Source organism: Microcoleus sp. Pol12B3, from assembly GCF_036701355.1.
Classification (GTDB): domain Bacteria; phylum Cyanobacteriota; class Cyanobacteriia; order Cyanobacteriales; family Microcoleaceae; genus Microcoleus.
Map to the genome: position 1 here is coordinate 1 of NZ_JAUBQS010000016.1, position 57,671 is coordinate 57,671.

Sequence of the window (57,671 nt, forward strand, 5' to 3'; positions counted from 1 at the left end):
GATGCTTGCTGAATTGGTTTGACAATCTTCAGCTTAACTGGCTTCTCCCTTTCCTGGCTTATCCCGAACTGACGTTATTTATCTATAGCAGTATTTAAAAAAATGGTATTATTGATTGGGTTCCACGATTTAATTGCTCCAATAAATCCATTCCAACCCTTTTATTTTTATGCTTGAGCAGCTTATTTCTTACTTCTTTAATTCGCAGACTGACAGAAGAGGGATATCAGGGTTTGGATCACGCGCGGACAGGTGCATTTTTTTGCGGAGTGGTATAACTACTCTGAACCCACAAATATGGCAATTCGTCAAGCGCTAGTGGGAGAGGGTAAATTAGTATTGGGTATAGAAAAATCTAGAGGAAGTATTGAAGTGCCTGTCCCATTCCCCTTGCCAGCAGGATCAGGCTGGTAAAGTTGGATACGAGCACGCCCAAGTCGTTTAGCTTGGTAAAGCGCTTGGTCGGCTGCGGCAATCAGAATTTCGGCTCCCGATTCAGATGCAGGAACAATACTCGCTACGCCCAGGCTGAGAGTGACGTACTGGCTCACCTGAGAACCAGCGTGAGGAAGCTGCAAAGCTGCGATTTTGAGTTCTATGTGTTCGGCTACCAGCACAGCGCCTTGAATCGCGGTATTTGGCAAAATAACGGCAAATTCTTCGCCTCCGTAGCGAGCTACTAAATCGGCGGGGCGATTGACGGCATTGCCGATCGCCGCGGCGACTTGCCGCAAACATTCGTCTCCCCCTGGATGCCCGTAGGTATCGTTGTAACTTTTAAAAGAATCAATATCGCAGAGAATCAGGGACAGAGGCGTTTGTTCCCGGACTTGTCTGCGCCACTCCATTTCTAAATACTGATCGAATCGGCGGCGGTTTGCTAGCTGTGTGAGTTCGTCTAAACTGGCCAAGCGCTCTAACTTGAGGTTGGCGGCTTGCAACTGCTGGTATAGTTCTGCTTGCTTGATGGCGATCGCCAACTGGGTGGCCAGAGAAGACAGCAACTCTACTTCCAACTGCATCCACTGCCGGGGACTGCACTGGTGGGCCATCAGCAGCCCCCACAAATCATCTCCTTGGACTAAAGGCACAACCAAATAAGCTCTCACGGCGAATTGTGCGAGCAAGTCAATTTGATATTGCGGCAACTCGGCGGCCAAAACATCCGCGATCGGTCGGATCGCTCGATGTTGGTACGCTTCGAGATAGAACTGGTCAAAACAGAAATTTTCCAGGGTTTCCCCCAACATCGGCGGGCAGTTGGGAGCTACAGATTCCACTGTCACCGCCCCCGTCGCCGGGCCGGCGCAGAGACTGCCGGTACAGGGGTTAAAGCGCACGATCATCACTCGATCGGCCTGAAGGAACTGACGTACTTCTGTCACTGTCGTGCTGAGCACTTCGCCCAAATCCAGAGACTGGCGGATGTGCTGAGTAATCGTCGCCATCAGCAGTTCTCGTTCGTTCTGCTGCCTTAGCGCCTCTTCTGCCCGCTTGTACTCGGTGATATCTTGAGCGGTGCCGAAAATTTGTTTGGGGCAGCCGTCGGCTGTACGGGCGAAAACTTGGTCGCGGCAGCGAAACCAGCGCCATTCGCCCGATCGATGTTTGAGGCGATATTCCAACTCCAAAATATGCGCGTCTTGGGTCGAGGGAAATTTTTCCTGGTGGGCTTTGAGCCTCGGCAAATCTTCTGGGTACACCAAACTGGAATACCAAGCAGTTTGCATCTGTAAAATTTCTTGGGGATTGTAGCCCAACAATTTAGAAGCTTGACCGTTGACGTAGACGTTTCGCTGTTCGGTCAAATCGTAGATATAGAGCAAATAAGGCGCCGCGTCAGCAATCTGCTGGATGAAATGCTGACTCGATCGCAATTCTTCCTCCACCCGCTGCCGCACTTGCACTTCTTCCAAAGCTTGATCCCGCATTGTGCGGTAAGCTTGGATGCGGTGGGTGAGGTCGGTCACGTCTTGAATCACCAGCAGCGCGTAGAACGATGGGGAATTCACCCCCGGCCATATTGATGACGAAACTGAGGGTGGAGATTCCCTAGACAAAAAAGCACTTCTTGGTGATCCGACTCCGACAGTACCATCTGGTTTTAACTCAAGAGTGTGGAGAACCCAGTCTCTAATCTCCTGTTCTTCTATGCCAGCCTCTAGGGCCGGCACAGCAGTCACTGTAGTTTGCTGAATTCGCTGCTGACCGTCTTGCCAAGTTGCCGGAATCAGGTGTTTGTGAATTTGAGAAGAAAAAATTGTTGGCGGGCCTCCTGCAAAGATTTGCTTGAAGCGAGTGGCGTACTTTAACTGACTCAAGTGAGGAAAATGGGTTGTGATCTTTGTCCCCAATATTTCGCTGCGTGGAATTTTAGTCCACTCTTCCAGACAAGTGTTCCAAAACAGCACCACAAAATCATCTTGGAGCAAGCAGGCGCCGACTGGTACGCTGTCGAGAACCCCAAACTTTTCCTTAATACTTTTGCTCTCCTCAATCATAGACCCCCGGCAAGTTGATTGATAGCAGTCAACAAGGTGTCAAAGGAATTAACATTGAAAATAAGAATGATATCTCCTTCAATGTGAAGCCTTTCAATCATGAAGCTGGTCTGGGCTAATAAAACAACTGTATCAGTAGCTAAACCGCCAGATATCAGCAAACTAGAAATCGTCCCTTCGCTATAAGTGGGAATTGAGTAATTCAGGCGCTGCTGAAGCACGTTGCTGATTGCACCCATAACCCCATTAATTACAATGTTTCCCACTTCACTCAGCGTACCAATTTTGACTGAATCGAGATCGTGAGTTCCTTCTTCCCCTGTAAGCATTGTCACCAGCAGGGCAGCGCTGTTGGTGGGAAAGACTAGCTGGGCAATGCCTCCAAAGGAGCCTGTGAATTTGAGCTGGACAGCGGCGATTTGCTCGCCGTTGAGGTGCTGCTCTAATTCTTCTTCCACGTCGATGGGAGTCAGAATTTGAAGGTAGGGGATTTGCAAGCGAATCGGGGAGTCGATCATATCGTTCAAAACCCCTGCGGCTTGACCGATCCCGATATTGACGAGTTCCTGCAAAGCATCAAGCTGTCGAGTGCTTAATTTCATTGGGTGCTCTCCTCGCTGACACTGAGAGCTTTTTTGATCCATCCGATCAGTTCGTCTGAGTTGGGCATTTTGTGAATGACTGCCATGGCTCCGAGTTCCATGCACTCGGAGCGGGTGCTTGCTTGGATGTCTGCGGTAATTACGATCACTGGAATTTTATATCCTCGATCGCGCATGGCTTGCAGGACTTCCCGACCTTCCATTTCTGGCATCAGCAGATCTAATAGCATACAGTTTGGGGTTTTAGTGCCGAGCTGTTCTAGAGCTTCGGGGCCGCTGGATGCTTCCCAAGTCTCGTATCCTTCTGCTCGGAGAATTTTGCAGATTACCCTGCGAGTCAACCACGAATCTTCGACAACCAGAATTGATGTCACTACGTTCTCCTCCTTCTATTGTTAGGACTGACCGGTATTGCAGGTACTGCTTTTATCTTGACATTAATTTAAAGTGCTGGGACGATGTGCGATCGAGCTTGACTCGGAATTCCTGTTCTTAAAAACTAACCCATTAATGTGTTGGATAGTTTAGTATCTGGGACTATGTGAAGAAAAAACCCGGTTTCTGAATGAAACCAGGTTTGGGGGATCTCTATTGCTCCTAACATGGGCGCTCAATTATAGATGACCAAACGCTTCCGGAGAGACTCTACTCGCTGTTTTGCCGTGGTATTGTCTGGATCGCAGGCGAGAGCTTGTTCGTACATTTCCAAAGCTTGAGCTGTTAATTTCTTTCGCTCGTAGGCATGACCCAGGTTATTGAGAGATGTAACGTATTCTGGTTGTAACTTCAGGGCTTCTTTGTAGTGGCGGATTGCGATGTCGTACTGTTCTTGGCCAAAGTGTGCAAAACCGAGGGCGTTGTAAATAACAGCTTGATTTTCTTCGCCTTCCAAGTCTTTGGCTTTCAGGGCTTTTTGAAACAGTACGATCGCTTGGGAGTAAAGCTTCTTATCTACATAGATACTTCCTAATTCGTAGTATTCCTGTGCTGTTCCTCTTTCTACTGTCAGCTTATTTTCTAAGCGTTCGAGAGACATTTCCAGCTTCCGAGTTTTAAGAATCTGGCGCACCACAAACCAGGAAGTGCTGCCGAGTATAGCGAGCAGAACTGTCAGGTAAACAATGAGCAAATTACTATCCATGTTTTTCTTAAAATTAGGTAGGTTTCTGGAAGGTCTTATTTATTTTAAGGCGTTAGCAATCTCTGACATTTGCCTCTGCAACTGTATAAAAAACACGGAAATAGCGATCGACAGGTCCGATCGCGATTTCTGAAAAAGCAAGAGCCCAGAAGTAAGAACAAAGAAGGAAATTTGGTCTCAACCTCCTAGATTTATCAGGAGTTTTCCTTCTCTGGCAGACTGTTAAATCTTTCTTACTTCTGCTTTCTGCATTCTGAAAATCAAGCGAACTTTCAGGCTCCGGCTCGATTAGCCATTTCCACGACTTTACCGAATGTGGCTGGGTCAATGATCGCCATTTGTGCCAACATTTTGCGGTTGATTTCGATGTTGGCTTTTTTCATATTGCCGATCAGTCTGCTGTAGCTCGTGCCGTGCTGGCGCGATGCGGCATTGATCCGAGCAATCCACAGGCGGCGGAAATCGCGTTTGCGTTTTTTGCGATCGCGATAACCGTTACGCAGGGCCTGCATCACCCGTTGGTTAGCTGTGCGGAACTGTTTGGACTGTGCGCCTCGGAAACCCTTGGCTAATTTGAGAATTTTTTTGCGGCGCGCTCTGGCGACATTACCGCGTTTTACCCGTGTCATCTTTAATTTCCGTTAAACTTTACAAGTATGGAAGCATTAACCGCACGTTAGCGTCGTTGGTCTCGTCGATGACGACCAGCTTAGAGAGACGGCTTTTGCGAGCTGAACTTTTGTGCTGTAGCAAGTGGCTTTTGTAAGCTTTGCGGCGCACGATCTTACCGCTGCCGGTCGCTCTAAAGCGCTTTGCGGCTGCTTTGCGAGTTTTGAGTTTTGGCATGAACTGGTGTTATTTGGACACAAGCTTATACCGTATCACGTTTGTGCTACTTTCTGCAAGGGAGATTTGTGGGTTAGCAGTGGCGCTGTACTTGGGGCAATATACAGGATGGGAGATCGGCTAATCTTGTGGTTGTTTGCTGCTATTAACACCTATTATAGAATGTTATACCGCAGTTGCGGTATAATTAACGGTTAGCGCCACAGCTAATATTTGAAAGCTGTTGGTGAGGCACGATAATTAAATTGAAGACGCAACATTAATTATTGATTCAGGCGCTTACAGAGTCCCTTGAAAAAAATTGCAAATATCCATTTGTCAGTAATGACAATTTTAATAGACATTTCTTTGCTATTTATGTCAGAAATCTAGTGACCAAATTAATAAGTGCTTCATTGGAATTACCCGAAAGCTCTAGCGTAAAAGCTTCAGCCGGGAATGGTTTTTGGGCTAAAGTTCCTGGGATAGCAATATTTAACAAACTTGTAACTGAGAGTGTCCAGTCGGGGTTTTACTGTGTTTCTTTCGCGCCGACTTCTGTGGCGTTTACGCTTCTATCAATCAAGGAATAGCAGATAAAAGAAATAAGTTAGGACTTGAGAAGTCGAGGGACATGGTAAGGGTTCAACCAAAATTATTTAAATATAAGCTTGGTTCTGACAAGCTCAGGGAATTTTCAGAATCGATCTTCAGCTTGATTATTATATTCCAAAGGCAACTACTTTTAGATGGTTCTGCAAGTTTTTGACCCATGGATGTCCATTGTTGAAAGGGTTATTCGAGCAACTGAATCCTACCAACATCGTGGAAACAGGCGTCTTTGATCTGGAACCAGTATCCCAATGGGGGGATAGAGAAAATCACGTTACTAGGAGATGCCACTCACCCAATGCGATCGTCCTTATGATTAGGACCTACTATGGTATTTGAGCAAGACTTAAGTGTCCAATAATTTGCTAAACTTATCCATAGTTATTCGCCGAGATAAAGTTCTATGTGGAAAGTGGCAGAATTCGCAAAATTAGTGGGAGTCTCAAGCTCTACGTTACGGCGCTGGGAAAGGGAAGGCAAGTTAATCCCTGAGAGAACACTGGGCAACCAGCGTGTTTATTCAGAAACTCACCTAAATATAGTCCGGAACCTAAAGACCGGTAAAACGCCACCCAATCGAGCGATCGTATATTGTCGCGTCTCGTCCCCCGGACAAAAACAAGACTTACTTCGTCAGACACAAGCTATGGAACAATTCTGCTTGGCGCAAGGAGTTGCTATCACAGACTCCATTCAGGAGATTGGGGGTGGACTCAATTTCAAACGTCCCAAATTCCTGCAAATCCTACAATGGGCGATACTAGGCGAAGTCAGGGTGCTTTACGTGGCTCATCAAGATAGGCTGTGCCGATTTGGTTTTGAACTGGTCGAGCAAATTCTACAGTGGAATGGCGGGACGATTATCGTCGCCAACGCCGAAAGCCTTTCACCGCATGAAGAATTGACTCAAGACTTGCTTTCAATAATCCACTGTTTTTCTTCCCGCCTCTACGCCCTGCGAAAATATAAAGCAAAAGTTAAAAATATTGTAGAGGGTGTAGACCCTTGTTCGGATTCCTCTATAGTTGATCAAGTAAAGACCTCCAAGTAAGTTTAACTATGTTTGGCGTCAAACGATCGCTAAAATTGAATAACAATGAAGCGACCTTGATGGCAAAACACGTAGGATTTCGGCGCGCAGTATTTAATTTTGGATTAAGCTTGCCAACCCCAATGCATAGCGAGGGGAAGCTTTAAGACTCAAAGGTACTCAACTAAGTCAAAAAAGTTCTCACCAACCACCTCAAGAAACAACCTAAATTCGTTTAGATAAACCAGTTGTCTAGTCGAGTTTATCAAAATTCTTTGATTGACTTGAAAGATGCGTTTAGTCGACATCGTTCCGGGAAAGCAGGTTATCCAAAATTTGTTAGTCGCCGGGATGGTCAGTCTTTTACGGTTGAACCATCTAGCGTCAAAGTTCTGCTAAGTCCTGGTAGCACAATTAAGATTCCCACCTTGGGAAAGTTTCGACTTTACGAGGCACTTAAATGTAGTTTTGTGTCTATAACTTTCACGATATCCAAAGAAGGAAGTCGCTGGGAAAGTATCCTTCTCTTTTGACGCGGAACGTTTACCTGTTAAGTAATCTGAAGCAGTTGTAGGAATCGACGTAGGTATTAAATATGCGACCACGCTGTCAAATCGGTAAGTTTTTGATGCAACAAAACCGTTAATAGCCAGTGTGCAAGCCAAGCTAGCTACTTTACAGCAAGCATCAAAACAGGTAAAAGATTCCCAAAACTAACGCAAAACTTACAATAAAATTAGCCAAATTTACGCACAAATAGCTGGTATTCCATTCTTTTATATTCAGAAATTAAAAACTTATTTGGCTAAAAATTTCAAGGTAATTAAGATTAAAAACTTAAACCCACATTCCGCACCCTCCACTGTCACAATCAGTTTTTGTGGAATTTTGTGAACCAAAATAGTCACTTTTTATACACGCAAGTGGGAAATTGGACTTGCGAGCGCCAGTTCAATTTCGCCAAACTCCGAAAATTCCTAGTGTGACAGTTCAGGGTGCCGAATGTGGGTTAAACGTCAAAGGCATGATGGCTCATCAGAAGCGGGCTGGGTCAATATCCGAACTATAGTTTTACATTACGAATTCAAGCGTTAACTTGACTATAAATGTAAAAGGTCTGGAGCAACTTTATTGCTAGTGGATAAATGGTTTCCTAGTTCTAAAACTTCCTCGAATTGGGACTATGAAAAACATATGTTACTAAGTATAATGATGAAGCCGTCGCCAATGAATCAAAATGAGTTTCAAGAATGGGTCTACGACTAAAAACCTCCGTAAATAGTTTAATTTCTGCGGATTAAAAATGCTGGCATCCTCCCCCTATAGGCACTCGAACATTACAAATAAAAGAGGTATTTAAGCTGGATTTAATATTAAACTCTCAATACAGGCCTTTCGGGATTTTCGGGATTGGGAATTAGACACTAATTTTTGCAATCTACTAGCAAATCTAAAGTTTCTAACACAGTTTGGCCGATTAGCACCATATCGCCTAAAACCATTCCCGCCTCAATCGTTTCGCGCCCTTCTATTTCAATAATAACAGGCCCAGTCAACCCTACAGTTTCTTGCCTGCCATCAGCATATTTTTCTATTTCGTGACTCCTAATTCTTAAACCCAAGTGTTCGCAGACTTCTACAGGAATAGCTGTGCGTACTGCACCAGTATATATGAGTGCTTCTGCTTCGTAGATGCGCAACAGATTTGGATTGAGCAATCCTCTCTTGACTAACTCTTCATTAATGGCATTCGTTAGCTTGACTTTGACTCGAACTGCACCCATATTTTTGCTGGCTTGAGTTAGATTGCGATCGAGATTTATCACATCGCCTCTCTTTTCGTCTAGAAAGTCTACCTTTGATTCTAGCTTGAATTTATAGTAAGGTGCGCACTGCGCACCCTACAAGTAGAGTCTGTGCGTAAGTCTTACAGCCTATCGCAGGTTTATGAAGTGCAGTAGGGACAAAAGCTTTCGCCGTGTCCCTACGGGGAGCTATCACTCTTGTGGGGTGGGCATCCTGCCCGCCCTAAACATACAAGTTAAATGCACAACTGCTTACTCATCTTCTGCATAGATAAACCGATACAATTCGCTAGGATCTGGCTCAGCGCTTTTCTCCGCAAAATCGACTGCATCATCAATTACTGCTTCAATTTTATTATCGATCTCTTTCAATTCTTCAGCAGTTGCCAAAGTTCGATCGATCAAATCAGCAGCCAACTTCTTAATCGGATCGCGAGGGAACCAATATTCCTTCTCTTCCTTAGAACGCAACTCATCAGGGTCGGCCAAAGAATGCCCGCGAAAGCGATAAGTCAAAGCCTCGATCAGAGTCGGCCCTTCGCCGGCGCGCGCCCGCGCTATAGCTTCCTTCGCCACTTCCCGCACCGCCAAAACATCCATCCCGTCAACCTCGACGCCAGCCATGCCAAAAGCATGAGCTTTCTTGTAAATCAGCGGGTCAGAAGTAGCTCGCTCGTGGGCCATCCCGATCGCCCATTTGTTGTTTTCCACAACATAAATAATCGGCAACTTCCACAAAGCCGCCATATTTAAACACTCAAAAAACTGACCGTTATTGGCAGCACCGTCGCCAAAAAAACAAGCAGTTACCCCATCGGAACTCTCATCCCCTAAAGCTTCGCGCCGGTACTTCGATTGAAAAGCAGCCCCCGTAGCTACAGGAATTCCCTCAGCCACAAAAGCATAACCGCCCAACAGTCGGTGTTCGGCCGAAAACATGTGCATCGAACCGCCGCGGCCCTTCGAGCAACCAGTTTCCTTCCCGAACAACTCCGCCATTACCTCCCGCGCCGGCACACCCGCGCTCAAAGCGTGAACGTGATCGCGGTAGGTACTACTGACATAATCGGTATCATCCCGGCGCATCGATCGAATCACGCCAGTAGAGACAGCTTCCTGACCGTTGTACAAGTGGACAAAACCAAACATTTTGCCCCGGTAGTACATCTCAGCACACTTGTCCTCAAAATAGCGCCCCAACACCATATCCTCGTAGAGCATCAAGCCCTCATCCCGAGAAAGGTTTACGCTTTGCGCGTCAAAAACTGGTAAAGTCCGTTCCTGAACCATAAATAATTAATACCCGACGATCGGCTTCCTAGACATCTAAATTTAAACCGAGATGGGACACAACCGCAGCAGAAAACGATCGTACCTTTTTTGTACAGCAGTTCACCAATTGTTAAAATGAGTTTGGCAGGCGGAGAGGCTTGCCGGGACTTGGAGAACCAACTCCCATCTAAAACCGATGCCAACAAATGATATAATTCCATTACTCTCAAACCCGAATAATGCTCTGCAAGTCAAACCACTCCTTTAGCTGACGGGTAGCTGACGGGCAGTGGGGCGTGGCATTTTCCTCACTGTAAAACGCTGTAGAGGGAAAAAAGTCAGAGTATCTCTACGGCAAGTCCAAGATACCGTGAATTGAGCGGTTGGAAGCCAACACCAGAATTTTTGATTGGGTTTGCGGGAGTATCTCACTTAAGATAGGCTAATTCAGTTGCTAGCGCTTTGGGGAAGTGGACAGTGTTAATTCCACTAGATTACTACCGGATTTTGGGTCTACCGATTCAAGCTACTGCCGAACAGTTGCAGCAGGCTCACCGCGATCGAACTTTACAGCTCCCGCGCAGGGAGTATTCTGAAGTTGCGATCGTCGCCCGCAAACAACTGCTCGATGAAGCCTGCGCCGTTCTGTCAGACTCAGAGGGGCGCAAAGCTTACGATGCCAGTTTTTTAGCCAAAACTTACGATCGAGAGTCGGAAGCCGCACTCGAAGCCAAGCACCAGAGGTCAAAAACCTCAGCAGGCACAGCCACCTTCCTGCAAGAGGCAGGAGAAACCGCTCCGCCAGAGTCCAAGACTTTAGATGCTGCTCCCGACCCCCACACTCCAAGTATTGAAATCGATGACAACCAATTCGTAGGAGCCCTGCTCGTACTGCAAGAACTGGGGGAATACGAACTCGTACAGAAGCTGGGTCGCCCGTATCTTAACAATGGCAGCATCGCGATCGCAGAAGGTCGTTTCGGCGACCCTCAGCTCGTGCGGCCAGATATAGTTTTAACTGTCAGCCTTGCCTGTCTAGAACTCGGCCGCGAACAGTGGCAGCAAGGTCAGTACGAAAATGCCGCAAAATCATTAGAAGCAGGTCAAGAATTGCTGCTGCGCGAAAGCCTATTTGCAAGCGTGAGGGGTGAAATGCAAGCCGACATCTACAAACTCCGTCCGTACAACATTTTAGAGCTACTATCCCTTCCCGAAGAAAAAGTCGCCGAGCGTCGTCGGGGACTGCAAATCCTGCGAGAAATGCTTCAAGAACGAGGCGGCATCGACGGATCGGGAGACGATCGATCGGGTTTAGGAATAGAAGACTTCCTCCGGTTCGTGCAGCAAATGCGTAAACACCTAACCAGCAGCGAGCAGCAGGCGCTATTTGAAGCCGAAGCCGGCCGCCCTTCCGCAGTCGCCACTTACCTCTCGGTCTACACCCTGTTAGCCCAAGGATTTGCAGCCAGACAGCCATCGATGATCCGTCGGGCCAAGCTGATGCTGATGCAGCTCGGTCGCCGCCAAGACGTTCACCTGGAAAAAGCTGTCTGTTCCCTGCTGCTGGGCCAGACAGAAGAAGCCAGCCGATCCCTCGAACTGAGTTCGGAAAAAGAGCCCCTGGCATTCATTCGCGAACATTCCCAAGATTCACCCGACTTGTTGCCCGGACTGTGCTTGTACGCCGAACATTGGCTACAAGAAGAAGTGTTTCCCCACTTCCGCGACTTGGCCAACGAGTCTGTGTCCTTGAAAGAATACTTTGCCGACCCGAAAGTACAAGCTTACCTAGAAGCTTTGCCACAGGACGCAGAAACCGCCAACGAATGGGTCGTCGTGCAGCCCCGCTCCGGCAAGCCCCCAGCGCGACTGCAACCCACAGCAGGCCGCTCGCCCGCTGCCATACCCGCACAGCCACCCACAGCCAAGCAGGGAGCCAGCACGGTCACCTTGACCCCTGTACCAGGCGAGGCTTCCACCGCAGGATCGGGCGCGAAATCCCAGGCAACGGTGGCTGCGCCCAGCGCTGTTGCCCCCGTCTCTATCCCGATAGCGACAGTCCCACACCCCGTAGACTCGACTTCCAAACAACGCAGACGCCAACATTCAGGGCGCAGCGGAGCAACCGGCAATGGGCTAAATGGGGATTTGGTCGATCGAGCGCGCACCAAGGCAGCAGAACTTACCGCCCAAGTCAAGTCCATGCCTCCAAACAGGCTGGCTTTGTTTCTAGTCGCAGGTGTCCTGAGCCTGTTACTCCTGTGGTTAATACTCAGTCTGTTGGCTAGCGCGATGCAAGCTTTATCGGGCCCATCCCTCCAAGGAGAGCAAGCCCTCGTCCGTCTAGAAGAACCGCCCCTAGAAATCCCTGCCTTGGCCGCGGTCCCAGAGCCGAGCGCCGCAGGCGCAGTGTCGGGAGAAATCACTGAGGAATCAGCCGAACAAATAGTTCAAAGCTGGCTGTCGGCGAAAGCAGCGGCTTTGGGCCCCAATCACGCTGTCGAAGAATTAAAGCAAGTTCTGACAGAACCGGCTTTGTCTCGCTGGCAATTGATGGCAGAAGCTCAACAGCGAAACAACGCGCACCAGCGTTATGTACACAAGCTGCAAGTTAATGGAGTTAAGACGAATCCGACTAATCCCGATCGCGCTCAAGTAGAAGCCCAAGTCGCGGAAAAAGCCGAAGTGTTCGATCGTTCTCAGCTCGTTTCTTCCCGCAACGAAAACCTGCGCGTGCGTTACGACTTGATCCGTCAAGAGGGACAGTGGCGGATTATGGATTGGCAAGTGATTAAGTAAGGAATTGGTAATTAGTAATTGGTAATGGGTAATTTCGGCTGGCTAATTACTAATTACCAATTTTTGATTATTAGGTTAATTTTTAATTCCAAAAGCGGGAGCTGTGAATTGCAGATTATTGTTGAAGGCTGGCGTTTTATTTATCATTCCTATTGTGTAGCCAATCAATTTCAACTGCTGGAAATGCTCGACCGCCCGCGAAGCCAAATTGAGCTTTTCCACCGGGATATGCCCTACATTGACGCAGCTTGGGAGACGAAAATTAGCTTGTTCGATAGCCCAAATGAAACCTTACTTCGCAGCATTAAGAGCCCTGCGGTAAATCAGTCAGCCGATGTTACGCTGCGAATGTACTGCCCGTGGGACTTCTCGGCATCCAGCAGCGCTCAAACTTGGATATTTGCAGCGACAGAATGGGGGATTGTTACCAGTACAGTATTACAGGCGATGGGTGTTAAGTCGATCGCCCAAACTGCGGTTAACTCAGAAACAAAAATTATTACACCTTCAGCTTGGTCAAAAGCTGGCTTAATTCGCAGCGGAGTTGAGGAAGATCGCATTGCCGTCGTACCTTTGGGAGTCGATCTTCAGATTTATTATCCTGCTGCGGGCGATCGGCGTCAATCACTGCGCCAAAGCTTCGGCTGGTCAAACTATTTTATATTTTTAAACATCGGAGGGCAAACGGATCGCAAAGGTATTCGCCCTTTATTAAAAGCCTTTGCTGCGGTAGTTGACAAATATCCAGATGCGAGATTAGTTTTAAAAGGTTCAGAAGTGCTTTATCCGTCCAGAGATGAGATTGCCGAAGCCTGCCGAGTTGTCCTCAACGATGCCGAAAGAGCGAGGGTTTTACCGAGATTAATTTATACTGGTAGCCAGCTATCTTTTGCTCAAATAGCAGAGTTTTACCAAGCTGCTGATGCTTATGTTTCTCCGTATTTGGCAGAAGGTTTTAATCTGCCGGTGTTGGAAGCTGCAGCTTGCGGTTTGCCTGTTATTTGCACTGCGGGGGGTCCTACGGATGATTTTACGGGCTCGAACTTTGCACAGCGGATTGAGAGTAAATTTACGGCTGTGGTGAGTGACGGGGAAACCTTATTTATCTTAGCTCCGGAGTGGGAACATTTGACTGATTTGATGCAAGGAGCGATCGAACAGCCTGGAATCGCTGCGAAAGCGAGGGTTGCGGGTCCGGCTTTTGTGGCTGAAAATTTTACTTGGAGGCGTGTAGTCGATCGATTGCTTGAGGTGATGGGAGGAGATAAAAAGAGAAAGGAGAAGTCTATTTTTGAGCCAATAATTTTGTAGTTTTAACGTTTCAACCCCCTAAGTATTTTCCGATCAGAAATAATTTTTTTTTGACAATTATGATACCAATTCACTATGAATCTGCACTTAATATCAATTCCGGTTGCACCCGAATGATATAGCTTTGGTTGTAGGCTACCAATGGCAACAAGTAATATCAATTCCGGTTGCACCCGAATGATATAGCTTTGGTTGTAAGCCACCAATGGAAACAAGTAATTCGTTTAATCAAAGAAGATTGTTTCAGCAGAACTTGGCAAAGTTGAAATAATACTTCTTCTAATTCATCAAGATTTTGAAATGACCGATTGACAATTGCTTCATTAACTAAAGGGTACAGACGTTCTGAGAAAGTTGTAACTCGGGAGAATGAGAGGGCATAAATTCTAAGTCTAGACCCTCTGGAACTATAACTTGTGGGCTAGTATGCCAACCAGCGTAGGTTTTTAGTTAAGATGATGTATTTATTTTGACCCACTCCCAATTCTCTAGCAAAATCTTCTAAAACTAAGTTGAAAAGCTGGATGTTAACTTTTGGCAGAATCCAAAAGTAGGTTTCTCCCGTTGACGGGTATACAAAACCATATAACCATAGCCATTGATAGCGCCAATTTACCTTGGCTATGGGCCGCTCCCCATACCCTACCCAGACTCGCCGAATTATTGGCTTTAATCCCAGACGATGCTCATCCATTCCCCACACTTTTACTGCTGCCAATGGATGCTAATGTTGAATTCGTTTAGCTTGCCCTCGCAGTTTTTTTTCCAAGCTTCTTGGACTTCAAGGTCAGCAAGGTCGTGTTTCGATCTGGGTATCCGTAAGCGAAACTCCAACGAACGTAGATAGTCCCAACCCCTTTGTACGCGCTCCTGGACGCTAAGCGTAAATTACTCATCCACTCAGCAACTTTATGACTGTTCCATAATCCTCCATCAGCAGTTGGAGTTCGTAAAGTTTGCAAAAGTTGTGCTTGTTCCACCACAGAAAGTAAAGGTTGAGTACCCGGATGTTGATGACGTTTGTCTTTCAACCCATTAGCACCTAATTGATTGTAGCGGCGAACGTTCGCGATATATAGAGTTACGGCAGTAACCCGCGACATCCGCGACATCTTCGGTAATCCGTCGAGTTGCTAAGAGCCAAATTATTTGGTAGCGTGTCCGTTCAATGGGGTCTGACGCTTGACGATAAAGTTTAGAAAACGGGCGAGGAGGTTTGATGAGGCTCTAACTTGAGGCGTTTAGGCCTGACTTGTCCTCGTAGCACTCTTGATGCTCTTTCAATATATCATTCCGGTGCAACCGGAATTGATATTAGAGAATATAGCACTCATGCAGGCTCTACTCGACAACTACTCACAGTGCTTCCTATCCTAAATACACTAGACCTGCTACCTGAATCACTAACAGAGGTTTGTGCTGGAGACAACACCCACAAGCTTGATTTGCCTTCTCCCCTAGCCTTCTCGCCAAGCTGACAAGAAGCCCATGATTCTCAAACGCAACATTTGTTCTTGAACACTTGGGTTTTAGCACCTGCTTGTACGTCCGGTGAGGCTGGCCACCACCGCCACTAACTCAGCAGCATCTACGGGTTTGGTTAAATGCATCTGAAAACCTGCTAATAGTGCCTGCTGACGATCGTCATTCCGGGCATAAGCCGTCAGCGCGATCGCGGGTAGCCTACCGCCCCGCTGCGCTTCAAGTTGACGCAACTTGCGGATCAGCGAGTAGCCATCCTCATCCGGCATCCCAATATCGCTCACTAAAACATCGGGCTTGCGATCGGTTGCGGTTTCGATAATGGTCAAGGCTTCCTTGACCGAAGCCACAGCCATGACCTCAGCACCATACTTTTCGAGAATCGTGCTCAGCAAGTCTAGCGCGTCAGCCTCGTCCTCTACCACTAAGATTTGTAAGCCTTCAAGGGTCGGCGAGGTCTGAAACCTCCCATTCGCCTCGACGAGCGAGTTCAATGGCTCTGGAGCGCTGGGTGGTAGATGGATAATCATCACGGGCAGTTTGACTGTAAAGGTCGTCCCCTGTCCTATCCCTGGACTTACTACCGTTACAGTCCCGCCGTGTAATTCAACTAATTGACGCACAATGGCTAACCCTAAACCCAAGCCCCCATAACTACGAGTTGTCGTGCTGTCGTGCTGGCTGAAGCGATCGAACACAAACGGTAGAAAGTCGGAGCTGATGCCTGCTCCAGTGTCGCTGACAGTAATTTCAACATGGGAATTAACCCGCTGCAAACGAATCTGGACTCGCCCGTCTTTAGGCGTAAATTTGAGGGCGTTAGAAAGTAGATTCCACACAACTTGCTGCAACCTATCGGCATCACCCAAGAGCGGGCCAGCTTCAGAATCGAGCACGCTTTGCAGGCGAATTGACTTTGCATCAGCCGCCAAGTGTACAGACTCAATCGCCGATTCAATCACCGGCACGAGGTTGACAGGACGGACTCGGAGGCGCAGTTTACCCGTGATGATGCGAGAGACATCGAGGATGTCTTCGATGAGCTGGGCTTGAGACTTCGCGTTTCGCTCGATCGTCTCCAAAGCCCGCGCCACCTTATCCTCACTCAGGTTTTTCTGCCTTAACATCGTTGACCACCCTAAGATCGCGTTGAGAGGAGTTCTGAGTTCATGAGAAAGAATCGAGAGAAACTCATCCTTGGCACGGTTGGCGGCCTCTGCGTCTGCCCGAATTATTTGTTCACGCATCAATAATTCGTCTTTGGTGCGATTAGAGGCTTCCAGTTGGGCAGTGCGTTCATGCACCCGTTGCTCTAGCTCGACATTAATCGCCTGGATACGGCGGCGACTCTCTTCTAGTTCCTGGTTTGTAAGGGCAAGTTGAGCTGGACTGGGCGTATCGAGTGCCACTGGAATTAAGGGAATAAGTAAAAAGGTGAACGTATAAAAAGACCAAACACCAGTGACAGCTTTGATAAGTCCTGCAACCCAATAAATGGGGTGCCAAAGTGTCACTATTTCCATCAGGTGCGTCGTGCCACATAAGGCAAATATAAAAAAGAAACCTACCAGCAGCATCACCGTGTGGGCAGGCAGATCCTTACGCTCATTTGTAAAGTAAACAATGGCAACCGCCACCGAGTAATAAGCGAGGGTAGTCAAGGCATCTGACGTTAAGTGCAGCCAGACTAACCCCGGTTTCCAGAGGTAACAATGCCCGTGAGGAATGAAATTATTAGAAAAGAAGGTGCTCAAGAAGTCAGGCATATTAGTTTACGGCACTGTCAAGTTAATTTAGGGGGTGTCATCAATTCAACCAGATGACCGCAGCAGCCAGAAGAATCGCACGCCGGAAAGTTCACCGCCCTAGGGTGATAGCGCGTCGCGATTGCCTGATACTGCTTGAGCTTGGGAAAAAAGTTCTCAATCAAATGACGGGCTTTGTACAATTGAGCATCGTAAGTTTCCAGGGTCTTGCAGTTGCGACGAGGTGAAATCACGGTGGTCTTCCCCTCGGCATTGAGGCGGTCAATCACACGCTGATCTGGATCATAGCCCTTGTTAGCCCGCAGTGTATCCACCACCAGTAACGGCTGCCGTTGGTCGCCTCCTGCTGGCGTCACCAGTTTGTCGGGGGGTGAGGTGAAACCCCAACGGATTGCCCAACGCATCCACGCGCTCGCATGAATCTTGTTACTCAATCGCCCTTTGCTGCCTCCAATTGCTTCATTCCTAGGCTCCTCAAAAAACTCAGCAGGAAGATGTTTCTTTCAAGTGGGAAAATGCCTGAATAAAAACTAAGTGTACCGCCGGGGAAATAGAGAGTAAATCTGTTTTAATATATGTCAAAATTCGCTCCTAAAAACGAAAATCAAAAATGTTAGAGTTCAATCGCCTGTTCCAAACAATCGAAGAATTAGTAATGCTGCACTCACCCAGCGGTGCGGAGTCGGAAATTAACCAGCGGTTGATGGAAAAATTCGCCGCCCTAGGAGTGAATGCTTGGATCGATCGCGCGGACAATGCGATCGCCCTAATTAAGGGTCGCAATCCCGAAAAGTCGATCGCCATTACCGCCCACAAAGACGAAATTGGCGCCCTAGTTAAAAAAATAGGCGAGAGTGGCCGCGTGGAAGTCCGCAGATTGGGCGGCGCATTTCCTTGGGTTTACGGCGAAGGCGTGGTGGATTTGCTCGGAGACAAGCAAACAATTAGCGGCATTCTCAGCTTCGGTTCCCGCCATGTTTCTCACGAATCTCCTCAGAAAGCTCAGCAGGAAGATGTTTCTTTAAAGTGGGAAAATGCCTGGATCGAGACTAAGTGTACCGCCGAGGAATTAGCCGAGGCCGGAATTCGACCCGGCACGCGGATGGTGGTGGGAAAGCACCGCAAGCGCCCGCTGCGGTTGAAGGACTGGATCGCCAGCTACACTCTGGACAACAAGGCTTCAGTGGCGATTTTGCTGGCTCTGGCGGAATGTTTGAAAGAGCCTGCGGTGAATGTTTATTTGGTAGCGTCGGCGAAGGAGGAGGTTGGGGCGCTCGGAGCTTTGTATTTCACGCAGCGCCAGCCGTTGGACGCGCTGATCGCTTTGGAAATTTGCCCTTTGGCGCCGGAATACCCGATTCGTGACAGCGAAAACCCGGTTTTGCTGGTTCAGGACGGCTACGGAGTCTACGATGAAGGATTAAACGCCCAATTGCGCGCAGCCGCCGCAGCATCTGATGTAGAGGTGCAGTTGGCGGTAATTAGCGGTTTTGGGAGCGATGCTTCGATCGCCATGAAGTTCGGCCACGTAGCCCGCGCCGCTTGTTTGGCTTTCCCCACCCAGAACACCCACGGCTTTGAAATTGCTCATCTCGGGGCGATCGGTAATTGCGCCGCCATCCTCAAAGCCTACTGTGACGAGCTTTGGGACGAGTAGAAAAAAAAGTTTCCCAAAGTAGTTGACAGATTGGGAAAGATTAGTTAAGGTAATAAAGGTGCGGAACACAAGCAAACGCAACGCGCCCCCATCGTCTAGAGGCCTAGGACACATCCCTTTCACGGATGCGACGGGGATTCGAATTCCCCTGGGGGTATTGAAAATTTAAGTCGGATATCCAAGTGATATCTAGTATGTGGGGTGGGCATATTGCCCGCCCTTATTGCTATTAGGACTTACGCACGGGTAGCCAGAAACCGGGTTTTTGCTCAGAAGAGGCGTGACAGCCCGCAGCCACGGCAAAAACCGGCTTTATTTAGTTTGGTTCCTGGTGCATCGTTGAGCGATTTACCCCGGATTATTGAGCGGATACATAGGCTCAATATAGTTGAACACTTAGACAGCTAATAGCAGCAAAGGGAGTGCGATGTACATACCTGTTACTTTCGACCACAGTGGCATCCAAAGGAACGAAGCAATAGAAATAAAAGTTAGAAACTTTAAAGAATTAAACTTACAGGAAAGACATATTGAAGAGTTCTTACGCAAAAACATCAATTTGCTCTTTGGGGATGACCAAACTCTTCTAGTTGTAGGTCAACAAGTTCGTAATGCGAGTAACGGGATTAGCGACCTGACTGCCATTGATGCAGATGGCAATATTGTTCTAATCGAGATTAAACGCGACGTACAAGACATCAAAGCCAGAAAAGAACCTTTTGAATTTCAAGCTATCAGGTATGCCGCGAGTTATGCCAAAATTTCGACACCTGAATCCCTGGTAGAGTTGGTCTATAGTTCGTATATCGAGATCCATAAAGATGAGTATGAATTAGGTGATTTGACCCCTAGTGAAAAAGCGAGACGAGAGTTGAATAAATTCTTGTCAAGCAATGACGCACTCAAAACCTTTAACAAAAAACAACGAATAATACTTATAGCCTCATCCTTTGATGAGCAAACCCTTTCTGCTGTTGCTTGGTTGATTGCAAATGGGGTAGACGCAATCTGTCTTAATATCACTCCTGTTTTTATAGGAGAGCAAGGTTTTTTGAGTATTGATAAAATTTTGCCTCCGGCACAACTGGATGATTTTTACGTGGGTTTAGCCGGAGAAGGTTCTACAATCAAGGAAGAAATTATATCCACTGATTCTGCCTTTAATAGAACTTGGCTACCTCGAATGGATCAGTTGTTTGAGTGGGAATTAATCAAAGCTGGGGATAGCATTGAAATTAAAGAGTTTGAAAGCTCTGAAGCTATAATAATTGATCCTAGATTTGTCAGATTTAATGGGGAAGAAATCTCCTATAATAGTTGGGGAAAGAAAGTTACTGGTTGGTCTTCTATAAATATTTATGAATGGGCAGTGCTTAGTTCGACTAATAGAACCTTACATGAACTAAGGAAGGAAAAAATGGCAGAGTTGGAAGCCAAAGGCCGTCCATGGGAAGAATGAGACCAGCGGTTGTAGAGCTATTTGCTTTCTTGAAGCAGCTCAAGGCTTTTTTCAGATATTGCTGTTGATCGACCGGACACGAGCTCAGACTATTAATTTGATTAACAGCTTAAGGTGCGCCGCAGCGCACCCTACAGAATTAGATCGCAGCTATCACTTCTGCAACTTCAGCAACGGTTCAATCTGCTGCCTTTGAAACTGCAATTCATCCGCCAAAGGTTGGTAAATTTCTCGATCGCCCGATTCATTGCAATAATCCCACAAACCATTGTAACAGTGCCTGTCGTCGTCCCAACCCGGATGGTTGACAATCGGATACAAGCAGATTCCCTCTATCGGAACTCCTGCTTTCATCGCCGCCACTACCTCACTGCACACATAATTAAACCAGACAGGTCTAAACTCGTCTTCAGTGCCTGTTTCTGCTATAAATAAGGGCCGACGGTAGCGCTCAAACACTTCTTGCAGCAGTTCGCGAAACGGCCGATACAGCGGATCGGTGTATTTCATCGGGTCTTCATTGTGAATCCACTGATTGCGATCGTAATAATTCACTCCAATAATATCGAGATATTTTTCCTTACCGCCGAGTTCCGGTCGAAAACGTCCAGCCAACATATCCCAAGCTTGATATTGAGATAAGCGATAACCTTCCGCCGCGTCCCGATCCTCCGGTTTGTCAGGGTCAGCAATAATGTTAATTGTGGGATCGATTTGAACGATGCGAGTGCGGGGATTGACTTCCCAAACAGATTCTATCGCGGCGATCGCAGCTTTGACTAACTGGATTTTGAGCTCGTCTCCCCGCCCTTTCGCAAACGGATTGATGTAGGCGACATCGCCGCCGGCCCAAGCAATAAATGAAATTTCATTAACAGGTGTCACGAAAGGTGTTTGGTCTGTTTCCTCACTTAGCACTTCCATAAAAGCGCGCACCATGCTTGCAAACCTGGACACAAATTCGGGACTGAAAATATCAATATCGTCGGGCCAGCCGTAGTGAAACAAATCCCAAATTACCTGCATTTTCATGTCGCGGGCGGCGCGGATGATTGGGAGGGAACTGGAAAAATCGTATTTTCCGGGCGACTGTTCAATTAAGTGCCAGCGGAGGCCTTCGCGGACTGTGTAAATGCCTTGATCCTGCAAGCGTTGGTAGTCAGCTGCTGCAAATTTATCGTGACCGGTGGCGGCTGTGACATCGAGGCGTTTTCCAGATTGCACTCTGTGGGTGGAACATTCAAATCCGCCCATGAAAAAACTTTGAAACATCAATCGGATGGGTAATGGGGCATTCAGGTTTGTAGTCAGGACTAAATTCCTTAGATTTCAATCCTAAAAAACTAAAGTCCTTACTACAAAGGGTGTTTTTGTAAGAAGTATATCGATCGGCCAAAAGTCAAAATGAAATCAGAAAAAAATCTCAGATTTTTACTTTTTCCTTGACCAATCACCAATTAACACTGAGTAATAGCTTGCGGCTGTGAACTTTCTTCGGGAATATCCCAGCCGAGAGTTGCCGCCGCGATCGCCTCTAGGGGAAACTTGGGAGTGCGATCGGCATACAGCAAACCGTTAGCTTCTTGGAAAGTATCGGTTAACTGCGTGTAACAAAATCCGCTGAACATTTCCACTCGGTTTACCACCTTCAACAGCGCGCTGTAGCGCCTTTGCAGTTCCACCGTGTCCGACGCGCGCACGTAGCCCCAAACCCGGTAAAAATCAGGGTTTTCGCGGCCAGCGCAAGCGATGCCGCCGAATTCTGTCAGCATCATCGGCTGTCCTTGGTGCGGGTGGCCGTCGAGGGTGAGGACTCGCCCGCCGGGACGCCCGCGATCGAACAAATCGGCTAGCTGGACTTCGGGCCCGTAGCGCTTGGCTAGGGTTTGCGGATTGTTGTCGTAGTCGTGAATCGCCAGGATGTCGGTATCGATGCTTTCCCAGCCGTCGTTACCGATGACGGGGCGAGTCGAATCGAGGGTTTTTGTCAAGAAATACAGCGCTTGCACGTAGTTGCGGTGGGCTGCCGCTTCGACTAAATTCGGAACTCCCCAAGATTCGTTGAACGGAACCCAAACTACGATGCAGGGGTGGCTGGTGTCGCGGTCGATGACTTCCGTCCACTCCCGCGTCAGCCGTTGAACGGCTTTGGGAGTGAAGCGGTAGGCGCTAGGCATTTCTTCCCAAACTAGGAGTCCCAACACGTCAGCCCAGTACAAAAATCGGGGGTCTTCGATTTTTTGGTGCTTGCGGACGCCGTTGAAACCCATTGCTTTGACTAATTCGACATCGTGGCGCAAAGCTTCATCCGAGGGGGCAGTCATCATGGTGTCCGGCCAATAACCTTGGTCGAGCACCAGCCTCAGGTAGTAGGGGCGGCCGTTGAGCATGAAGCGATCGCGCTGGATGCTGACCGTTCGCATGGCGGTATAAGATTTAACCTCGTCGAGGAGTTTGCCGTCGGCCCACAACTGCACTTGAGCGTTGATTAATGTCGGTTTTTCGGGACTCCACAGCAATTCGTTGCGGTAATCGTCGATACCCGGGTCTGAGAGGGCGATGCGGCGGTGGATTTCGCCGTTGATGACTTCGTAGGTGTCGTTGACCAGCAGCATACAGCCGATCGACAGTTTAACTTTAATCTGGATTCCCGACTGGCGATCGCCCGCGACAAACGCTTCAAAACCGATTTCCCAGCGTTCAAACTGGGGAGTCCAGCGAATGCGCTCGATATAAGTGTGAGGCACCAATTCTACCCAAACTGTCTGCCAAATGCCGGTCGTGCGCGGATACCAAATACTATGTGGCTCTATTTGCCAGTCTTGTTTGCCACGCGGTTGCTCCAAATCTTGCGGGTCGTCCTGGGCCCAGACTGTCACCCGCTGCGGCCCGTTGAGGTTCACAACTGCTGTAATGTCTGCGGTGAAAGGAGTGTGTCCGCCTTCGTGTTCGATGACAAACTGACCGTTCACCCAGACGCGGGCGCGGTAGTCTACGGCCCCAAAGTGGAGGAGAACTCTGCCTTCTGTGTGGGGTACGTCAAATTCGCGTTCATACCAGCAGTTGGCGTGAAAATTCGTGTCGCCGATCCCGCTTTTTGCCGATTCGGGAGCAAACGGCACTTCTATAGTGTGAGTCCACTCAGAAATATCGATCGGCTGCACGCAGTGGCCCGCGTCATCATAAGCAAATCTCCACTGACCATTGAGACAAATCCAGTTGCTCCGGCGCAGTTGGGGGCGCGGATAACCTGTTTTCCGTCCTTGAACTGTCACCTTACTATCAAGAGTTGCAGACTCTTCTATTTCGCAATTTTCTAGTTCTCTACCTAACCAACTCATCGGCACATCTACCCAAAGTTATATTTATAGGTTAGCTACAATTACCACCACTTTGACAAGTTTTTTGCTGATTAATTTGCAAAAGTTCTGCCCATTAAAACAGCCTCATCTGAAGGCTCTCTTGTGCTGAAGTCATTAGTCAGGAGAAGGAACAATAAACCAGGAATAAAAAACCAGGAAGATTTTTCCTATCCCCCCTCTCCCCTCTCCCTCTAGCTAGCAAGACTTGGCAAACCTCCTAACGGTTCAGTTGGCTCACTTTTAAGATAAAATTCTTCCGCAAAGGGCAAACAATGAAAGATTTGCTGTAATCCCGTGAGTTCAAATAGAATTCTAACTTGTTCGCTCATGGCAGAGATCAAAAGGATACATTCGCTGTCTCTAACTAATTTCACGATCGCGACTACAGCCATTAACTCGGAATTTTTCAGGAAATTTATTTTTGAGAAATCCAGCATAAGAATTTTACCACCGCTTTCTATTAGACGCTGTATTTCTTTTTGAAACTGAGCAAATTGAGAATTCTCCAAAACCTCATGAGACAAAACAATTTTAACTAGAACGTTCATTTTTACCTCAATTCTTGTTTGAATTATTAAATAACTTTTGATGAAAAGCGAGTAAGGTGCTCCGGAAGCACCTTACCTTTTTACCAGTAACTCGCAACTTCCAGCTACTTGGTAGAAGATTTGCCGTTGCCGTTGCCGGTGCCATTGCCGTTGTTGACAACAGCGACTTCTAGAGAAGCTGCGGCGGCTGGGCGAGGGGCAACTCCATTGGAGGAGCTGACATTAGAGGCAGAAGCGTTAACATTTTCTACCAATTCAATCACCGGCTTGGTAGTAATTTGTGTGTAGGTTGTCAAAGCTTGAGCGACCACTTGATCCATGTTGTAATACCTGTAAGTCGCCAGCCTCCCCACGAAAGAAACTCCCGGAGTTGCATCAGCCAAAGCCTTATATTTCTTGTAAATTTCGGCATTTTCTGGACGTGGAACCGGGTAGTAAGGGTCTCCCTCAGCTTGGGGATATTCGTAGACAATGCTAGTTTTTAGATGCTCTTGTCCGGTCAGATATTTAAACTCGGTGCAGCGAGTATATAAATGCTCGTTCGGGTAATTTACCACCGGTGCTTCTTGGTGTACAGGTACGTTCAGCGTTTCGTGCTTAAATTCCAAGGAACGGTAAGGCAGTTTGCCGTAGCAATAATTGAAATAGGAATCGACAGGCCCGGTGTAAATCATTTCTCCGTAAGGAATAAAACCCTCAATCTCCCGGTAGTCGGTATTCAGCATCACTTTGATGTTTGGGTGAGAAAGCATCTTTTCAAACATCCGAGTATAGCCGTGCAGGGGCATTGCTTGATAGGTATCGGTAAAATAGCGATCGTCCCGGTTAATCCGAGTGGGAACGCGGGCAATCACTGACTTGTCGAGTTCCGAGGGGTCCATTCCCCACTGTTTGCGGGTGTAGTTGCGGAAGAATTTCTCGTAAAGTTCGCGACCGACTTTGCTGACAACGACATCTTCGGAAGTGCGAATGTAATCTTTTGGTTCTGCCACTTTCGCGAAGAAATCTTCTACTTCAAATGAAGTGAGATTCAGTCCGTAAAGTTTGTTTACGGTGTTGAGATTGATGGGAATTGGCAGCAGTTGACCGTCAACGCTGGCGAGGACGCGGTGTTCGTAGGGCCGCCACTCGGTGAACCGCGAAAGATACTCGAAAACTTGGCGCGAATTGGTGTGAAAAATGTGGGGGCCGTATTTGTGTACGAGGATGCCGTGATTGTCGTAGTGATCGTATGCGTTGCCACCGATGTGGTTGCGGGTATCAATTATCAGGACAGTTTTTCCGGCCTCATTTGCTAGTCTTTCGGCAATGACGCTACCTGCAAATCCGGCTCCGACGATTAAATAGTCAAACATTGAAACACCTCTGATTGTGGGTAAGGGTAAGGGTAAGGAATAATTGGTAATTGGACATAAAGCGAGGAGAGTTGAGTGTTAATTTTTGAATCCGTAAAGTCTAACTGTTTAACTTCAACCTCAACATTCCTAACTTAAAACTTTCATCCTGCCTTCAGCTTTCTGCCTTTTATCATCGATCGCACTTTCTATCAACCCCAGCATTTCACCCCAGGTATTGTCCCAAGAATTGTCTGCTAAAAAGGCGTCTACTTCCCTCAGCCACTTGGTGCGAACATCTGAACTTTCGCTGAGGATTTCTTCAGCACAAGCAACGAATTCTGAAGAATTGCTAGCAATCCGAACCAAGCCGTTTTCTCCGTAAGGCCGCACCACGTCGCGGATAGGAGTAGAAATCACCGGTTTGCCAGCAGCGAGGTATTCTGGAGTTTTCGTGGGACTAATAAACTTAGTCGATTCGTTAATCGCAAAAGGCAGCATGGCGATATCCCATCCGCCAAGATACGCTGGCAATTCTTGATAAGATTTGCCACCAAGATAGTGGATATTTGGCTGAGTTGGCAGAGCGGCCGGATCGATTTTCACCACCGGGCCAATGATGACTAAATGCCAGTCCGGCCTTGCTTGGGCCATGCCCGCTAGGAGTTCGAGATCCATGCGTTCGTCTATGACGCCATAAAATCCCAAACGCGGGTGAGGAATGTCTTTTTGATCTGCAGGTTCTTCTGAAAGATTCCTGGCTGTCGCAAAGTGTTCTTTTTCGATGCTGCTGGGAAAGGGGTGAATGTTTGGGTGCTGGTTCTGTTTGGCTTCGTAAAGGTTGTGTCCCCCGGTAAATACTACGCTGGCGCGCTTTAATAGTTGGTTTTCGTTGGCTTTTAAATCGGGGTGTGCGCCTTTGAATGCTGACAGTTCATCCATGCAATCGTAGACTACAGCTAGCGGCTGTAAGTGGCTTGTGAAACTGACAGCCATTGGTGTGTAATACCAGAGGATGTACTGACTAATTTCCGCCGCTCGAAACAAATCATCTAGCATGGCTTGCTGAGCAGTTTGTGCTGTTGCTTCGCTGATTCCTTCGCTCAGGTGCGGTACTATTACCCAGACTCCGCTTTCGTGGATGCTGACATCAAGCCACCAGTCTGTAGCCACGCTAAACACAGGTTCTTCTACAAAAAATACGCGACGAGTTTTGGCACAGCGACTCAAGAGATGTTGCGGACGCTGATAGACAAAATTCCACCGCAGATGAGAGAGGCAAACTAAATCTGGTGTATCTACAGCCTCAGTTGTTGATAAGTTGGCGCGCAATGCGGGCGACGCAGCGAATTGAGAGGGCGATTTGGCTGGATCTATAGAGGTAAATCGGATCTCCCATGCTCGCTCTTTATTGCTATAATTATTGTTTACTGAGTTTTGTGGGGGCGACATATTAGCCTCTGGAATTTGTCAAGGAAAATTTGTCCGTTAAAAGTTGTCAATAGAATATATTTCTCAGCAGTGCCTTACTGAAAGTCGCAAGCATAAATCTGAGAAGTTTTATTGACGAGCAAGCGCCGCATTTAGTGAGCCAAACAAAGAGACTGTTTAGCTGCGGAAAAAACAGCCTTATCTGCTTTTTTCAAAATTGAAACAAAATTGAAACTTAGAGATAAGTTAATATTGTTAGACTTGCCATTGTTGTTAAATGTAACCCAGTTTTTCGGTCTTAACTTCTATCTGAAGGATGACTTTTATCTCAGGAGACACCTAGCTTGCACGCTGGGTTCAAAAGCCGTTAAAATGCCGATCGACCTTGTAAAATGACTCTTAACTGGCAGCTACGGGGTGAAAAAAGAGCGAGTTTTATTGCTTTATTTGGAGATGATAGAAAATTTGCCATCAAGTCTATGTTGCTTTTTGATTTGACAAACCTTGCTTTTTTTTAACTCATCCGATAGCTAATTTGGTAAATTTGTATCTTAATATACCAAAGGACGCCAGAGATTTCTAACTTCCGATAGATTAACAATTAACACTTTATGCAGTGGGGTTAAACGGACACAATATCACCTATCTCAACAATATCAAAGAAAACAGGTAACCGCAAGGATAAACCTAAGATTTTACGCGAGTCTGTGGCAAGAAACCAAGGTGACGACATTTACGCTGTGGGTGTCAGTTTAACCTCGCCCCCACAGCACAAATGCCAATCATCCCTCTAAGGGCGGGTTCGCCGCTATCTGCCATCAAACGCAAAATATCAACGTAAACCCGCCACTAGAAAATAGCAGCAACTTTACAGTCGGCGGCTGTCAATCTTGGCGATTCCACCTCCAAAGGCAAAATCTTGCACCGTCGAACTCTTTAAGAAATCGTGAGGAAAACCCAATTCAATTGCACTTACTTTGTCTAACTGCTGCATTTGTTCGGGAGTTAATTTAAACTCCAAACAAGCGAGATTTTCCTGAAGTTGTGAGAGTTTACGCGAACCTACAATCGGAATAACTTCGACTGGCTGTTGGATCAGCCAATTTAGGGCTACTTGAGAAGCAGGTTTGCCAATTTCGGATGCTATTTTGCTAACTTCGTCAGCAATTTTTAGGTCTCGCTCGTTAATTTTTCCCGATTCAGGTGAATTCAGCCGTTTAGCTTCGCTGGCTGTTTCTGAAGTGTTGTATTTTCCTGTCAGCAAACCGGCGGCTAAAGGGCTCCAAGCGGTGACGCCAATATCAAAGGCTTTTGCCATAGGGATCAAGTCCCGTTCTGGAGTTCGCTCTTTTAAAGAATACTCGATTTGCAAGCCGATAAATGGTGTCCAGCCGCGCAGATTGGCGATCGTATTTGCTTGAGAAATAATCCAAGCCGGCGTATCCGAAATGCCGATATAGAGAACTTTGCCGGCGCGTATCAAATCGTCAAAAGCGCGCATCACTTCTTCGACTGGTGTAGTAAAATCCCAAGCGTGCAGCCACAGCAAATCTATGTATTCAACTTGCAATCGCTTCAAACTTGCTTCTACTGCTTGCACCATATTTTTGCGGTGGTTGCCGAAACCGTTGATTTCGCCATTCTTCATGTTGAGGCTATACTTAGTGGCAACTACCCATTTTTCGCGATCGCCTGCGATGAACTCACCGACATATTTTTCGCTAGTACCGTTGGTGTAGAGATTCGCGGTATCAATGAAATTGCCGCCCGCTTCTGCAAAGGCGTCGAACATTTTCCGGCTTTCGTCGTAGGAGCTCCCCCAACCCCAATCTTCCCCAAAAGTCATGGTTCCTAGGCAGATTTCGGAAACGCGAAGTCCGCTGTGACCTAGTAGTTTGTATCTCATGTCACCCTTCCGCTAGTTAATGGTTGTTAACAGTTTAGATCGGGATTTCGCAAACTGTTGCTATCAGTCGGGGTGTTGGGTTTTACTGGGCCTTAGCACTGTGCTGAAGGTTGAATGTTTTGCCAAGTTAATCAGAATGTCGTAGCAGGGGCGATGCAGTCTCCCCCCTGCGTTTAGTTTAAAAAGCGTGCAGGGGCGATCGTCTTACTAATGTATTTAGGATTACATAAGTACATTAAAATACAGTAAAATAGCCAAAAGAATATCTACCTTTAGATAGGTATCTTAGGAAATGAGTTAAATAAAAAAATGTTATCTTAAATAATTAGAAAACCAGACAGAACTAGAGAAAAAATTAATGTAGCTAAATTAACTTTTTAGCGTTATAGTGATTTATAGATTACAAAAACTAGGTGACTCACTTGGCTGATATCGTTGATACCGCCGTTTCGGCTGGATCTTTTACAACCCTAGTTGCTGCTGTCAAAGCTGCTGGTTTAGTAGATACTCTCAAAGGCGCTGGCCCCTTCACAGTTTTTGCGCCTACTGACGAAGCTTTTGCTAAGCTTCCCGCAGGTACTGTAGAAGCACTGCTTAAGGATATTCCTAAGCTCACAAAAATCTTGACTTATCATGTCGTTTCCGGCAAAGTTATGGCCGCTGATGTGGTCAAGCTGAAATCTGCCAAGACAGTTGAAGGTTCAGAAGTGAAAATTGATGCTTCCAATGGCGTCAAAATCAATGATTCTACCGTTACAACAGCCGATGTGGCTGCTGATAATGGCGTCATCCACATTATTGATTCAGTCTTGCTTCCTGCGTAAGCACAGATTTAGATAGAGCAATACTATCTTGAGGGCGGTGGCTGTTGTTAGCCACCGCCCTGTTTTAATTGATAGTTGAGATTTAAATATTTTACGCAGCTCGATAATTAAAACTATAGCTTTTTTATCTTTCTAAGCGGAGAAAAATTGGAAATCAGCATCATCTTCAATTACAGGAATGACTCCCGGAAACCGATTAATAAGAGTAATTAAGCGATTGAAGCCCACAGAAAGCTCAGGAAGAAGAAATACTTTGAGCCAAAATTGCATTAATTTAGAAGCCACTCTCCTGTTGTACAATTAAACGTAGATTGTTTAGCAAATTTTTACACCCCCTCTTTAAAATCCCGAAAAAATTCTTTGACGTTGATTGGAAAAAGCGTAACTTTATATATAGGTCGCGATCCAATGTATCAATACTTATTTCGTTACCTGTAGTTTGAGCTATCTTAAACTCGATTTAAACCCTGCCACATACTCATTAAACCAAGTCTTAATATACAAAAAATTACCTTGAATTTAAGTTTTGACTTTAAGTTTTATGGTTTTAATAATAAATTAGTTGAACACATTACTCAAGCCAACAATTCACTGACGGCTACGCTAAAACCTGCAAGCACACTTTGAGTGTTAACCACTTCATCCGCATTAAACAACCGCCAGTGTTGCCCTGCATTCACAAATACTAATCTCGCTTCAGGAAATAGCAACCAAACTTCTAAACATCCCGATTCCAAATATTCCTGAGCTTTGGCAAATAACTCTTCGCCGCTATCTTCCGGGGAAGCAACTTCCGCTATCAAAGGAAAACTTTGGGAAAATGCTGTAAAATTGCCTGATTCTGGCAGCAGTTCAGGAGTAATATAAGCAACATCGGGACGGCGGCCCCGCTTGCTAGTGCGGCAAAGGATTTCTGTAAGCACTTCTCCTCCCTGTCCGCTGGAGTCTTTATAATTTCCCCAGAAAGGGGCTAATTTAGATTGAGCTAGACTGTGCTTGAATGTCATTCCTGTTTTCTCCACTAAGTTGCCGTCAACCCATTCCATTCTATAAGCAGGTTTGACTAAAAAATCTTCAAGAGATATGACTTTCTTAGGCTCAGATTCGTGGGAGATTTCTGGTGTATTTTCTAATTGAGGATGTGATTCTAACTCTGAGTTGTTGTCTGCATTTTGGGGTATAATTATAGTAGCTGTCATGCTCGAAACCTCTGTTTAACTATTATAAGTTTACAAGCGATCGCTCTCGATCGCATTTAATGACAAGATTGAAATTGGTAGATTTGGTCTTTTCAACTTAGCCCGACAATTTATATATCATAGCAATTCAGAAAGGTGACTTTCATGATTCTCTCAAACCGTTTTTCTGAAGCCCTCACCTATGCAGCGGAATTGCACGCTACCCAACTTCGCAAAGGTTCCGGCGTTCCCTACATTGCCCATTTGTTGGACACTGCTAGTATAGCTTTAGAATATGGGGCAAATGAAGATGAGGCGATCGCGGCTTTGCTTCACGATGCGATCGAAGATCGAGGCGGCGCCACCACCCGCGAAGCCATCCGCCGCCGCTTTGGGGATACTGTCACAGCGATTGTAGACGGCTGTACCGAAAGTGACGAGACGCCGAAACCCCCTTGGCGTCAGCGAAAACAAGCCTATATCGATCGCATTTCTACAGCTTCTGGCTCAGTGAGATTAGTCTCGGCTGCTGATAAACTTTATAATGTTCGATCGATCCTGAAAGATTACCGTCAATTGGGTGACGTTGTTTGGGAACCCTTCAAAGGTGGCAAAGACGGTTCTCTCTGGTATTATCGTTCTTTAGTAGAAGCATTCCGCCAAGCTGAGTTAACGCCTATAGTTGAAGAATTAGATCGCACAGTTTTAGAATGAGAACAGTTTTCTGAAGGCTGAAGACTGAAGGTAAAAATCACTAATTATCAATTATCAATTACAGTCACAAAATGGCAAATGTTCGCTTAGAAAATATTACCCGACGCTACCAAAACGTCACCGCGATCGAAAACATCAGCTTCAAAATCCCGGACGGGGAATTTTGGGTATTAGTCGGGCCATCCGGCTGCGGGAAATCCACAATTATGCGGACAATTGCAGGTTTAGAAACCGCAACTTCCGGCAATCTTTACATAGGAGATAATTTAGTTAACAACATTCCTGCTAGACAGCGGGATGTAGCAATGGTGTTTCAAAATTACGCACTTTATCCGCACATGACTGTCGCAGAAAACTTGGCATTTGGATTGCGGATGCGGAATGTTGACCCGAATAAAATTCAAGAACGAATCGAAACAGTAGCCCGATCACTCTCGATCGACCACCTTCTCAAGCGTAAGCCCAAACAGCTATCAGGCGGGCAGCAGCAGCGTGTAGCACTCGGAAGGGCGATCGCCCGCGAACCGAAAGTATTTCTTTTAGATGAACCGCTTTCTAACCTTGATGCTCAACTGCGAGATGACACTAGAGCAGAACTCAAACAACTGCATCAACGGCTGGGAATTACCACAATTTACGTCACCCACGACCAAGTGGAAGCGATGACTTTAGCTGATAAGATTGTCGTCTTAAATGGGGGAAAAATTCAACAAATTGGAGACCCGCAAAGCATTTATGCCAAACCAGCTAACCGCATGGTTGCCACATTTTTAGGCAATCCCGCCATGAACATTTTGCCTGTAATATATACTAACGAATCCTTTCAAATAGGAAATCAACATTTACCCTGTCCGCCCTCGATTCAGAAAAAATTGCACGCGAGAGAAGGACAAGGGTTTGATTTGGGCATCCGTCCAGAAAATATAGAAATCTTTACGCAACAAACCGCAGAAGAAGATGATTTAAAAACCGATGTTTGGGCATTAGAAAAAGTCCCTCTTGATCTAGAAGTAAAAGTAGTGGAACCTCTGGGGCGAGAAACTTTAATTCGGGCGAGTTTGCCGTTATTGAGCGCTGAAACTACTGTACAGTTACAAATACCTGCGAGTGTTCGCTTGCGATCGGGCGATCGACTGACGGTACAGCTTGACTTCGATCGACTATTTATATTTGACCCATCCACAGGTGAGGCGCTGTATCCTTAACTGGATGGAACAGGACTTACCCACGGGGGCCGAGCAACCAGCTTTTTTTAGTCACACTGCCTAAGTCCTGTTTAATCTGAAATATCAAATAGACTGAGCCTTCCAGTGGGAAAGTCTCGATTGGCAGTTACAAAAGTTTACACTTGACATTTATTAATTTCCGAAGTAATGATACGATTAGTATTGGCACAATGGCAAAACGTCCCCAAAAGCTGATATTTCCTGACTCGGGGCGATCGCTACCCAGAAGGCAAGTATCTTCTCCCTAAGAAGCGGCTTTACGCCCCGACTTGGGAGCAGCTAGCGAAGCAAAAACTCAGAAAAACGTTCTAGCGGCATTTTTAGATGAATCCCGACAACCTGCCTCAAATGCTGCAAACAGGATTTCACCTAACTTTAGGTGCAACTTCCTTTTTAATTGAGACATTGCAAGATCCTCTGAAGCGGGAAGAAAATCTTGACAAACTGAAGTCAGATTTTGGCCAGCTAGCCGATGAGCTGCTGGAAAAAGGAGAAGCGACTGAGCGAGAAGCCCGGAATTTTGTAGATACTATTTTCTCTCAACCGGGCGATCGGGAGAATGCAGACAGTGAGCCTGTCTCGTCCAAGCAATCAGATGCAGCGACTGATGCTCCTCCCGATTCGGTTGTACAGCCTAACGTAAAGCTAGAGATTCAAGAATTAACTGCACACATGGCAGCGCTGAGGGCCGAGTTGGAAAATTTGCGCGCCGAAAATTCCCAGTATTAAAGAATCAAGAGTCTTTAACACAGCCGGAGTTTACTTGCCAACTTAATTTAATAGAACCCAACTTTAGTCATTGTCCCATTTTTCAGAACCGATCAGGTCGGCGATGCGATCGCGCAGCAAGAAGTCGCATTTTTCTAATTCGCACTCTACACAAGCCCATTCCCGAGGAGGAATGAATTGGCACAGGGTGTAGATCGGCTGTTGGCGGCTGAGAACACCCTCATGCACGAGCTGACGCGCTTCATCTTGGATCACATCTAAAGAGTATTGGATTTGGGGAATAGTGGAGTGAATCATAATGCGCCCTCAATGTTTTACTAAAAAATTTTATGGCCCTGGTAATAATATAGTCCAAACTTACGAATATGGAAGTTAAATTTTGTCCGTATCCAGCTATACAATTCACTGCTGTAAATAAAAATAAATTATACGAATCATCAGTAAGTGATGGGATCTGTCTTAGGATATTGATAAAAAGCGCATTTTCCTGACTAGCAAGCGGATCGGCAGGAAAGCTCAATTCAGAACTAAGGAACCCGCATCGGATTCCCGGTTTCTGGATGCTTTGCCACAAACGGCAACATTTCTTGCGAGAAACCGGGTTGATGAATTTAAGTCTTGACCGAAACAGCAAAGGAAAGATTTAGGAGTCCGGCAACTCAAGCATTAGCAGTTCCGTCAATGCCGAAGAGCACTTCTAGAACGAGAGATTGCGCTGCCGGCATTTGCCCAAAACAAAATACATAAGGAATACTCGGAGGCAAGTGTGGCAAAAATTGCTCTAAAACGTAGGGACTGCCGTAAATTAACACAGCTTGCAGTTCTCCCGTTTTTAATAATTTCTTAAACCAATCTTGAGCTGCTTGGGTCAAACCAGCACTGCCTCGGAAGCAATTGCCGCGAATGAAAATTTGCAGCAGTGTCGGAGAAAAATACTCTGCACTTGTATTTTCAGCGATCGCAACTGTGCGATCGTCAATTAGTTGCAATTCGTAACCAAACTGTTCGGGAATGGCGATGGCCGGAGTATGGTTGCCCAAAAACTCGCACCCCAAAACATCATCTACAACAATCAAATTCCGCAAAAGCTGGTTTTCTGGGGGTTGTGCAACCTGTAAAGGTAGATTGCCACCAAATTTCAAAGAATCTCGCAAAATATCGACAGCAGTTGCCCTTGCCTGGGGATTTGCCAGCAAACTTAAGTCTATCGACTCCATGGATTGTAAATTCTTGCTCCCCCCCTTAGCAAGAGGAGGTTGGAGGGGGTCAGAAATCAACATACCCACCTTTATTTTCGCTTTCCAAATACGCTTGACAGATTCCTTGATTTGTGATATAGAAAGCCGCCCTTGAGTGACAGCTTCGCAGACAGCGAGAATCGCCCCTTCCGGGTCAAGCGGCATCAGCAAAACATCCGCACCAGCCTCAGCAGCCAAAACAGCAGCTTCATTAGCGCCGTATTTATTGGCGATCGCACCCATCACCAAAGCATCCGTCACAATCAAACCTTCAAATCCCAACTCTTCTCGCAGCTTTCCGATCAAAATTTTGCGAGAAAGAGTAGCAGGAAAATCCGCATCCCAAGCCGGAATCAGCAAGTGAGCACTCATCACAGCATCGACCCCAGCAGCCATCGCCTCGACAAAAGAAGGTAACTCAACCTGGGCCAATCTCGCTGGTGAATGTGGCAAAACTGGCAATTCCAAGTGAGAATCAACCGCCGTGTCGCCGTGGCCGGGAAAATGCTTAGCTGTGGTCAAAACCGGGTGTTCACCTGCGCCTCGAATAAAAGCAGCGGCTAATTTACCGACAATTTCCGGTGTCTCGCCAAAAGCGCGGACATTAATCACAGGATTGTCGGGATTGTTGTTAACATCAACCACCGGTGCAAGAATCCAATTTAGACCGATCGCCCTAGCTTCGATCGCAGTAACAGCGCCCATTTGTTCAGCATATCGATCGGCTTTACCTGCATCGTGTCGCGCCACTTCAGCAATCGCCATCGGCGGCCCGAACCAAGTCGCCCCTGCGAACCGCTGGCCGACACCTTCCTCAATATCAGCCGCCAGCAGTAGCGGAAACTTGGCCCAAGACTGCAATTGGTGCGATCGAACTGCCAACTCCGCAGCACTTCCCCCGACCAAAATCACCCCGCCGACGCCCAACTTTTCCAGATAATAGCGGAGTTTGCTAGCAGTTGGTTCCCATTCGGGATAGCGAATTTGGTGGTCGAACAAGCAGCCAGAAGCGCGCACCACGAACATCTGGGCCACCAGTTCTGGTAAGGAAAGATTGTCAATCATGGGAAATTAGGAATTGTGGACTGTTGACTGTGGACTGTTGACTGTGGACTGTTGACAGGAAAGCTGTTGACTACCTTCAGACACTAATCCTCGTCTGCTTCTAAATCATCATCATCATCATCATCATCATTTTCATTGCCTTCGGCCAATTCTTCGTCATCAAACATACCTGGTTTGCGATCGGCAGAAAGCTGATTCAGCAGTATCAACATTTTATCGCCCCGTTCCAAAGAACGGTCTTCGAGAAAAATCACTTCCGGCGTCCGGCGCAGTTGCAATCGTTGGCCCAACTGACTGCGGACGTAGCTAGTAGCAGATTTCAAACCCTCCATAGTCTCTGCCTTCGCCTCATCAGTACCGTAGATGCTGACAAAAATTTTTGTATGCTGAAGGTCTCCCGAAACAATTACATCGGTAACGCTAACCATACCGGCACCTACCCGGTCGTCCTTGATTCCATTCAGCAACATCAGGCTGACTTCCCGTTTAATCATTGAAGCTACACGCTCAATGCGACGACTTGTAGCCATAACACCTACTCCTCTAGTTTCCTAATCAGCCATTTTCATCCCGATTGACAATTGTAGCGCGATCGGTCAGGGGTGTTACGGGCGATCGTCCGAGTTAGGGGTGAGATACAGCTTAGAGGAAAAAAATGTTTGATTGCCTATAGGTGAATATATAGCTAATATAGAGAGGTACAGTGAAAGACAGCTTATAGGAAAAAAAATGTTTGATTGGATTGTCAAAACCGTAGCCGATGCTTCAGGGGTAACTAACCAGCTAAAAATAGCTGAATGGGCAAGATTGAACAGAACAAACCCTTTCGATATGGGAGCCAAAAACTACCAACGATGTATTCATGACTTAGGGTTAGGTGGAAAATATTATGAACTTGAATATAACGAAGATGGAACCCTAAAATATCAATAATTTTGCCGATAATTCCCTTAATTACGCTTCATAGTTCTCCATTTTATTATCATCCCTAATTAATCAATCAAACAGAAACATTCCTTTATCGCCGTGTTTTTTTAGGAACAAAAATTATGGAAAAAGAATTTACAATCGGTCAAAAAGTCCGAGTTGTGGCGATGCCGCCTTACGTCAAAACTGCCGAACCGATGCCGATGCTGCGGCCTGCGAATTTAATTGCTATCGGCGCTGAAGGCGTGGTGATCGATCGGCGTCCCGGCAATTATTGGGGAATTCGTTTGGAAAAAGGTGCTTTTCTGTTAGACAGCCAGTACATTGAATCAGCGGAAACAATTGTAGAAGGTAATGGGTAATGGAAAAGGGGGAATGGGGAAGTGAGATCGCAACTTAACATCTCTTTTTTCCTTATTCCCTCAACATCCCTTCCTTAAATCCGTTAAATCTCATATGTTGCACCATTCTCCATTACGCCTTTTATGAACAGGCAAGATGCCTGTTGCTGACAATGGTGCACGATATCGGTTAAATCCCATTGTTTGCTCGTTGCCGAACTTCCTTCTTCAACAAGCTAGCTTAGCCTCAAAAGCCAAAGAATTAACAGGAAACTCCCCCAAAAATTCCTCTAAAATAGGAGAGGTGAAGTTACAAGGTTGAGGCTTGCCCAAATGATAACCTTGAGCGTAATCTACCCCAAGTTCATTGAGTTTATCCATAATTGTTTGATTTTCAACATACTCGGCAATAGTTTTAATTCCCATAACGTGAGCGATTTTGGTAATAGCTTCCACCATTGCGACATCAATAGGATTATCGACAATATGCTTAATAAAATTGCCGTCTATTTTGAGATAATCAACTGGCAAGCTTTTCAGGTAAGCAAAGGAAGACATCCCGCTGCCGAAGTCGTCCAAGGCAAACTGGCAGCCTAGTTCCTTAAGTTGCCAAATCAAGCTGGCGGCCTTACTGAGATTACCAATGGCAACGGTTTCGGTAATTTCAAAACAAATTATTTGTGGCGGTATTTGATGGATAGAAAACTGTTCTTGAATAAACTCGATAAACTTTTCTTCGTTGAGGCTGTCCCCAGAAAGGTTGATTGAATAAAGGTTGGGATATTTGCCAAATGACGATTGCAGATCAGAAAGAGAGCAAGCAGGGAAGGTAACTATTTTATCGCTGCCTACCCCGGGGTTTTGGACTAACAAATTTGCCGTGAAAATTTTAGATAAATTGCTAAATAAAGTGCGAATTACCCAGCGGTCGATCGCGTGCATCAAGTTGTAGCGTTCGGCCGCCGGAATAAACGCCATCGGCGACACCAACTCACCAGTTTCCAACTGGAGGCGCAGGAGGATTTCGCAGTGGGTTCCGGTGGTTGGAGAGTTGAGCAAAGGTACGATCGGCTGAGAGTACAAGCAAAACCGATTCTCTTCTAAAGCTTGATGAATTTGCACCACCCACTCGGTTTCGCCATGCTGTTTGATTAATTCTTGATCGCCGGCTTGATAAACCTGTACCCGGTTGCGACCTTTATTTTTAGCAGCGTAGCAGGCCATATCGACCGCGCTCAAAATCGCAGATGTCGAGGCTGTTTTGGGATTGATTGCTACCAAACCGATACTGACGCCGATCGAAAAAGTTTTGTCCTGCCACGCAAAGCGGAATGTCTGAATGCTTCGCAGCAGCGTTTCAGCAACGTTTAATCCTCGTTCGACGGGACAGTGGTACAGGAGTACGGCAAATTCATCGCCACCCAGACGTGCCAAAATATCTGTTTTGCGGATATTGCTTTTAAATAGCTGGCTGACTTGGCGCAGCAGTTCGTCCCCAGCAGCATGACCGCAGGTGTCGTTAACTATTTTGAAGCGATCGAGATCCAGGTAAAGCATCACGTGTTCTTGCCCGTAACCTTGAGCGCCGTGTAGGGCGTGCTCTAGCTGGTACTCAAATTCCCGGCGGTTGACTAATTGCGTCAGGGGGTCATGAGTTGCCTGCCAGGTGAGTTGCCGCGCTTGAGTTCGCACTTGCGTGACATCTCGAAACACAACGACGGCCCCGACAATTTCGCCGCTGCTAGCGTGGATGGGGGCGACGCAGTGGTCGATCGCAAATTCGGTGTTGTTGCGGTCAATCAGCAAGCTGTTGTGTCCTTGGTCAACAATCCGACCTTCGCACAAAGCGATTTCGGCGATATTTTCGGTCGGCCGCCTGGTAGTTTCGTCAACTATTCTCAGCACGCTGGCGAGGGGCAAACCCTTAGCTTCCGAGGTAGACCAACCCGTGAGTTGTTCGGCAACTGGATTAAGTGTGGAAATGCAGCCGTCGGCGTCAGTAGTGATTACGCCATCGCCGATCGATTGTAGTGTTACCTGAGCGAGTTCTTTTTCTTCAAAAAATGCTTGTTCCATGCGCTTGCGATCGGTAATATCTCGCTGCACCGACACCCAGTGGGTAACGTTCCCGGAGGTGTCGGCAATGGGTACGCTGTTGAGTTCCACCCAATATGTTGAACCGTCTTTGCGGTAGTTAATCAATTCTAGGCGTAGGGGTTCTTGGCGAGAGAAAGTACGGCGAATTTTATCGACTTGGGTGGGGTCGCTTTCTGGGCCGCGCAAGCAACTGGGGGTTTGTCCGATGATTTCTTCGGGTAGGTAGCCCGTCATTTGGGTAAAAGCTTCGTTGGCATAGATGATGGTGGGGTCGGAGATATCGCTGTCTCCGGCATCCATAATCACGATTGCGTCGTTAGCGTTCACTACAGCAGATTCTAAAAGGTGGAGTCTGGCCTCGGCCCTAACGCGGGTAGCAATTTCGCTTTCTAGTCTGGCGTTAGTCAAGCTGAGGGATGCGATCGCTTTTTCCAATTCCCTAGTTCTTTCTGTCACTGAATCGTGCAGAACATCGATCGCCCCGGACATTTCCATCGGGTCAAGTACGCGCAGTATGTTGGTTTGAGTAACTATTCCCAGGAGTTCTCCCTGTTCTCCCGTTACTACCAACCTGCGGACTAAACGCTCGTGCATTTCCTGATGAGCTACCCACAGCGAGTCTTCTTGCTTGAGGCTAAATAAGGGGGTACTCATCACAGTTTGGGCGATCGTTTTCGACAAATCTATATCTAAAGCTTGAAATTCTACAATATCCCGTTCTGTGACTATACCTACTGGAATGGGGAACGGTAAATTAATCGATAATTCTGTTGATTCGGTAATTACTACGCAGCTAACGCGGTGCTGCGCCATCAACTCGGCTAAACTCCTAACTGACGCGGAGCGAGGTGCTTGAATGACTTGTGCGGTCATTACTTCTTTCACCCGGCGCATTTTTAAGATATTTGCCGGTTTCAGCATGGCTTGGCGAATGCTTTCCGGGGTAATTACTCCTAAGAGTTGACCTTCACTATCCAATATTGGTAAATGCTTAGTTCTTCGTTGCCCCAGCAGAATTAGGGCGCTGAAAATATCTTGAGTCTCGGATTTTGTCAGAGTTGCTGCAGGCTGCTTCATCACTTCTGCGATGGTGACACCTTTTAAGTTTTTGCCCGAGGCAATCAAATCGACAAGATCCCTTTCGGTGAAAATTCCTTGCAATTGAGAATGTGAACCAGAGTGCGAGGATAATTTTTCTAGGGATTTTTCCACGACAAAGACGCAGATACCTGTCGCGTCTCTGAATGCACTTGAGGTGGGGGAATTTGCGATGTCTGTTAGTGGCTGATAGATATCGGTTGGTGGAATGGCTGCGTTTAGAGAGCAACTTCCGCGCCGTTGGCCCATCAGGGTAATTACTTCTGCTAGTGGGGTATCGGGGGCAACGGTCAAGGGGTAGCGGTCTATTACTTGAGCTAACGTTGGCAGATACTTGGAGGAATCGTTTTTGAGCATATTTAATTGAGTTTTGCGATCGCGTGGAATTTGCGACATTCCAAAAAAGTGCTGCTTTCCAAGCACTAGGTGGATTTTTACGGGGCTGCTGAGACCTAATTAAAATTTATTGTTAAAAATGCAGCCGAGCTTGGGCTGGGGATCAAGCCAGTCACTGCTTTTCCTCTACCTATAAAGTTATAAGCTTATCTTTATTTTAAATTAATTTTTCAGTCTCGTGACACTTTTATTAAAAACACAGTATTTTATGTGAACTTTTTGCGATAGGATCATCCCTAAAATCCTCCCTCGTATTGAGAATTATCTCCATCTTCAGAAAGACGCATCGGTTGGCTATATTAACTAACCTAGAAGAGGTTACTACAAAAGTGCACTGTATGAAGTTCGGCAGTGTTAAGTTTTGCGAAATTATGTTTTGCTAGCTGGTCGAAACCATCTAGGTGTTGTTGAGAGCAATCGATATCACAGCCCATCTGTGAATTAGATCGCAACTTGCGAAAACAACCGTGGTAAGATTGTAGATATCAACACAAGAAGTTAAATACAGAGTCTGGTGAGGAAAAAAGGATTATGAAACGCAATCTATTAGCCGCTACTTTTTTAATTACTCCCCTACTGTTGGCTGGGCCGGCTCGCGCTGAAAATCCCGTTCACGTCAAACAGTTACTGTCAACTGGGCAATGTTTTAAGTGCGACTTATCAGGAGCAGATTTAACGGGAGCCCATTTAATTGGTGCTGATTTGAGAGAAGCAAATTTACGAGGAGCAAACCTATATAAGGCCAACCTCGAAGGTGCTGACCTAACGGGTGCTAACTTGACGGGTGCTAACTTAACCGCAGTTTTCCTGACTAATGCCAGTTTAAATGACGCAGACCTCGATCGGGCGAATCTGACTGCAGCCATCATTAACACCGCTGACGTATCCGGCGCATCAATGGAAGATATGACCATAACTGATGCCAAAATCTACAATACCCAAATCGGCGTCGGCGGTAGCTACGACCAGTGAACTCAGTAAAAGAATGAAAACTGCCAATTTTCAGTTTAAAACCCGGTTTTTCCCCAAAAACCGGGTTTTTAGTTTTTGTGTAGGGTGGCCAGGAACCTCGCATTTTCTCTCGTCTTTCAAACGAACCGTCTGACGCACCCTACTAAGAAGTAGGACACAATTAATTACACAAAACTATCGGCTACAAGTTTTGTTTAGTAAAAAATTAGCCAAAAATCAGTGGGTAATTAATTCTGTCTAATCATTTACTAGCCCTAAAAACCCAAATCAACCGCAATGCGGTGCGCGCAAGCAAACCCAGAAAAAGCCACCGCATTTAAACCCTGTCCGGGAAACGTACTGTCACCCACACAATACAAACCAGGCATAGAAGTTCGATTAAACGGCATTCCCAGCAAACCCATTAACTTTTGTCGCGGAATCGGCCCGTAAGTTCCGTCTTCGCGCCCCAAAAAGCGCCGGTGAGAACGCGCTGTCCCCACTTCCATATAATCCAAACCGGCATCTAAACCGGGGAAAATCTTTTCTAATCTTTCAATAATTCTCCCTGCAGCCTCTTCTTTTTTATCCTCATATTCCTGCTGCGAAAGTCCTTCCCACTGTTCTATCCAACTCGAAGTAAAAGCGTGAACTATGTGATATCCTACAGGAGCTAAATCTGCGTCAAGCACGGTTGGAATTGACACCAAAACAGTTCCCTCTGGCGCTTCCATTTTATCCCACTCTTCTAACAAAATGTGGTGGCAGGCGCTACCAGCAGGGATTACGCTTGCTTCTACTCCCAAATGCAAACTCAAGAAACTGGGGGCTTTTTGATAGCGCTGCTGCCATTTCTTCTCGCTAGCGGGCATCTCTTCGGCAGACAGCAATTTCTCAAAAGTATCCCAGCGCGTGGCGTTAGAAACAATCCGCTTTGCCCGGTAAACTTCGCCGGTGGCTAACTCGACTCCGACAGCGCGGCCGTTTTCTGTAATAATTTTTTTTGCTTTAGCTTTGTATTGAATTTTCCCGCCGCATTTTTCTAATCCTTCTACTAATTTTTGGGCGATTTGACCGACTCCGCCTTTGGGATAATTGATGCCACCGTAATGTCTGTCGGAAAATACCATTCCGGCGTTAATCATTGGCGTCAAGTCTGCAGGTACTACAGACCAGTAGTAGCATTCCATGTCGATAAATTTCAGCAAAGTAGGGTCTTTTATGTAGCGCCGCGCAATGTCGCCAGTATTTTGAGGCAGATATTTTACTAATCCCAAACAGGCTAAAGGATTCTGAAAAAAGACTCGGACGAGATATCCGGGTTCTTCTAGAGATAGCAATTCCATCCCGTTGAGGCAGTTGAAGACGTTCCAGCATTCACCGTAAAATTTGTGGATTCCTTCGCGTTCGTGAGGGAACCTGTCTGTTAATTCTTGCAAGTATTTATCATAAGCCTGGGGAACTTCAAGTTCTAAGCCGCTGGGTAAGTGATAGTGAAGCTGTACGGGGTCGGGAATCGTTTCTAGGGTGACGTTGACTGCTTTCAGGGCGCGGGTGAGGAGGTTGGTGGTGCCGCGCTGTCCGAACCCAAAAATCATGGAGGCCCCGACATCAAATCTGTAGCCTTCTCTATCGAAATATCCAGCGCTACCCCCCGGAATTGTATAGCTTTCGAGCACTAAAACTTTGGCTTTCTTAGCGGCTAGCTGGGTGGCGGTCACGAGTCCGCCAATGCCGGAACCGATGACAATTACATCAAAGTCTTGCTGTGTAGGGCGGGAGTTGGGAGAAAATAACTGGGATTGGGTAGGAGCTGACATTCGGTTAAAAATCTTAATATTTCTATGATTTTACAGTCGATCGCTCCCTAAGCAAGAAGTTCGGCAACGGATTATGTAGCGGATGTAAGGGATGCCAGGGAGACCGAAGTTCGGCAATGCCCCATGCCCAATATCCAATGCCTGATGCCCCTGCTTTCCAAAAAAAAATGCGGGAACAGTCTACCATTGCCGACTGCCCCCGTCTGCCGATCCTTTGAGAGGAGAACACTAAAAATCACTATAAGCTTATTGCTAATTTATGTCAATACTATTAGAAAAATATTTCAATAAGCTGATGGAGGTCGATCGGCGAATGGGTTCTAACTCAATCTCTGGCTTGTATGCGCCCTCAAGGATGTGATAAGTTGCACAGAGCGATCGATCGCCCGTTAGGGAAGCCCTTGAAGAAGATCGACCGCACCGCATAAAATCCTTCAAACCTAGCAATCTCCCCAATTTCCTAATGTCCCTGCAACTGCGCGTTTACGTTCCTCCACATCCATTAATTAAACACTGGCTGGCTGTTGCCCGCGACGCCGCCACCCCATCGGTACTTTTTCGTTCTGCGATGACAGAATTGGGAAGGTGGCTGGCTTACGAGGCGATTAGAGAATGGCTCCCGACAGTGGAAACCACAGTGCAGACACCTTTGGCAGAATGTCCGGCGGCTTTTATCAACCCCGAAGCTCCGTTAGTTGTGGTACCGATTTTGCGGGCGGGTTTGGCACTGCTCGAAGGAATTCAGACGGTTGTACCGCTGGCTTCGGTTTACCATCTCGGCATGGCAAGAAATGAGGAGACGCTGCAACCGACTTGTTATTTGAATAAATTGCCGGCGCAGTTTAACCCGGCAACGCGGGTGATAATTAGCGAGCCGATGCTAGCGACTGGCGGCACGATTATAGCGACAATGCAGGAATTGACGAAGCGGGGAATTGACCCAAGCTTGATTCGGATTATCTCTGTGGTGGCTGCTCCTCCGGCTTTGAAGAGGCTGAGTGCAGAGTACCCGAGTTTGATGATTTACACGGCAACGATCGACGAAATAGTCAATGAACAGGGCTTTATTGTACCTGGTTTGGGAGATGCGGGCGATCGAACTTACGGCACATAAACCAGTCAGTCAGTCAATTTTAGATTTTAGCTTTTAGATTTTAGATTGACTCGACACATAAGTCTGGGGGCTTGTAGGCGTCAGCCAATTTTAGATTTTAGATTGACTCGACACATAAGTCTGGGGGCTTGTATCCCTTTTTGGGGGCGGTGAGTTGTTCCAGGAATCAGTTGCTGAAATCTGCGCCAAAAAAGATGACCCTGGTTTGGTAAAAGCAGGCACAGAGAAAGTTAGAATCAAAAGTACAAGTCAAAAATAAATAGCTTTTAGCACTCATTGCCTGTGAAACTTGATTCTGTTCCGCCAAGCTTGTCTGCTTCTGACTCAGTAAACCTCAATTATGATTTGCCACAACAGGTACAACTACAAATAAAAGAGGTTACTGAGATTTGTGCTGCTTTAACCCCGGAGCCCGCTGAACTCTCAGTGACTCTAAATCCCGATATTTGTCAGGAACAAAAGAAACTGAAGCCGAAGCACTGGGCAATTTTTGCTTCGACTTTTGCAACTATTTTTTTAGCTGAAATTGGAGACAAAACTCAGCTCGCAATTTTGCTGATGACGGCTGAATCTCGAAATCCTTGGATCGTTTTTGCGGGTGCGGGTTCGGCTTTGATAGCAACCAGTTTGCTGGGGGTGTTGCTGGGAAGGTGGCTGGCTAGTCGGATTGCTCCGAGAACTTTGGAGAGAGCAGCCGGAGTGATTTTACTGGCGATTTCGGCGGTTCTGCTGTGGGAAGTGCTGGGTTAATTGTTTGCCTGTCGGTAAGTCGTAGATTTCTACAATAGCTAACTAAGAACAAAAAAAACATGGACTGGCAACTTTTGGGAATCAGTTTTATTACAGTGTTTTTGTCAGAATTGGGAGACAAAAGTCAATTAGCTGCGATCGCCCTGGGCAGCAGTTGTAACTCGCCGCGGGCTGTATTTTTCGGTACGGCGTCGGCGCTGCTGCTGGCGAGTTTAATCGGCGTGGCGATCGGCTTCAGCACGGCAGAGGTGTTGCCGGAACGACTGGTAAAGGGACTCGCGGCGATCGGATTTGCGGTAATGGGTTTGCGCCTGCTGTGGCCAAAAGCAGATTTACCGGAAGCATCCGAGTAGGGCGTGCGGTCAGTCGATTTTAGATTTTAGATTTACTCCACAGATGAATCTGGGAGTTTGAACAAGAGTCTAAAATTTTGCTTTCTCCACACAGGAGTCGTTCGCAACTATCCGTTTTGGAGCGGTCAAAAAACTCGCAAATATAGTTATCTCAAATTTGTTAGCATCGGAATTATTGCTATCTCTCTTCTATATCTCTGCGTGAATCTGCGTCAATCCCTTGTCATCTGCAGTTAATACATTCTATTTTTTTAACCGCAGATGAGGGCATATAAACACAGATTAACGCCGATGAGTATTAAATCCGTAAGAGAGCTAATGCCTGCAATTCCAGCATAGTTTACGAGCACGTCAAAATTTCAAAAATTAGCAGCGGGCGTGAATTCATGCCCGCTGCTAAAGGTTGAGTTTTTCTCAACTCAAGCTCTGAGTATTGTGTCAATTACGCTTGGTTTTGGTAGCACCAGCCGATTAGGGTACCGGCGACAGCCAACTTTAGCGCTTCCAATGCAAAATAGCCTTGGTGCAGTAGATTCATCCCGGCGGGAACTTCTGCTGCAGAATCGAACAGATTTAGCTGCATTCCCAAGGCGCTCATTTGGGGTGTTAGGGCGTAGGTGTCAATCAGGGCGATCGCTAGAAGTACCAATGATAATAAAATTGCTGTGCGGCTGCGCTTGCCGAAGTCACTGACTAAATTGCTCAAAACCATCAAACCCGTTGCCACCAGGCCTGAACAGATTAACTCAACGCGGTTGAATCCCCAGAACATTAAATTTCCGGCTGTTGCAAACTCGGGAGATGTCATCATGCCAGATACGTAGAGACTGGGCATAATTACTAAATCCAAAATCAGGCTACCGCTGAGCCAGAAAATTAGGGCCACCATGACAATTGCTTGCCATCGCGGTTTGATTGATTCCACTCTTGATGTTGTAATAGCTGTCATATAATTAGACCCTCTAAAATTTTTTTCTGCCTTTTCTAGAGTTTAACTAACTTTTTTCTAAAATTCTGTTAAGTATTTTTAAATTAATGGTAACTTTTGTGTAACATACCCTGAAGAATTGTTAAGCTCACTTATGTTTGTCATCACATCGGTTAACTAATACTAATTCGGAAAAAGTACGGAATAAATTAATAATTACTCACAAAACTTATGCACTGCGACCAAAGACACCTGTTTTTGACTCTGATTAAACACGGTAACGTATTTTTTATAAAAAACCACGTTTCTGCGTCCAGAAATAACTGCTAATTTAACTGTATATGCCTAAATTTCAATTATCCTCTTGGTTGCCCCGTCTCCCCCCTCAAGTCTGGATTCTTGCCGCCGGCAGATTCCTCTCCCAAAGCGGCACCGGTTTTACTTTATTTTACGCGCCGATATTTTTTGTCGATGGCGTCGGTTTATCTGCTACTGCTGTTGGGATTGGTTTGGGTAGCGGTTCAGTTTCGGGAATATTCGGCAGAATTTTGGGCGGTTCTTTTTGTGATTCTAAATTTTGGGGAAGGCGGCGAACTTTACTGCTGGCGGCAGTTATTTCGGCGGCGGCTTCTTTTGTACTGGCGGCGACTAATGATTTCGTTGGCTTAATTGCGGGCAATTTACTGATGGGTTTGGGTGTGGGTTTGTATTGGCCTCCAACCGAGACGATGGTGGCGGATTTAACGGAGGGCGAACAGCGACAGGAAGCTTTTGCTTTGACGCGGCTTGCTGATAATTTGGGTTTGCAAGTTGGGATTATTTTGGGCGGTTTGTTGATTGAGGTAACGGGGAATTATCGATCGCTCTTTATTATTGATGGTATCTCGTTTTTAGTGCTGTTTGCGGTGGTGGCGATCGCGATCGCCGAAACCTACAAACCAGCTAATCCAGCGGATAGAGGCAAAAAAAATCGGGAAAATGGTTGGATGGTGGCGCTGAGCGATCGAAGTCTTCTAGTTTATGCTTTAGTAAATACTCTGTTCACGTTATATATTTCCCAAATCCAAACCACAATGCCGCTGTACTTTAGCAAGTTTGTCGCGGTGGGGACATCGGGAAAAGGCTTTTCAACAGGTACAATTACCGTTTTATTTGCTTTTAGCACGTTTTTAACTGTGGCTTTGCAACTGCCCGTTGTTAAAGCTTTGAGGCCGTTTTCTTGTGCGAAAGCTTTGATGATTTCGGCGCTGCTGTGGGGAATGGGATTTATCGCGATCGGCTTGACGGGAATGGCTGCAACAGGCAATCTATTTTTAGCTGTTTTAGGATTGAGCTTTTTGTCGGTTGCGACTGTTGCTTATACGCCTTTTGCCTCTGCTTTGGTCGTGGATTTAGCGCCGGATTCTTTACGCGGCGTGTATTTAGCGGTTAATTCTCAGTGTTGGGCGATCGGCTATTTAATCGGGCCGCCGCTAGGCGGTTTGGCTTTGGATAGAGGTAAATGGGCGGCGGATAATTTTTGGTTGGGTTTGGCTTTGAGTGTGATTGTGGCTCTGGTTATTTTGCAAAAGCTCGATCGAATGTTGAAAAAATAATTGCTAAAATACAACTTTTGTGATAATCTAATCCACCCGATAGATAAATAACTCGCAAAAAATGCCTAGCGGTCTTAAGCTCTTATAGTAGGCGGTTGTTTTACTTATTTTATTAGACCTATAAAAAATATTAACTCAAAACTTTGTGGTTGGCGATACCAAGTAGTTTTACAATTCCTAGAAAGCTAATAGCAATTTTACAATCAAATTTGTGAGGATTTCTAGTGAAAGCACATCTACTATTTAGTGCTGGCGCAGTAGGTTTACTGTATATACTTGCCAGTTCTTTACCATCGGCAGCCATGCCTCCCGCCGAAAAAAAGACATTAGGTACTGAAGAGTTAAAAGAGTCAGAGGCTAAAATTAGCCTCAATACAACTGTTGAAAATCAGGTCAAAGCCCCTGAAACATCCGAGTTAAAATTAGTTGAGGGGCTGCAAGTTTACAACACCGTCTCAACAACCAATCAACTTGCCAATCTCCCCCAAGAAACTGCCCACCTGAATCTGCCCGAAACAGCAGCATTAACCGCAGAAAATCCCGGGGAAAACTCATTAAACTTAGCCAAAAAACCAGCAAACCCAGCCCCAGCAGAAGGCACAGGACAAGTATCTGTTGCCCCTTCCCAAAACTCCCAGACACCAGCAGAAGCCACAGAAAAAACATCTGTTATTCCCACCCCTAACCCTGCGCCAGTAATTGCCCAAACAGAAAGTTCTACTTCCGAAAAGTTAGCTGAAATCGAAAACAGCACTTCCTTAGAACCCGCGGCAACCAACAGGGAAACTTCTGAATCCAGCGAACTCCAGCAAGTAACATCTGTATCTCAACTCTCCGACGTGCGCCCCACAGACTGGGCATTTCAAGCCCTGCAATCTTTAGTCGAAAGATACGGCTGCATAGCGGGATATCCTGACGGCACATTCCGAGGCAATCGGGCAATGACTCGCTACGAATTTGCCGCCGGTTTAAACGCTTGCTTGGATAAGGTTAGCGAGCTAATTAGAGGAGGTACAGGTAACTTAGCGACAAAAGAAGATTTAGCCACATTGCAAAGATTGCAAGAAGAATTTGCAGCAGAATTAGCCACTTTGCGGGGTCGAGTCGATGCTTTAGAATCCCGTACCGCCGAACTAGAAGCCAATCAATTTTCGACAACCACTAAACTCAGCGGCGAAGCAATTTTTAGCGTTGCCGACACTACCAAAAACAATAGCAGGGAGACTGAAACAGTCTTAAACTACCGATTGCGCTTGAATCTGCTGACCAGTTTTACAGGTAAAGATACGCTGATAACTGGCTTGCAAGCTTACAACATTCGCAGCTTCGGACCTAATTTAGGTTTGTCAACAGGGGCATTTAGCGGTTTGTCTGATAGTGAAGCAAAACTGAGTTTTGAACCGCAATTTCCCGGAATTAATCCTCAGACTCTATCTAGCATTGACGCCAATGCTGTTGAACTTTACAAGCTGCTTTACGTCTTTCCAGTTTCTAACAGCATCACTTTATTTGCCGGCCCGAAAGCCGAAACTTCCGACGCTTTTCAAGCAATTACTCCATTTGCTGGAGAAGGGCAAGAAGCCGTCTCTAGATTTGCAGGCTACAACCCTGTTGTCCGCGTATCCGGTGGCACTTCTGGCAGCGGTTTGGCATCGGCAGGCGGGTTTATTTGGAACATTTCCAAAAAGCTCAATTTGACAGCTTTGTACGGCAGTGTAAATGCAGCTTTGCCTACTGATTTAGGCTTTCCAGCGACTCCGTTAGGGGCGGGTTTATTTGATGGCAGTACTGTTGCTGCAGCGCAGTTAACTATTAAACCTACCAGCAGTATCGACATAGGTTTAAATTACGCTTACAGTCGCCACCAATTGAATATTCTTGCTACAGGATTAGGTGATGCCGATTTGGGTTCTATTTTGGGAGCAGATAGAGAACCTGTTAGCGGTGGCGTGAGGCTGAATTCGTTTGGCGGAACTGCAACTTGGCGGCTTTCTCCGAAATTAGCTGTTTCTACCTATGGAGGTTGGATAATTGCTGACGCTGAAAGAAGCAATGCTTCTACAACTTTCAACAGTTGGATGGTAGGTTTGCATTTCCGAGATTTGTTCGCACAGGGCAATAATGCAGGTATTCTGTTTGGACAGCCACTGGATCGCGATTCCGTAAGTGGCGGTGCTCGCTTTCAGCAAAACAAAGCCACTCCTTACCATTTAGAAGCTTATTACCGCTTCAAAGTCAACGATAATATCAGCATTACACCCGGAGCTTTTGTGCTGTTCAATCCTGAAGGAACTAAGGATAATGACACAGTAGGAGTGGGTGTCCTCCGCACAACTTTTACTTTCTAAAGGGAGTCGCGACACTATTATCCGTTTGTAGTAAGGACTTCAGTCCTCGATCTGTTTGTAGTAAGGACTTCAGTCCTTTATGATAAATTTAGGCAACTTAAGGACTAAAGTCTTTACTACAAAGGATTATTTTCGTCGATCGCCTAATTTGCGGTAAACTTCTCTCAAATCAACTTCATGGTGAGCCAAAGCAACCAAAGCATGATAAAATAAATCCGCAACTTCCCCAGCAATCCCCTCTTTGTCGTCATCTTTACAAGCCATTACAACTTCCGCCGATTCTTCGCCAATTTTCTTGAGAATCTTGTTGTCGCCACCCTCGAACAACTTGCAAGTATAAGAACTTTCGTTAGGATTGTCGCGGCGATCGCAAATTACGGCAAATAATTGAGATAACATATCCCCTGGCGGCGGTGAAATTTCCCCATCAACTTGGTGGAAACAACTTCTTTCTCCTGTGTGACAAGCAATATCTCCGACTTGTTCGACAGTGACTAGCAAAGTATCACTATCGCAGTCGTAACGCAGCCCTTTGACATTTTGAACGTGTCCCGAAGTCGCGCCTTTTGGCCATAATTCAGCGCGCGATCGACTCCAGAACCAAGTTTGCCCGGTAGAGAGCGTTTTTTGCAGCGACTCCCGGTTCATCCAGGCCATCATTAACACCGTACCGTCCAAATAATCTTGGACGATCGCAGGAACTAAACCGCGATCGTCGTAACGAATCTTTTCAATTGGGATCGATCGGCTCAAACTTGATAAATCAGAAGTAGACATAATTTTATTTCAACTTGGTAAGATAGATTAACGCTTTCCTGTCGGAGATTTTTTTTTAATTAACCGCAGAGAACGCAGAGGACGCAAAGGAAGAGAGAAGATTGAGCAAGGGAGGGGTAAATTGTCAAGAACTCTTTTACAAAAAATTACACTTTAGGGCGATCGATGTGGGTGCTACAAAGCCTGAAAAACCCAAGCTAGTATTGCTACTCATTGGTTTGTACCCTAAAATTTACTAGAATAGTTTCCTTGAATCGACCTAACCTTTATGTTGAACTGGTTATAAAATTATTCTACCAACAACAGACGTTCACTAAGGAGAAAACATTGGTTTCCACAACCTTGAAAACGACCAAATCAGAAGAAATTTTCGCAGCAGCCCAGAAGTTGATGCCAGGTGGCGTCAGTTCCCCCGTCCGCGCCTTCAAATCCGTAGGCGGACAGCCCATCGTCTTTGACAGGGTAAAAGGAGCCTACATTTGGGACGTTGACGAAAACCAATACATCGACTACGTAGGCACTTGGGGCCCAGCCATCTGCGGCCACGCACACCCGGAAGTCATCAAAGCCCTGCACGAATCTTTAGAAAAAGGTACGAGTTTCGGCGCACCGTCGCTGTTGGAAAACGTACTCGCCGAAATGGTCATCGATGCCGTTCCCAGCATTGAAATGGTGCGATTTGTCAACTCCGGCACCGAAGCCTGTATGGCCGTTTTGCGGCTGATGCGAGCTTTCACCGGACGCGATAAACTGATTAAATTTGAAGGCTGCTATCACGGGCACGCCGATATGTTCTTGGTAAAAGCCGGTTCCGGCGTCGCAACTCTCGGCCTTCCCGACTCACCGGGCGTCCCGAAATCCGCTACTGCTAATACCCTCAACGCTCCCTACAATGACTTAGAAGCAGTTAAAGCTTTATTTGCCGAAAATCCCGGCGAGATAGCAGGTGTAATTCTCGAACCAGTGGTGGGCAATGCCGGTTTTATTACCCCAGATGCAGGTTTTCTCGAAGGTTTGCGGGAAATTACTAAAGATAACGGTGCTTTGTTAGTTTTTGATGAAGTAATGACCGGTTTCCGCATCGCCTACGGCGGAGCTCAGGAAAGATTCGGTGTCACCCCGGATTTGACTACTTTGGGTAAAGTTATCGGTGGCGGTTTGCCGGTGGGAGCTTACGGGGGAAGGCGGGATATTATGGGGATGGTTGCTCCTGCTGGCCCAATGTATCAAGCGGGTACGCTTTCGGGAAATCCTTTGGCGATGACTGCTGGGATTAAGACTTTGGAATTGCTGCAAAAACCCGGCACTTACGAACAGTTGGATAAGATTACCAAAAAACTGTCTGATGGATTGCTAAAAATTGCTAAGGAAGCCGGACACGCGGTTTGGGGCGGGCAAATTAGCGGGATGTTTGGCTTGTTTTTTGCGGCTGGCCCGGTTCACAATTACGAGGATGCGAAGAAGTCGGATTTGACGAAGTTCAGCCGCTTTCACCGGGGAATGTTGGAGCACGGCATTTATCTGGCTCCTTCGCAGTTTGAGGCTGGATTTACTTCTTTGGCTCATACTGAGGAAGATGTCGATCGAACTTTGGCAGCAGCGCGTGAAGTGATGGCAAGTATTTAACGTGTGTAGTAAGGATGTTCGTTCTTAAAACTCAGGAATAAATAATTAAAGTCCTTGCTGTTTATTGACAGTAAGGACTTTAATTTTTAACTGCTTTATCAAATAAAGTCCTGAATTGTACTGACTATTCAGGACTAGCTCTCAATCAGGTTTACAGTTTTTTTTACTAGAGCGGCACAGGGTAATTTCAGTTTAAAGGCGTGAGTAAATTACAAATTAGTAATTATAGAATCTCTCTACTTTGCGGTAGCAATCCCTAACTTAGCTCCCTTAATTCGGCGCAATCTATCCATAACTTCCACCACATTTCCGTGATTGACGCTTTTATCCGCATTCAACACAATTAAGGAACTCTGATTTGACCCCATCACCTGTCGCACCGTACTCTCAATCTGGTCTAAGTTGACTAACTTTTTATCAACCATTAATTTTCCTTGAGCATCAATAGTGACGGTAATTTTAGCAGGCGAGTCCTGAACTTGAGAGGTTGATGCTTTCGGTAAATTTACGGGCAGACCCTCGGATTTGGATAAAGACATAGAGGAAACAATTAGAAATGTCAATATGGCGAAGACCACATCAATCATTGGCACGATGTTAATTTGGGGAATATTATCAGGTTCATCGGGTAGGCGCATAATTAGATTCTCTTAGTAGTTGTTCGTAGCGGTGACGGTACAATAGCTCTAACTGGCCGGAGGCTTCCTGAATAAAAGCTATCTGCTGTAAGTAAAACCCGCGAAACATATTGGCAAATAAGAGTGTAAAGATTGCCACCACTAACCCTATTGCTGTAGAGACGAGGGCTTCACTAATCCCAGAAGTAACGCCTGCAGCATTGGTGCCCGTGGCATCCCCCAGTTTGAGCGAGGAAAAGGTGGTAATTAACCCCAAAACTGTTCCGAGCAACCCAAATAGTGGGGAAAGGCTGATAATGGTGTCAAATATTGTATTGAATCGCTTCAGGATAGGGATTTCTGCCTGAGCGCCACTCTCTAGGGCCAAACGAAATTCTTCGATGTTGGGCGAGTCTAATTCTAAAGCTTCTAAAAAAATCCGGGCTAGGGGCAAATCGCCGTTTACTTGTAACTTTTTGATGGCGGAATCGGGATGTTGACTGTAGACCTGTAGCACTTCTCGCACAACTCGCCGCTGCCGCCGATTTACCCTAAACCAAAAGGCAAGACGCTCTATGATCAGGGCGACTGCTGCGATAGACGAGGCAAATAGCGGCCAAGCAACAATGCCTGCGGCCTTAAAAATGTAAATGAGACTATCCATTGGTTTGTACTCTCGCTAGCTCTGTTGAAAGATCGCAAGCTGCCTAATGCTGCAATTAGCCCGATGATCTAAGGCTGGTAAAGTTTCTGCGTCAAGTCGGCACAAGTGATTTAGACGGAGAATTGTTTCACTCAAGCACGATCGCACTACCTGTATGTGACTATCTTCGTCTTTACCCAAAATTCTTCTACTGCGATCGCGACCGAGAACGCGACCGATTTTTCTGCCAGTCCTTTTTTGCTAAAGATTTGCGTTAGAACTTGACAAAAACCTTCAATAACTTAAAAGATTCTCAACTAGGTTTCCACAAAATTCAGCCTTTGTCAAGCCATCGTCCACTCTTTAAAATAAATATTTATTATTAAAATATATTACTATATTAAGTCTACTTATATTTAAGTATTCTCTGAAAAGCTTGAAAATTTTGAAATTTGTTGGTAGAGTCCGGGCTAAAGTATTGTATTTAAGGCATTGTGGAAGGTTGCCCTGCCACAATGAGAACATTAACAGCACCTACGAGAGCGACGTAGGCGCACCCAAAGGAAATGCTGATTGGTAGCGTCTACTCGCTATATCAAAATAAAATAATGAAAATAAATTGCAAGAGTCTTGAAAAGGGTGACAGTCTTCTTATAGGATGGGTAGGTTCATAATTGATAGCAAGCTCAACCGGAAGTGGGTAGCTTGTTTCGGGTTATGTGGGGGAGCCAGCGAGGACGTTGCCAACCCATCCATCAAGGAGATTGATAAGGCATGAGTTTTTCAAATATTTCGGCGACGCACAGACAACAACAAGAAGAAGCACTCAAAAAAGTTCTGGCGATCAGTCTGTTAGGCTCAGCCTTACTGCACGGTGTCGCCCTACCGTTGAGCCTCAAGTTGGTTAAACCTGCTGAATTTGCAGAGGATCCCATTGAAGTTGTTGTGCTTGATGAGCCCAAAGTAGAAGAAACCCAGCCAGAGCCAGTTATTCCAGAAAAGGTATCTCCCCCACCTGAGACCTTCAAACCAGAACCGCCACCAGAGCCAACTCCCGCAGAGGAGCCACCCGTAGCAGCAACGCCACCACCGATTCCAGAGGAGCCACCCGTAGCGGTAACGCCACCGCCGATTCCAGAGGAGCCACCCGCAGCGGTAACGCCACCGCCGATTCCAGAGGAGCCACCCGCAGCGGTAACGCCACCACCAGAGATTAAGAAAGAGCCACCCGTAGCGGAAACTCCGCCACCAACTCCAGTGGAGCCTTCCCCTCTACCTAAACAAAATTTAAATTCCCCAGAAACTCCTAAAACGCCGATCGCCAACGAACCCGAAACCCCCTCCCCCGCTCCTCCAAAAAGCGAACCACCCGTTCCTGACTCCCGCCCCAAGGGCGCTGGGAATCCCCGAGACTTTACACAAGATGCTGGAAATCCTAACTCCTCAGACAGCCCTGAAAAAAATAACCCGCTCTCGTCGCCATCTGCTTCGGCGGGTAGCGGAGAGCCTTCCTCAGAGCCATTAAATCCTTCTTCCGGACCCATACAGCGATCGCCCGGGGCTGGGTCGCCAGTCACAGCTACTAGGCCAGGAGGCGGTGGCAATTCTGGAAATGCGATCGGAGGTTTAGGAAACCTTGCCTCTGGAGGCCCGGTCGGTGGAGGCCCGGTCGGTGGAAGCCCTGGAGGAAGTGCGTCGAACTCACTATCTGGCGCCAGCGCAAATGGGGACCTACCTTCCTCAGAGCCATTTGGCGATGGTTCCGGGCGATTGGGAAGATCGGCGACGGCTGGCTTACCAGGCACTGGAGGCGGAGGCCCGGTCGACGGAGGCTCGGTCGGCGGAGGTCCTGGAGGCGGAGGTTCTGGAGGCGGAGGTCCTGGAGGCGGAGGTCGTGGAGGCGGAGGCTCTGGAAGCGGTTCGGGGCCAGTGCAAAAACCGACAAATCCAGGAAGAGGGGGGCCTTCGCGCCCTCCCGGCGCGCCTCTGACCACTTGCATTAGTGGCTGCGGTAAACCTAACTATCCGATCGCAGCCAGAGAAGAAGGGCGCGAAGGCCGAGTGGATCTCATTTGTGACGTTGACCCCAACGGTAAGACATTCAACATCAAGATCTTGAGTCCTAGCAAATACAACGACTTGAATAAGGCAGCGATGAAAACAGTAGAAGAAAGGAAATATGCCCCATCAGAGAGTGGCTTTCAAGGAGAAAAAATATCCATTATCTTCGATCTCACTGACTAGGGATTATTTTGAAACTCTAGCAATTTGGCTGGGAATTCTATAGCACAGTCCAAGGAATAGCAAAGTTAAAAGTTGAATTTTTTGTGAATTATGAGTTTGGGAATGTCGTCAGCAATATTAAGTAAACTTCCGCGAGTTGGACTTGCTATCTTACTTGGTTCAAACTTGGGAATGGCTTTATTGTTTGCCAACCCTGACAGCGCAATGGCAGGAGTAATTACTTTACCCGATGGCGGACGTTGCGAGGGAGAATTGAGTGAAGGAAAACTCAGCGGTCCCGGCACCTGTCAATATGCCAACGGCGATCGCTACGAAGGCCAATTTCTCAACGGCAAACCTCACGGTCAAGGCATCTATACCTTTAAAGAAGAAGGTCGATACCAAGGAGAATTTGCCGATGGTGAATTCAACGGTCAAGGTGTCCGCGAATTTGCTAACGGCAACCGCTACGAAGGAACTTTCAAAAACGGTGAGTTCGACGGTACAGGAACTTTTACCTCAACTAACGGCATTCGTTACGAAGGCTCTTTTACTAATAGTTCTCCCAGCGGTCGAGGGGTTTTTACGTTCAGTAATGGCACTCGTTGCGAAGGAGATATTAAAGAAGGAAAAGTTAACGGCAAAGGCGTCTGTCAATATGCTAATAAGAACCGCTACGAAGGAGAGTTGCTGAATAATCTGCCTCACGGGCAGGGAATTTATACCTTTGCTGAAGGAGGCCGTTATGAGGGGCAATTTAGTGAAGGGCAGTTTCACGGTAAAGGGGTTCGCGAATATCAGAACGGCAACCGCTATGAAGGAGAGTTTGTGAAGGGCAACCTTCAAGGTCAGGGGTTATTTACTTTTAAAGAAGGGGGACGTTATCAAGGGCTCTTTGACAATGGAGAATTTAGTGGTGAAGGTGTCCGTGAGTTCGCCAATGGAAATAGCTATAAAGGCACTTTTGTCAAGGGTAAGATGAGCGGGAAAGGAGTTTTCATTTTTGCCAATGGCGATCGCTGCGAAGGCGAATTCAGCGATGGTCAGTTCAACGGCAAAGGTACCTGCATTTACGCCAATGGCGATCGCTATCAAGGTGAATTCCTCAACGGGCAAAAACACGGTCAAGGTTCTTATCTATATGCAGATGGAACGAAAGTTGAGGGAACTTGGCAACAGGGGCAGCTTAAAAAATAATCCTATAACCTATCTCGCCCTACTTGCTTACCCCCCTCCTCACCAATGACATT

The 57,671-nt window shown here is 46.6% G+C and carries 50 protein-coding genes and 1 tRNA gene; 22 read left to right on the forward strand and 29 right to left on the reverse strand.

Annotated features, from left to right (window positions below; genetic code table 11):
* Nucleotides 1–308: 308 nt before the first annotated feature.
* The 6 genes from QUA53_RS10545 to rpmI all read right to left on the reverse strand — a co-directional run bounded on the left by QUA53_RS10545 (nt 309) and on the right by rpmI (nt 5,090).
* Complete coding sequence (locus tag QUA53_RS10545; RefSeq protein ID WP_333097070.1) at nt 309–2,501, reverse strand: diguanylate cyclase domain-containing protein; 2,193 nt, start codon at nt 2,499–2,501, stop codon at nt 309–311.
* Complete coding sequence (locus tag QUA53_RS10550; protein WP_333097068.1) at nt 2,498–3,103, reverse strand: chemotaxis protein CheC; 606 nt, start codon at nt 3,101–3,103, stop codon at nt 2,498–2,500. The genes QUA53_RS10545 and QUA53_RS10550 overlap by 4 nt, the downstream gene beginning before the upstream one ends.
* A complete protein-coding gene (locus QUA53_RS10555) occupies nt 3,100–3,477 on the reverse strand; it encodes a response regulator (protein WP_190658171.1) in 378 nt (125 codons plus the stop codon). The genes QUA53_RS10550 and QUA53_RS10555 overlap by 4 nt, the downstream gene beginning before the upstream one ends.
* Nucleotides 3,478–3,713: 236 nt before the next feature.
* Nucleotides 3,714–4,244 (reverse strand): tetratricopeptide repeat protein, encoded by a 531-nt coding sequence (locus QUA53_RS10560; protein WP_333097066.1) that lies wholly within the window; start codon nt 4,242–4,244, stop codon nt 3,714–3,716.
* Nucleotides 4,245–4,516: 272 nt separating this feature from the next.
* The gene (gene rplT, locus QUA53_RS10565) at nt 4,517–4,873 is read right to left on the reverse strand and encodes a 50S ribosomal protein L20 (protein ID WP_006634165.1); all 357 of its coding nucleotides are present in this window, start codon (nt 4,871–4,873) and stop codon (nt 4,517–4,519) included.
* 19 nt (nt 4,874–4,892) lie between these two features.
* On the reverse strand, nt 4,893–5,090 hold the full coding sequence (gene rpmI, locus QUA53_RS10570; protein WP_006634164.1) for a 50S ribosomal protein L35: 198 nt from the start codon (nt 5,088–5,090) through the stop codon (nt 4,893–4,895).
* Between the two features lie 266 nt (nt 5,091–5,356).
* Here rpmI and QUA53_RS29170 point away from each other — a divergent pair, with 266 nt between their 5' ends.
* Together QUA53_RS29170 and QUA53_RS10575 are read left to right on the forward strand one after the other, a co-directional pair.
* Nucleotides 5,357–5,662, forward strand: a complete 306-nt coding sequence (locus QUA53_RS29170; RefSeq protein ID WP_445304940.1) for an MrcB family domain-containing protein — start codon at nt 5,357–5,359, stop codon at nt 5,660–5,662.
* 422 nt (nt 5,663–6,084) lie between these two features.
* Nucleotides 6,085–6,732, forward strand: coding sequence for an IS607 family transposase (locus QUA53_RS10575; protein ID WP_333097064.1), 648 nt, complete (start codon nt 6,085–6,087; stop codon nt 6,730–6,732).
* 1,403 nt (nt 6,733–8,135) lie between these two features.
* On the opposite strand, the gene QUA53_RS10580 is transcribed toward QUA53_RS10575, so the two are convergent.
* Nucleotides 8,136–8,537 carry a clan AA aspartic protease gene (locus QUA53_RS10580; protein ID WP_333097063.1) on the reverse strand — a complete coding sequence of 134 codons (402 nt, stop codon included), beginning with the start codon at nt 8,535–8,537 and terminating at the stop codon, nt 8,136–8,138.
* Nucleotides 8,538–8,768: 231 nt separating this feature from the next.
* A complete protein-coding gene (pdhA, locus tag QUA53_RS10585) occupies nt 8,769–9,806 on the reverse strand; it encodes a pyruvate dehydrogenase (acetyl-transferring) E1 component subunit alpha (protein WP_333097062.1) in 1,038 nt (345 codons plus the stop codon).
* A gap of 459 nt (nt 9,807–10,265) precedes the next feature.
* Here pdhA and QUA53_RS10590 point away from each other — a divergent pair, with 459 nt between their 5' ends.
* Nucleotides 10,266–12,587, forward strand: a complete 2,322-nt coding sequence (locus tag QUA53_RS10590; protein WP_333097061.1) for an IMS domain-containing protein — start codon at nt 10,266–10,268, stop codon at nt 12,585–12,587.
* A 108-nt stretch (nt 12,588–12,695) separates the two neighbouring features.
* Entirely contained in the window at nt 12,696–13,898 is a 1,203-nt protein-coding gene (locus QUA53_RS10595; RefSeq protein ID WP_333097060.1) for a glycosyltransferase family 4 protein, read from the forward strand.
* Nucleotides 13,899–14,319: 421 nt separating this feature from the next.
* On the opposite strand, the gene QUA53_RS29175 is transcribed toward QUA53_RS10595, so the two are convergent.
* The 4 genes from QUA53_RS29175 to QUA53_RS10610 all read right to left on the reverse strand — a co-directional run bounded on the left by QUA53_RS29175 (nt 14,320) and on the right by QUA53_RS10610 (nt 17,580).
* A complete protein-coding gene (locus QUA53_RS29175) occupies nt 14,320–14,592 on the reverse strand; it encodes a hypothetical protein (RefSeq protein ID WP_445305232.1) in 273 nt (90 codons plus the stop codon).
* An 11-nt stretch (nt 14,593–14,603) separates the two neighbouring features.
* Entirely contained in the window at nt 14,604–14,732 is a 129-nt protein-coding gene (locus QUA53_RS29180) for a hypothetical protein (RefSeq protein WP_445304938.1), read from the reverse strand.
* A gap of 695 nt (nt 14,733–15,427) precedes the next feature.
* Nucleotides 15,428–17,146, reverse strand: a complete 1,719-nt coding sequence (locus QUA53_RS10605) for an ATP-binding protein (RefSeq protein ID WP_333097058.1) — start codon at nt 17,144–17,146, stop codon at nt 15,428–15,430.
* Between the two features lie 17 nt (nt 17,147–17,163).
* Complete coding sequence (locus QUA53_RS10610; protein WP_333097056.1) at nt 17,164–17,580, reverse strand: hypothetical protein; 417 nt, start codon at nt 17,578–17,580, stop codon at nt 17,164–17,166.
* A gap of 176 nt (nt 17,581–17,756) precedes the next feature.
* On the opposite strand from QUA53_RS10610, the gene QUA53_RS10615 reads away from it, so the two are divergent.
* The 3 genes from QUA53_RS10615 (at nt 17,757) to QUA53_RS10625 (ending at nt 20,262) form a co-directional block, all read left to right on the forward strand.
* Nucleotides 17,757–18,803, forward strand: coding sequence for a M42 family peptidase (locus QUA53_RS10615; protein ID WP_333097055.1), 1,047 nt, complete (start codon nt 17,757–17,759; stop codon nt 18,801–18,803).
* Between the two features lie 84 nt (nt 18,804–18,887).
* Nucleotides 18,888–18,960: transfer RNA gene (locus QUA53_RS10620), tRNA-Glu, on the forward strand.
* 270 nt (nt 18,961–19,230) lie between these two features.
* Nucleotides 19,231–20,262, forward strand: a complete 1,032-nt coding sequence (locus QUA53_RS10625) for a hypothetical protein (RefSeq protein WP_333097053.1) — start codon at nt 19,231–19,233, stop codon at nt 20,260–20,262.
* A gap of 153 nt (nt 20,263–20,415) precedes the next feature.
* Here QUA53_RS10625 and QUA53_RS10630 read toward each other — a convergent pair whose 3' ends face one another.
* From QUA53_RS10630 to QUA53_RS10655, 6 genes are all read right to left on the reverse strand, one after another.
* Nucleotides 20,416–21,516 (reverse strand): beta-glucosidase, encoded by a 1,101-nt coding sequence (locus QUA53_RS10630; protein ID WP_333219948.1) that lies wholly within the window; start codon nt 21,514–21,516, stop codon nt 20,416–20,418.
* A 203-nt stretch (nt 21,517–21,719) separates the two neighbouring features.
* Entirely contained in the window at nt 21,720–23,603 is a 1,884-nt protein-coding gene (locus QUA53_RS10635; protein WP_333097049.1) for a glycoside hydrolase family 2 TIM barrel-domain containing protein, read from the reverse strand.
* A gap of 212 nt (nt 23,604–23,815) precedes the next feature.
* Entirely contained in the window at nt 23,816–24,172 is a 357-nt protein-coding gene (locus QUA53_RS10640) for an STAS domain-containing protein (protein WP_333097047.1), read from the reverse strand.
* A gap of 104 nt (nt 24,173–24,276) precedes the next feature.
* On the reverse strand, nt 24,277–25,527 hold the full coding sequence (gene glf / locus QUA53_RS10645) for a UDP-galactopyranose mutase (RefSeq protein WP_333097045.1): 1,251 nt from the start codon (nt 25,525–25,527) through the stop codon (nt 24,277–24,279).
* Nucleotides 25,528–25,656: 129 nt separating this feature from the next.
* Nucleotides 25,657–26,958 carry a glycosyltransferase family 1 protein gene (locus QUA53_RS10650; protein ID WP_333097044.1) on the reverse strand — a complete coding sequence of 434 codons (1,302 nt, stop codon included), beginning with the start codon at nt 26,956–26,958 and terminating at the stop codon, nt 25,657–25,659.
* Nucleotides 26,959–27,805: 847 nt separating this feature from the next.
* On the reverse strand, nt 27,806–28,843 hold the full coding sequence (locus QUA53_RS10655; RefSeq protein ID WP_333097043.1) for an aldo/keto reductase: 1,038 nt from the start codon (nt 28,841–28,843) through the stop codon (nt 27,806–27,808).
* Between the two features lie 422 nt (nt 28,844–29,265).
* Here QUA53_RS10655 and QUA53_RS10660 point away from each other — a divergent pair, with 422 nt between their 5' ends.
* A complete protein-coding gene (locus QUA53_RS10660) occupies nt 29,266–29,667 on the forward strand; it encodes a fasciclin domain-containing protein (RefSeq protein WP_333067889.1) in 402 nt (133 codons plus the stop codon).
* A gap of 575 nt (nt 29,668–30,242) precedes the next feature.
* Here QUA53_RS10660 and QUA53_RS10665 read toward each other — a convergent pair.
* Complete coding sequence (locus QUA53_RS10665) at nt 30,243–30,866, reverse strand: Uma2 family endonuclease (protein WP_333097041.1); 624 nt, start codon at nt 30,864–30,866, stop codon at nt 30,243–30,245.
* A 144-nt stretch (nt 30,867–31,010) separates the two neighbouring features.
* Between QUA53_RS10665 and QUA53_RS10670 the strand changes: the two genes are divergently transcribed.
* The 3 genes from QUA53_RS10670 (at nt 31,011) to QUA53_RS10680 (ending at nt 33,514) form a co-directional block, all read left to right on the forward strand.
* Nucleotides 31,011–31,559, forward strand: a complete 549-nt coding sequence (locus QUA53_RS10670) for an HD domain-containing protein (protein WP_333097040.1) — start codon at nt 31,011–31,013, stop codon at nt 31,557–31,559.
* Between the two features lie 71 nt (nt 31,560–31,630).
* Nucleotides 31,631–32,764 (forward strand): ABC transporter ATP-binding protein, encoded by a 1,134-nt coding sequence (locus QUA53_RS10675; RefSeq protein WP_333097038.1) that lies wholly within the window; start codon nt 31,631–31,633, stop codon nt 32,762–32,764.
* A gap of 345 nt (nt 32,765–33,109) precedes the next feature.
* Entirely contained in the window at nt 33,110–33,514 is a 405-nt protein-coding gene (locus tag QUA53_RS10680; RefSeq protein ID WP_333097036.1) for a hypothetical protein, read from the forward strand.
* A gap of 63 nt (nt 33,515–33,577) precedes the next feature.
* Here the strand turns inward: QUA53_RS10680 and QUA53_RS10685 are convergent, their stop codons facing one another.
* The 3 genes from QUA53_RS10685 to rbfA all read right to left on the reverse strand — a co-directional run bounded on the left by QUA53_RS10685 (nt 33,578) and on the right by rbfA (nt 36,347).
* Nucleotides 33,578–33,811: a DUF4327 family protein gene (locus QUA53_RS10685; protein ID WP_333035426.1), complete on the reverse strand. Its 234-nt coding sequence runs from the start codon at nt 33,809–33,811 to the stop codon at nt 33,578–33,580.
* Nucleotides 33,812–34,173: 362 nt separating this feature from the next.
* Nucleotides 34,174–35,817, reverse strand: coding sequence for a glycoside hydrolase family 3 N-terminal domain-containing protein (locus tag QUA53_RS10690; protein WP_333097034.1), 1,644 nt, complete (start codon nt 35,815–35,817; stop codon nt 34,174–34,176).
* Between the two features lie 83 nt (nt 35,818–35,900).
* Nucleotides 35,901–36,347, reverse strand: coding sequence for a 30S ribosome-binding factor RbfA (gene rbfA / locus QUA53_RS10695; protein ID WP_333097032.1), 447 nt, complete (start codon nt 36,345–36,347; stop codon nt 35,901–35,903).
* A gap of 133 nt (nt 36,348–36,480) precedes the next feature.
* Between rbfA and QUA53_RS10700 the strand changes: the two genes are divergently transcribed.
* Nucleotides 36,481–36,750 carry a hypothetical protein gene (locus QUA53_RS10700; protein WP_333097031.1) on the forward strand — a complete coding sequence of 90 codons (270 nt, stop codon included), beginning with the start codon at nt 36,481–36,483 and terminating at the stop codon, nt 36,748–36,750.
* A gap of 116 nt (nt 36,751–36,866) precedes the next feature.
* On the forward strand, nt 36,867–37,106 hold the full coding sequence (gene sipA / locus QUA53_RS10705) for a regulatory protein SipA (protein ID WP_333097030.1): 240 nt from the start codon (nt 36,867–36,869) through the stop codon (nt 37,104–37,106).
* 207 nt (nt 37,107–37,313) lie between these two features.
* Here sipA and QUA53_RS10710 read toward each other — a convergent pair whose 3' ends face one another.
* Nucleotides 37,314–40,676 carry an EAL domain-containing protein gene (locus tag QUA53_RS10710; protein WP_333097028.1) on the reverse strand — a complete coding sequence of 1,121 codons (3,363 nt, stop codon included), beginning with the start codon at nt 40,674–40,676 and terminating at the stop codon, nt 37,314–37,316.
* Between the two features lie 531 nt (nt 40,677–41,207).
* On the opposite strand from QUA53_RS10710, the gene QUA53_RS10715 reads away from it, so the two are divergent.
* Nucleotides 41,208–41,648 carry a pentapeptide repeat-containing protein gene (locus QUA53_RS10715; RefSeq protein ID WP_333067914.1) on the forward strand — a complete coding sequence of 147 codons (441 nt, stop codon included), beginning with the start codon at nt 41,208–41,210 and terminating at the stop codon, nt 41,646–41,648.
* A 254-nt stretch (nt 41,649–41,902) separates the two neighbouring features.
* Here QUA53_RS10715 and crtH read toward each other — a convergent pair whose 3' ends face one another.
* Entirely contained in the window at nt 41,903–43,447 is a 1,545-nt protein-coding gene (gene crtH / locus QUA53_RS10720; protein WP_333097027.1) for a carotenoid isomerase, read from the reverse strand.
* Nucleotides 43,448–43,699: 252 nt separating this feature from the next.
* A complete protein-coding gene (locus QUA53_RS10725) occupies nt 43,700–43,873 on the reverse strand; it encodes a hypothetical protein (protein WP_333097025.1) in 174 nt (57 codons plus the stop codon).
* A gap of 37 nt (nt 43,874–43,910) precedes the next feature.
* Between QUA53_RS10725 and upp the strand changes: the two genes are divergently transcribed.
* The 3 genes from upp (at nt 43,911) to QUA53_RS10740 (ending at nt 45,664) form a co-directional block, all read left to right on the forward strand.
* Nucleotides 43,911–44,561: a uracil phosphoribosyltransferase gene (upp, locus tag QUA53_RS10730; RefSeq protein ID WP_333097023.1), complete on the forward strand. Its 651-nt coding sequence runs from the start codon at nt 43,911–43,913 to the stop codon at nt 44,559–44,561.
* Nucleotides 44,562–44,843: 282 nt separating this feature from the next.
* Nucleotides 44,844–45,311: a TMEM165/GDT1 family protein gene (locus QUA53_RS10735; protein ID WP_333067921.1), complete on the forward strand. Its 468-nt coding sequence runs from the start codon at nt 44,844–44,846 to the stop codon at nt 45,309–45,311.
* 59 nt (nt 45,312–45,370) lie between these two features.
* Nucleotides 45,371–45,664: a TMEM165/GDT1 family protein gene (locus QUA53_RS10740; RefSeq protein WP_190658036.1), complete on the forward strand. Its 294-nt coding sequence runs from the start codon at nt 45,371–45,373 to the stop codon at nt 45,662–45,664.
* A gap of 442 nt (nt 45,665–46,106) precedes the next feature.
* Here the strand turns inward: QUA53_RS10740 and QUA53_RS10745 are convergent, their stop codons facing one another.
* Nucleotides 46,107–46,613, reverse strand: coding sequence for a hypothetical protein (locus QUA53_RS10745; RefSeq protein ID WP_333074814.1), 507 nt, complete (start codon nt 46,611–46,613; stop codon nt 46,107–46,109).
* A gap of 320 nt (nt 46,614–46,933) precedes the next feature.
* Here QUA53_RS10745 and QUA53_RS10750 point away from each other — a divergent pair, with 320 nt between their 5' ends.
* Nucleotides 46,934–48,187 carry an MFS transporter gene (locus QUA53_RS10750; RefSeq protein ID WP_333097020.1) on the forward strand — a complete coding sequence of 418 codons (1,254 nt, stop codon included), beginning with the start codon at nt 46,934–46,936 and terminating at the stop codon, nt 48,185–48,187.
* Nucleotides 48,188–48,411: 224 nt separating this feature from the next.
* Entirely contained in the window at nt 48,412–50,535 is a 2,124-nt protein-coding gene (locus QUA53_RS10755; RefSeq protein WP_333097019.1) for an iron uptake porin, read from the forward strand.
* A gap of 126 nt (nt 50,536–50,661) precedes the next feature.
* Here the strand turns inward: QUA53_RS10755 and hisIE are convergent, their stop codons facing one another.
* Entirely contained in the window at nt 50,662–51,312 is a 651-nt protein-coding gene (gene hisIE, locus QUA53_RS10760; RefSeq protein WP_333097017.1) for a bifunctional phosphoribosyl-AMP cyclohydrolase/phosphoribosyl-ATP diphosphatase HisIE, read from the reverse strand.
* A 327-nt stretch (nt 51,313–51,639) separates the two neighbouring features.
* Between hisIE and hemL the strand changes: the two genes are divergently transcribed.
* Complete coding sequence (hemL, locus tag QUA53_RS10765; RefSeq protein ID WP_333097016.1) at nt 51,640–52,938, forward strand: glutamate-1-semialdehyde 2,1-aminomutase; 1,299 nt, start codon at nt 51,640–51,642, stop codon at nt 52,936–52,938.
* Between the two features lie 236 nt (nt 52,939–53,174).
* On the opposite strand, the gene QUA53_RS10770 is transcribed toward hemL, so the two are convergent.
* A complete protein-coding gene (locus tag QUA53_RS10770; RefSeq protein ID WP_333097014.1) occupies nt 53,175–53,576 on the reverse strand; it encodes a biopolymer transporter ExbD in 402 nt (133 codons plus the stop codon).
* Entirely contained in the window at nt 53,560–54,219 is a 660-nt protein-coding gene (locus QUA53_RS10775) for a MotA/TolQ/ExbB proton channel family protein (protein ID WP_333097012.1), read from the reverse strand. The genes QUA53_RS10770 and QUA53_RS10775 overlap by 17 nt, the downstream gene beginning before the upstream one ends.
* A 753-nt stretch (nt 54,220–54,972) precedes the next feature.
* Here QUA53_RS10775 and QUA53_RS10780 point away from each other — a divergent pair.
* Both QUA53_RS10780 and QUA53_RS10785 read left to right on the forward strand, forming a co-directional pair.
* Nucleotides 54,973–56,442, forward strand: coding sequence for an energy transducer TonB (locus QUA53_RS10780; RefSeq protein WP_333097009.1), 1,470 nt, complete (start codon nt 54,973–54,975; stop codon nt 56,440–56,442).
* Nucleotides 56,443–56,613: 171 nt separating this feature from the next.
* On the forward strand, nt 56,614–57,618 hold the full coding sequence (locus QUA53_RS10785; protein ID WP_333097006.1) for a hypothetical protein: 1,005 nt from the start codon (nt 56,614–56,616) through the stop codon (nt 57,616–57,618).
* The last annotated feature ends 53 nt before the right edge of the window (nt 57,619–57,671 follow it).

Coding starts and splice junctions, on each gene's coding strand:
- QUA53_RS10605 (WP_333097058.1), bottom strand. CDS start 17,146: ATGCCTGACTTCTTGAGCACCTTCTTTTCTAATAATTTCATTCCTCAC.
- rplT (WP_006634165.1), bottom strand. CDS start 4,873: ATGACACGGGTAAAACGCGGTAATGTCGCCAGAGCGCGCCGCAAAAAA.
- QUA53_RS10545 (WP_333097070.1), bottom strand. CDS start 2,501: ATGATTGAGGAGAGCAAAAGTATTAAGGAAAAGTTTGGGGTTCTCGAC.
- QUA53_RS10775 (WP_333097012.1), bottom strand. CDS start 54,219: ATGGATAGTCTCATTTACATTTTTAAGGCCGCAGGCATTGTTGCTTGG.
- QUA53_RS10670 (WP_333097040.1), top strand. CDS start 31,011: ATGATTCTCTCAAACCGTTTTTCTGAAGCCCTCACCTATGCAGCGGAA.
- QUA53_RS10725 (WP_333097025.1), bottom strand. CDS start 43,873: ATGCGGTGCGGTCGATCTTCTTCAAGGGCTTCCCTAACGGGCGATCGA.
- QUA53_RS10655 (WP_333097043.1), bottom strand. CDS start 28,843: ATGAGATACAAACTACTAGGTCACAGCGGACTTCGCGTTTCCGAAATC.
- QUA53_RS10745 (WP_333074814.1), bottom strand. CDS start 46,613: ATGACAGCTATTACAACATCAAGAGTGGAATCAATCAAACCGCGATGG.
- pdhA (WP_333097062.1), bottom strand. CDS start 9,806: ATGGTTCAGGAACGGACTTTACCAGTTTTTGACGCGCAAAGCGTAAAC.
- glf (WP_333097045.1), bottom strand. CDS start 25,527: ATGTTTGACTATTTAATCGTCGGAGCCGGATTTGCAGGTAGCGTCATT.
- QUA53_RS10550 (WP_333097068.1), bottom strand. CDS start 3,103: ATGAAATTAAGCACTCGACAGCTTGATGCTTTGCAGGAACTCGTCAAT.
- rbfA (WP_333097032.1), bottom strand. CDS start 36,347: ATGGCTACAAGTCGTCGCATTGAGCGTGTAGCTTCAATGATTAAACGG.
- QUA53_RS10680 (WP_333097036.1), top strand. CDS start 33,110: ATGAATCCCGACAACCTGCCTCAAATGCTGCAAACAGGATTTCACCTA.
- QUA53_RS29175 (WP_445305232.1), bottom strand. CDS start 14,592: ATGGATGAGCATCGTCTGGGATTAAAGCCAATAATTCGGCGAGTCTGG.
- QUA53_RS10750 (WP_333097020.1), top strand. CDS start 46,934: ATGCCTAAATTTCAATTATCCTCTTGGTTGCCCCGTCTCCCCCCTCAA.
- QUA53_RS10665 (WP_333097041.1), bottom strand. CDS start 30,866: ATGACAGCTACTATAATTATACCCCAAAATGCAGACAACAACTCAGAG.
- QUA53_RS10635 (WP_333097049.1), bottom strand. CDS start 23,603: ATGAGTTGGTTAGGTAGAGAACTAGAAAATTGCGAAATAGAAGAGTCT.
- rpmI (WP_006634164.1), bottom strand. CDS start 5,090: ATGCCAAAACTCAAAACTCGCAAAGCAGCCGCAAAGCGCTTTAGAGCG.
- QUA53_RS10640 (WP_333097047.1), bottom strand. CDS start 24,172: ATGAACGTTCTAGTTAAAATTGTTTTGTCTCATGAGGTTTTGGAGAAT.
- QUA53_RS10785 (WP_333097006.1), top strand. CDS start 56,614: ATGGCTTTATTGTTTGCCAACCCTGACAGCGCAATGGCAGGAGTAATT.
- upp (WP_333097023.1), top strand. CDS start 43,911: ATGTCCCTGCAACTGCGCGTTTACGTTCCTCCACATCCATTAATTAAA.
- QUA53_RS10575 (WP_333097064.1), top strand. CDS start 6,085: ATGTGGAAAGTGGCAGAATTCGCAAAATTAGTGGGAGTCTCAAGCTCT.
- QUA53_RS10740 (WP_190658036.1), top strand. CDS start 45,371: ATGGACTGGCAACTTTTGGGAATCAGTTTTATTACAGTGTTTTTGTCA.
- QUA53_RS10780 (WP_333097009.1), top strand. CDS start 54,973: ATGAGTTTTTCAAATATTTCGGCGACGCACAGACAACAACAAGAAGAA.
- QUA53_RS10710 (WP_333097028.1), bottom strand. CDS start 40,676: ATGTCGCAAATTCCACGCGATCGCAAAACTCAATTAAATATGCTCAAA.
- QUA53_RS10715 (WP_333067914.1), top strand. CDS start 41,208: ATGAAACGCAATCTATTAGCCGCTACTTTTTTAATTACTCCCCTACTG.
- QUA53_RS10675 (WP_333097038.1), top strand. CDS start 31,631: ATGGCAAATGTTCGCTTAGAAAATATTACCCGACGCTACCAAAACGTC.
- QUA53_RS10560 (WP_333097066.1), bottom strand. CDS start 4,244: ATGGATAGTAATTTGCTCATTGTTTACCTGACAGTTCTGCTCGCTATA.
- QUA53_RS10690 (WP_333097034.1), bottom strand. CDS start 35,817: ATGATTGACAATCTTTCCTTACCAGAACTGGTGGCCCAGATGTTCGTG.
- QUA53_RS10685 (WP_333035426.1), bottom strand. CDS start 33,811: ATGATTCACTCCACTATTCCCCAAATCCAATACTCTTTAGATGTGATC.
- QUA53_RS10615 (WP_333097055.1), top strand. CDS start 17,757: ATGTTAGAGTTCAATCGCCTGTTCCAAACAATCGAAGAATTAGTAATG.
- QUA53_RS10625 (WP_333097053.1), top strand. CDS start 19,231: ATGTACATACCTGTTACTTTCGACCACAGTGGCATCCAAAGGAACGAA.
- hisIE (WP_333097017.1), bottom strand. CDS start 51,312: ATGTCTACTTCTGATTTATCAAGTTTGAGCCGATCGATCCCAATTGAA.
- QUA53_RS10650 (WP_333097044.1), bottom strand. CDS start 26,958: ATGTCGCCCCCACAAAACTCAGTAAACAATAATTATAGCAATAAAGAG.
- QUA53_RS10630 (WP_333219948.1), bottom strand. CDS start 21,516: ATGGGCGGATTTGAATGTTCCACCCACAGAGTGCAATCTGGAAAACGC.
- crtH (WP_333097027.1), bottom strand. CDS start 43,447: ATGTCAGCTCCTACCCAATCCCAGTTATTTTCTCCCAACTCCCGCCCT.
- sipA (WP_333097030.1), top strand. CDS start 36,867: ATGGAAAAAGAATTTACAATCGGTCAAAAAGTCCGAGTTGTGGCGATG.
- QUA53_RS10770 (WP_333097014.1), bottom strand. CDS start 53,576: ATGCGCCTACCCGATGAACCTGATAATATTCCCCAAATTAACATCGTG.